The organism is Oscillibacter sp. 1-3 (assembly GCF_000403435.2).
Lineage (GTDB): Bacteria > Bacillota > Clostridia > Oscillospirales > Oscillospiraceae > Oscillibacter.
This window is the reverse complement of the sequence record NZ_KE159709.1, coordinates 621,392-670,186: the sequence shown is the minus strand read 5'-3', so window position 1 is coordinate 670,186 and position 48,795 is coordinate 621,392. Positions and strand designations below refer to the sequence as shown.

The 48,795-nt window shown below is 59.3% G+C and carries 53 protein-coding genes and 1 other annotated feature (1 of these 54 running past the window's edge); of the genes, 23 read left to right on the top strand and 30 right to left on the bottom strand.

Annotation, left to right across the window (positions count from 1 at the left end):
- Window positions 1–625 (bottom strand): hypothetical protein (locus C816_RS15765; RefSeq protein WP_016323399.1); only part of this gene is annotated, 625 nt, incomplete at its 3' end.
- A 73-nt stretch (window positions 626–698) separates the two neighbouring features.
- Entirely contained in the window at window positions 699–872 is a 174-nt protein-coding gene (locus C816_RS23880; protein WP_016323398.1) for a helix-turn-helix domain-containing protein, read from the bottom strand.
- A 228-nt stretch (window positions 873–1,100) separates the two neighbouring features.
- Between C816_RS23880 and C816_RS15760 the strand changes: the two genes are divergently transcribed.
- Window positions 1,101–2,066, top strand: coding sequence for a hypothetical protein (locus tag C816_RS15760; RefSeq protein WP_016323397.1), 966 nt, complete (start codon window positions 1,101–1,103; stop codon window positions 2,064–2,066).
- Window positions 2,067–3,162: 1,096 nt separating this feature from the next.
- Window positions 3,163–3,438 (top strand): hypothetical protein, encoded by a 276-nt coding sequence (locus C816_RS15755; RefSeq protein WP_016323396.1) that lies wholly within the window; start codon window positions 3,163–3,165, stop codon window positions 3,436–3,438.
- Window positions 3,439–3,637: 199 nt separating this feature from the next.
- Here the strand turns inward: C816_RS15755 and C816_RS15750 are convergent, their stop codons facing one another.
- The 11 genes from C816_RS15750 to C816_RS15705 form a co-directional block, all read right to left on the bottom strand.
- Complete coding sequence (locus C816_RS15750) at window positions 3,638–4,315, bottom strand: recombinase family protein (protein WP_016323395.1); 678 nt, start codon at window positions 4,313–4,315, stop codon at window positions 3,638–3,640.
- An 80-nt stretch (window positions 4,316–4,395) separates the two neighbouring features.
- Window positions 4,396–4,947 (bottom strand): hypothetical protein, encoded by a 552-nt coding sequence (locus C816_RS15745; RefSeq protein ID WP_016323394.1) that lies wholly within the window; start codon window positions 4,945–4,947, stop codon window positions 4,396–4,398.
- Between the two features lie 13 nt (window positions 4,948–4,960).
- A complete protein-coding gene (locus tag C816_RS15740) occupies window positions 4,961–5,542 on the bottom strand; it encodes an HD domain-containing protein (RefSeq protein ID WP_016323393.1) in 582 nt (193 codons plus the stop codon).
- A gap of 89 nt (window positions 5,543–5,631) precedes the next feature.
- Window positions 5,632–6,207 carry a hypothetical protein gene (locus C816_RS23875; RefSeq protein WP_016323392.1) on the bottom strand — a complete coding sequence of 192 codons (576 nt, stop codon included), beginning with the start codon at window positions 6,205–6,207 and terminating at the stop codon, window positions 5,632–5,634.
- A 121-nt stretch (window positions 6,208–6,328) separates the two neighbouring features.
- A complete protein-coding gene (locus C816_RS15730; protein ID WP_016323391.1) occupies window positions 6,329–6,637 on the bottom strand; it encodes a hypothetical protein in 309 nt (102 codons plus the stop codon).
- A gap of 65 nt (window positions 6,638–6,702) precedes the next feature.
- Window positions 6,703–7,938, bottom strand: coding sequence for a TniQ family protein (locus tag C816_RS22010; RefSeq protein WP_016323390.1), 1,236 nt, complete (start codon window positions 7,936–7,938; stop codon window positions 6,703–6,705).
- Window positions 7,939–7,940: 2 nt separating this feature from the next.
- Window positions 7,941–8,297, bottom strand: a complete 357-nt coding sequence (locus C816_RS15720) for a hypothetical protein (RefSeq protein WP_016323389.1) — start codon at window positions 8,295–8,297, stop codon at window positions 7,941–7,943.
- Window positions 8,275–9,627 carry an AAA family ATPase gene (locus C816_RS15715; protein WP_016323388.1) on the bottom strand — a complete coding sequence of 451 codons (1,353 nt, stop codon included), beginning with the start codon at window positions 9,625–9,627 and terminating at the stop codon, window positions 8,275–8,277. Before C816_RS15715 ends, C816_RS15720 begins: the two co-directional genes overlap by 23 nt.
- Window positions 9,624–11,384: a Mu transposase C-terminal domain-containing protein gene (locus tag C816_RS15710; protein WP_016323387.1), complete on the bottom strand. Its 1,761-nt coding sequence runs from the start codon at window positions 11,382–11,384 to the stop codon at window positions 9,624–9,626. The genes C816_RS15715 and C816_RS15710 overlap by 4 nt, the downstream gene beginning before the upstream one ends.
- A 4-nt stretch (window positions 11,385–11,388) precedes the next feature.
- Entirely contained in the window at window positions 11,389–11,880 is a 492-nt protein-coding gene (locus tag C816_RS23870; RefSeq protein ID WP_155979040.1) for a hypothetical protein, read from the bottom strand.
- A gap of 162 nt (window positions 11,881–12,042) precedes the next feature.
- A complete protein-coding gene (locus C816_RS15705; protein ID WP_016323386.1) occupies window positions 12,043–12,444 on the bottom strand; it encodes a PDDEXK family nuclease in 402 nt (133 codons plus the stop codon).
- Window positions 12,445–13,034: 590 nt separating this feature from the next.
- On the opposite strand from C816_RS15705, the gene C816_RS23865 reads away from it, so the two are divergent.
- Entirely contained in the window at window positions 13,035–13,226 is a 192-nt protein-coding gene (locus tag C816_RS23865; RefSeq protein WP_242832216.1) for a hypothetical protein, read from the top strand.
- Between the two features lie 87 nt (window positions 13,227–13,313).
- On the opposite strand, the gene rplL is transcribed toward C816_RS23865, so the two are convergent.
- The 7 genes from rplL to rpmG all read right to left on the bottom strand — a co-directional run bounded on the left by rplL (window position 13,314) and on the right by rpmG (window position 16,901).
- A complete protein-coding gene (gene rplL / locus C816_RS15700) occupies window positions 13,314–13,682 on the bottom strand; it encodes a 50S ribosomal protein L7/L12 (RefSeq protein ID WP_016323385.1) in 369 nt (122 codons plus the stop codon).
- 45 nt (window positions 13,683–13,727) lie between these two features.
- Window positions 13,728–14,270 carry a 50S ribosomal protein L10 gene (gene rplJ, locus C816_RS15695; protein ID WP_016323384.1) on the bottom strand — a complete coding sequence of 181 codons (543 nt, stop codon included), beginning with the start codon at window positions 14,268–14,270 and terminating at the stop codon, window positions 13,728–13,730.
- A gap of 31 nt (window positions 14,271–14,301) precedes the next feature.
- Window positions 14,302–14,426, bottom strand: a sequence feature (ribosomal protein L10 leader region).
- Window positions 14,427–14,632: 206 nt separating this feature from the next.
- Window positions 14,633–15,325: a 50S ribosomal protein L1 gene (gene rplA, locus C816_RS15690; RefSeq protein ID WP_016323383.1), complete on the bottom strand. Its 693-nt coding sequence runs from the start codon at window positions 15,323–15,325 to the stop codon at window positions 14,633–14,635.
- 94 nt (window positions 15,326–15,419) lie between these two features.
- Entirely contained in the window at window positions 15,420–15,845 is a 426-nt protein-coding gene (gene rplK / locus C816_RS15685) for a 50S ribosomal protein L11 (RefSeq protein ID WP_016323382.1), read from the bottom strand.
- A 128-nt stretch (window positions 15,846–15,973) separates the two neighbouring features.
- A complete protein-coding gene (gene nusG / locus C816_RS15680; protein WP_016323381.1) occupies window positions 15,974–16,498 on the bottom strand; it encodes a transcription termination/antitermination protein NusG in 525 nt (174 codons plus the stop codon).
- A gap of 10 nt (window positions 16,499–16,508) precedes the next feature.
- Window positions 16,509–16,724, bottom strand: a complete 216-nt coding sequence (gene secE / locus C816_RS15675) for a preprotein translocase subunit SecE (protein ID WP_016323380.1) — start codon at window positions 16,722–16,724, stop codon at window positions 16,509–16,511.
- Between the two features lie 27 nt (window positions 16,725–16,751).
- Window positions 16,752–16,901 carry a 50S ribosomal protein L33 gene (gene rpmG / locus C816_RS15670; RefSeq protein WP_016323379.1) on the bottom strand — a complete coding sequence of 50 codons (150 nt, stop codon included), beginning with the start codon at window positions 16,899–16,901 and terminating at the stop codon, window positions 16,752–16,754.
- A 297-nt stretch (window positions 16,902–17,198) separates the two neighbouring features.
- On the opposite strand from rpmG, the gene C816_RS15665 reads away from it, so the two are divergent.
- The 4 genes from C816_RS15665 to C816_RS15650 all read left to right on the top strand — a co-directional run bounded on the left by C816_RS15665 (window position 17,199) and on the right by C816_RS15650 (window position 20,748).
- Complete coding sequence (locus tag C816_RS15665) at window positions 17,199–17,927, top strand: M15 family metallopeptidase (protein ID WP_016323378.1); 729 nt, start codon at window positions 17,199–17,201, stop codon at window positions 17,925–17,927.
- A 16-nt stretch (window positions 17,928–17,943) separates the two neighbouring features.
- A complete protein-coding gene (gene ruvX, locus C816_RS15660; protein ID WP_371254387.1) occupies window positions 17,944–18,360 on the top strand; it encodes a Holliday junction resolvase RuvX in 417 nt (138 codons plus the stop codon).
- A 16-nt stretch (window positions 18,361–18,376) separates the two neighbouring features.
- Window positions 18,377–18,841 (top strand): hypothetical protein, encoded by a 465-nt coding sequence (locus C816_RS15655; protein ID WP_016323376.1) that lies wholly within the window; start codon window positions 18,377–18,379, stop codon window positions 18,839–18,841.
- Between the two features lie 212 nt (window positions 18,842–19,053).
- The gene (locus C816_RS15650) at window positions 19,054–20,748 is read left to right on the top strand and encodes a methyl-accepting chemotaxis protein (RefSeq protein ID WP_016323375.1); all 1,695 of its coding nucleotides are present in this window, start codon (window positions 19,054–19,056) and stop codon (window positions 20,746–20,748) included.
- Between the two features lie 95 nt (window positions 20,749–20,843).
- On the opposite strand, the gene C816_RS22005 is transcribed toward C816_RS15650, so the two are convergent.
- Entirely contained in the window at window positions 20,844–22,262 is a 1,419-nt protein-coding gene (locus C816_RS22005) for a hypothetical protein (protein WP_016323374.1), read from the bottom strand.
- Window positions 22,263–22,386: 124 nt separating this feature from the next.
- On the bottom strand, window positions 22,387–22,950 hold the full coding sequence (locus tag C816_RS15640) for a type I phosphoribosyltransferase (protein ID WP_040655896.1): 564 nt from the start codon (window positions 22,948–22,950) through the stop codon (window positions 22,387–22,389).
- Between the two features lie 248 nt (window positions 22,951–23,198).
- On the opposite strand from C816_RS15640, the gene gdhA reads away from it, so the two are divergent.
- On the top strand, window positions 23,199–24,548 hold the full coding sequence (gene gdhA, locus C816_RS15635) for an NADP-specific glutamate dehydrogenase (protein WP_016323372.1): 1,350 nt from the start codon (window positions 23,199–23,201) through the stop codon (window positions 24,546–24,548).
- Window positions 24,549–24,798: 250 nt separating this feature from the next.
- On the opposite strand, the gene C816_RS15630 is transcribed toward gdhA, so the two are convergent.
- From C816_RS15630 to C816_RS15615, 4 genes are all read right to left on the bottom strand, one after another.
- The gene (locus C816_RS15630) at window positions 24,799–25,941 is read right to left on the bottom strand and encodes a hypothetical protein (protein WP_016323371.1); all 1,143 of its coding nucleotides are present in this window, start codon (window positions 25,939–25,941) and stop codon (window positions 24,799–24,801) included.
- Entirely contained in the window at window positions 25,938–26,489 is a 552-nt protein-coding gene (locus C816_RS15625; RefSeq protein WP_016323370.1) for an RNA polymerase sigma factor, read from the bottom strand. The genes C816_RS15630 and C816_RS15625 overlap by 4 nt, the downstream gene beginning before the upstream one ends.
- Before the next feature lie 107 nt (window positions 26,490–26,596).
- Window positions 26,597–27,013 (bottom strand): NTF2 fold immunity protein, encoded by a 417-nt coding sequence (locus tag C816_RS15620; RefSeq protein ID WP_016323369.1) that lies wholly within the window; start codon window positions 27,011–27,013, stop codon window positions 26,597–26,599.
- Entirely contained in the window at window positions 27,010–27,621 is a 612-nt protein-coding gene (locus C816_RS15615) for a 4'-phosphopantetheinyl transferase family protein (protein WP_016323368.1), read from the bottom strand. The genes C816_RS15620 and C816_RS15615 overlap by 4 nt, the downstream gene beginning before the upstream one ends.
- 224 nt (window positions 27,622–27,845) lie before the next feature.
- On the opposite strand from C816_RS15615, the gene dnaG reads away from it, so the two are divergent.
- From dnaG to C816_RS25085, 3 genes are all read left to right on the top strand, one after another.
- On the top strand, window positions 27,846–29,621 hold the full coding sequence (gene dnaG / locus C816_RS15610; RefSeq protein WP_016323367.1) for a DNA primase: 1,776 nt from the start codon (window positions 27,846–27,848) through the stop codon (window positions 29,619–29,621).
- Entirely contained in the window at window positions 29,614–31,038 is a 1,425-nt protein-coding gene (rpoD, locus tag C816_RS15605; protein WP_016323366.1) for an RNA polymerase sigma factor RpoD, read from the top strand. The genes dnaG and rpoD overlap by 8 nt, the downstream gene beginning before the upstream one ends.
- 280 nt (window positions 31,039–31,318) lie before the next feature.
- The gene (locus C816_RS25085) at window positions 31,319–31,471 is read left to right on the top strand and encodes a GyrI-like domain-containing protein (protein WP_242832215.1); all 153 of its coding nucleotides are present in this window, start codon (window positions 31,319–31,321) and stop codon (window positions 31,469–31,471) included.
- Between the two features lie 55 nt (window positions 31,472–31,526).
- Here C816_RS25085 and C816_RS15600 read toward each other — a convergent pair whose 3' ends face one another.
- Together C816_RS15600 and C816_RS15595 are read right to left on the bottom strand one after the other, a co-directional pair.
- Window positions 31,527–32,852 carry an MATE family efflux transporter gene (locus C816_RS15600; protein ID WP_016323365.1) on the bottom strand — a complete coding sequence of 442 codons (1,326 nt, stop codon included), beginning with the start codon at window positions 32,850–32,852 and terminating at the stop codon, window positions 31,527–31,529.
- 41 nt (window positions 32,853–32,893) lie between these two features.
- A complete protein-coding gene (locus C816_RS15595; RefSeq protein ID WP_016323364.1) occupies window positions 32,894–33,331 on the bottom strand; it encodes a MarR family winged helix-turn-helix transcriptional regulator in 438 nt (145 codons plus the stop codon).
- Window positions 33,332–33,556: 225 nt separating this feature from the next.
- Here C816_RS15595 and C816_RS15590 point away from each other — a divergent pair, with 225 nt between their 5' ends.
- Both C816_RS15590 and C816_RS15585 read left to right on the top strand, forming a co-directional pair.
- Window positions 33,557–35,539: a bifunctional metallophosphatase/5'-nucleotidase gene (locus C816_RS15590; protein ID WP_016323363.1), complete on the top strand. Its 1,983-nt coding sequence runs from the start codon at window positions 33,557–33,559 to the stop codon at window positions 35,537–35,539.
- A 57-nt stretch (window positions 35,540–35,596) separates the two neighbouring features.
- Window positions 35,597–36,097 (top strand): PaaI family thioesterase, encoded by a 501-nt coding sequence (locus tag C816_RS15585; protein WP_155979038.1) that lies wholly within the window; start codon window positions 35,597–35,599, stop codon window positions 36,095–36,097.
- A 76-nt stretch (window positions 36,098–36,173) separates the two neighbouring features.
- Here C816_RS15585 and brnQ read toward each other — a convergent pair whose 3' ends face one another.
- Window positions 36,174–37,517 (bottom strand): branched-chain amino acid transport system II carrier protein, encoded by a 1,344-nt coding sequence (gene brnQ / locus C816_RS15580; protein WP_016323361.1) that lies wholly within the window; start codon window positions 37,515–37,517, stop codon window positions 36,174–36,176.
- Between the two features lie 265 nt (window positions 37,518–37,782).
- Between brnQ and C816_RS15575 the strand changes: the two genes are divergently transcribed.
- The 4 genes from C816_RS15575 to C816_RS15560 all read left to right on the top strand — a co-directional run bounded on the left by C816_RS15575 (window position 37,783) and on the right by C816_RS15560 (window position 41,675).
- Window positions 37,783–38,439 carry a response regulator transcription factor gene (locus C816_RS15575; RefSeq protein WP_016323360.1) on the top strand — a complete coding sequence of 219 codons (657 nt, stop codon included), beginning with the start codon at window positions 37,783–37,785 and terminating at the stop codon, window positions 38,437–38,439.
- An 18-nt stretch (window positions 38,440–38,457) separates the two neighbouring features.
- A complete protein-coding gene (locus C816_RS15570) occupies window positions 38,458–39,864 on the top strand; it encodes a sensor histidine kinase (RefSeq protein WP_016323359.1) in 1,407 nt (468 codons plus the stop codon).
- Entirely contained in the window at window positions 39,861–40,631 is a 771-nt protein-coding gene (locus tag C816_RS15565; protein ID WP_016323358.1) for a hypothetical protein, read from the top strand. Before C816_RS15570 ends, C816_RS15565 begins: the two co-directional genes overlap by 4 nt.
- 108 nt (window positions 40,632–40,739) lie before the next feature.
- A complete protein-coding gene (locus C816_RS15560) occupies window positions 40,740–41,675 on the top strand; it encodes a M15 family metallopeptidase (RefSeq protein ID WP_016323357.1) in 936 nt (311 codons plus the stop codon).
- 375 nt (window positions 41,676–42,050) lie between these two features.
- On the opposite strand, the gene hydA is transcribed toward C816_RS15560, so the two are convergent.
- On the bottom strand, window positions 42,051–43,427 hold the full coding sequence (hydA, locus tag C816_RS15555; RefSeq protein WP_016323356.1) for a dihydropyrimidinase: 1,377 nt from the start codon (window positions 43,425–43,427) through the stop codon (window positions 42,051–42,053).
- Window positions 43,428–43,664: 237 nt separating this feature from the next.
- Between hydA and C816_RS15550 the strand changes: the two genes are divergently transcribed.
- From C816_RS15550 to C816_RS15525, 6 genes are all read left to right on the top strand, one after another.
- Window positions 43,665–44,084, top strand: a complete 420-nt coding sequence (locus C816_RS15550) for a YjdF family protein (protein WP_016323355.1) — start codon at window positions 43,665–43,667, stop codon at window positions 44,082–44,084.
- Window positions 44,085–44,678: 594 nt separating this feature from the next.
- The gene (locus C816_RS15545; RefSeq protein ID WP_016323354.1) at window positions 44,679–45,590 is read left to right on the top strand and encodes a LysR family transcriptional regulator; all 912 of its coding nucleotides are present in this window, start codon (window positions 44,679–44,681) and stop codon (window positions 45,588–45,590) included.
- A gap of 95 nt (window positions 45,591–45,685) precedes the next feature.
- The gene (locus C816_RS15540; protein WP_016323353.1) at window positions 45,686–46,540 is read left to right on the top strand and encodes an aldo/keto reductase; all 855 of its coding nucleotides are present in this window, start codon (window positions 45,686–45,688) and stop codon (window positions 46,538–46,540) included.
- Window positions 46,537–47,202, top strand: coding sequence for a DUF4405 domain-containing protein (locus tag C816_RS15535; RefSeq protein WP_016323352.1), 666 nt, complete (start codon window positions 46,537–46,539; stop codon window positions 47,200–47,202). The genes C816_RS15540 and C816_RS15535 overlap by 4 nt, the downstream gene beginning before the upstream one ends.
- A 2-nt stretch (window positions 47,203–47,204) precedes the next feature.
- The gene (locus C816_RS15530) at window positions 47,205–48,212 is read left to right on the top strand and encodes an alpha/beta hydrolase (RefSeq protein WP_040655892.1); all 1,008 of its coding nucleotides are present in this window, start codon (window positions 47,205–47,207) and stop codon (window positions 48,210–48,212) included.
- On the top strand, window positions 48,205–48,795 hold the 5' portion of the coding sequence (locus C816_RS15525) for an iron-containing alcohol dehydrogenase (RefSeq protein WP_016323350.1). It continues 567 nt past the right edge of the window; 591 of the gene's 1,158 nt are visible here — the first part of the coding sequence; it begins with the start codon at window positions 48,205–48,207; the stop codon falls past the right edge of the window. The genes C816_RS15530 and C816_RS15525 overlap by 8 nt, the downstream gene beginning before the upstream one ends.

Sequence of the window (48,795 nt, the reverse complement as noted above, 5' to 3'; positions counted from 1 at the left end):
CCAGGTGCCAGTTCAGTGCCGCAGCCTGAGCAAACCCGATGACAGCGGCGCAGCGGTTCAGGGGGCCGTATTCATGCAGCTTTGCAACGGCCTCTTCAATGGTCTCCTCCGTGACATCAGAAACGCCGGTCAGGTCCCGATACGGCGACCTGGGAGCAGCGACCATGCTTTTATTCCATTGTTTGTCATCAGCGGCAACAAATCCATTACGGTCTACGTAGATGAGCCGGCCGTTCTCCTCAAAGATGCCGCTGCGCCATTGTTGGGTACAAGAGGAAAACTTACTGTATTGGATGAGAGCCCGCTTAAGGAGCCCCATTTCCTCCCGTGTCGCGAAGACTACGATATCCAGGTGATTGATGGCGTTCATAAACTTCCTGCTGTCTATCAGTTCACTGATATCCATACGTGCTGTGTGATACTCGCCGTTTTCCCGCTGAAATACCAGCTCAATTTCCCGTTTGGGACAAGCAGAGCCGTCCTTGTTCAACATGACCAGTTCGGTTGCTTTGGCGATTCCAGCTGTAATCATGGTTTTGCTCTGCGTAACCGTTTTTCCGCTTTTGTCCAGCTTTTCGGTTTCGCAAATTACTTTGTCTTTTTCAAATATGATATTTTTTGGCATAAGCATTCATCCTTTCTGCTTTTGTGTCAGTTTATTGTATGCGAACTTCTTATATCCTATTTTGCAAAATGTATTACAGGCCATTGTCTCCCTCCAAACGGGCAACCTCGCTGGATGGAACCAGGATATTCCGGCCCAGCTGGACCACCTTGGCCTCATGGATTTTGAGATAGCGCACAACAGAGGGGCGGCTGCAGCGCCAGCGTTCCGCAAGTTCTTTCACAGTGATGTAGGTTTCATTTTTCATAATCAGACTTCCTTTCACAGTTTATTTTTGTGTTCTGATTTATTATATGCAAACTCTGCTTTTTCTATTTTGCAGAAATCACTTATAAAGTCATTGCCGAAAAGCCTGTTAAATTCAGTGCAAGCTGGTCGATAAAGTTATTGTATGCAGAGTCAGAAAAAACAACACTGTATGACAAATTGAGTATGATAGAATCAGTTTATATGCCATAAAGAGGGGGAAACGGCTATGGGAAACGGGAAAATCGTTGTTTTCCAGCAGGAATATGACAGCTTTCAGGAGCTTGCCAGTGATTACGACATTGACTACCAGAGCCTTCTCCGCGTCATAAGAAAGGGCGTCAGTCCAGAGGAAGCGGTTTCCATGCTCCATGGCAAAAAAGAAGAACCACCCGCGCAGAACTCCTTCTGCGTGGATGGTAAGGAATATCCTTCCCTGGCTACGGCCTGCCGGAGGCTGGGCATCAGCCCCGGCTCCGTCTATGCCCGGAGGAAGGGACTGATGAAGGAGGGGCTGCCGGAACAGGAAGCGACTGCCGAGGCGCTTAAACAGGCAGCGGCGGCAGGGCACCGGAAACGGGAGGTTGCAGTGGCAGGAATGATTTTCCCCAGCCGCAGCGCCGCCATGGCGCATTTTGGGATAAGCGCGGCCACTGTCAATGCCCGGATTGCCAGAGCGAGGGAGTCCGGGCAGGAGCTTTCCTTTGAGGATGCTGTTTTGCTGGGGAAGAACAAGCGGTACGCCGCAGCCGAGTATTCCGCCGCTCCAGCAGGTATCAGCAGCCGGCAGGATGAGGTTTTGGTTTATCTCCGGGGCGCTCTGCAAAGAGAGTGTCATTTTCAATGTGTAAAGACACAAGGCCATTTATCCGCCATCCGGCGCCTGGAGGATGACCCTGGGGAAATCCGCCTGGAAATAACCTGGGCTTCGTCCCATATCCTGAGCATCCGGAGCCGCTGGATGAATGGTACATTGGCCCAGGCAAACGACTTCAACAGTAAATATGTGGGCATCAAGCTATGCCTTCTGGCAGATGGTAGCGTTTCTATGGTCTGTGACACGTTTCTCATGGACGCCAGCCTGTCCGCCAAATATGCTGCCGCTGCCGCCGCCCGGCAATTTGTAGAAACCTATTGCCTGATTTTGGCGCAGCTCTCCGCAAGTGAGACTGGTTTTGGAAGGAACAGCTTGTAACTTTCAAATGATGGTATCGAGCAGTAATATCATCCTTTTCCCAGATGCCCGCATTTCCTTTTGTCCAAACCCCGAGATTTGTCAAAAGGAGAAAGCGGCAGCAGGAATAGAGCTTTTCGAGCCAGCCCGATACTGGCCGGGGCAATCTCAGATATGGCCTTTGTAATGTAACGGGCCCAACTGAAATTGTAATGTTCTTGTAATCTATGAAAGCCTTGCGGCGCAAGGGATTTCTCCTTGAAATTACAAAATTACATTATTACAATTTGATTTATAGGAAAACAAATTCTTATTCCAAAGACCTGTGGTAAAGGAAAGCATGACGCCTGTTGAGAGTCTTTGCGCACCCAACACGGATTTTACAGCAGTCAAAGGCAGCTTGTACCTCCACCTCCGGGCTGTATCGGGCCGTGTAAGAAAACCTTACTCCAGATGTCCGCATTTCCTTTTGTCTAAAACCTGAGATTTGTCAAAAGGAGAAAGCGGCAGCAGGAATTGAGCTTTTCAAGCTGGCCCGATACTGGCCGGGGGCAGCTTTCAGACACAGGCATTACAATGTAACAGGCTTCACTGAACTTGTAATATTTCTGTAATTCCTGAAAGCCTTGCGGCACAAGGGATTTCCCTCTGGTATTACAAAATTACATTATTACAATTTAATATATAGGAAAACAAATTCTTATTCTAAAGACCTGTGGGAAAGGGAGCCTGTCCCCAGATATAAGTTTTTGCACATTTGCTCTGTAATCTTGTAATTTTGTAATATTGAGGCTGTATCTGTTGCGCTGCAACGGATTCAAAGATTACAGATTTCAGCATGAATTTTGTAATGGTCAGGGAAAATCTGTAATCCCCACTCCAGGCGGTATCGGGCCGTAATAAAACCTGTTTCCTGCTGCCCGCATTTCCTTTTTGTCAAAACCCGAGATTTGGCAAAAGGAGAAAGCGGCAGCAGGAATTGGGCATTTCAGGCCAGCCCGACACTGACGAAAATAATGACTTGACATATACACCGCAAACGAGTATACTTACTTATAGTAAATCTCCTTGAAATGGCACAGCAGGATAATTGTGCCTATTTTAAGGAGGTTTTTGTATGCTGATTTCTTGTACGCCCGCAGAGTACCGTATGGCGCTGGAGTCCCTGGCTTCGCTGAGGGCCACGCTGGAACGGGCCGCGTCCGCTCCGGCCGGCAGTAAGCTGCACCGTGGGATTCCCTATTTTCAAAGGGGCATTCAGCGGTGGGAGGAGTTCCTTGCTGTCCACTCCCCGGCGGAGGATTCTGTGCCTGCCAGCCGTCCCTATGTGGAGAGCGGCGGCAGCGGTGAGTATGTTCTGCGTGTTCCGGCTTCCAGTGCTGTAATTTTGTAATCATGTAACACAGAGGCTGTAACCATTGTCCTGCAAGGGATTCACCTGTTACTGCTTCCGGGAGCATTTTTGTAACAGGTTCCGCGAGCCTGTAACTTCCCCTACGATATCGGGCCGGTAGGGAACTGCTCCCCGCACGGCCCCCTCACATTCTTTTTTGCCTAAAAAATAAGGCCCTCTCAGTCGGGAGGGCCTTGCTTCATGTCAGCGCCTTGAGATAGCGGTATGCCGTAGGCCGGGAGACCCGTGCCAGCCGGGCCAGCTCCGAGATGTTGATGCTGCCGCTCTGATAGCGGGGATAGTATCGCAGGAAATGCTCCGGCACCCGTTCCGCACAGACCGGGGGACGGCCCAGCCGCTTGCCCTTGGCCCGGGCATTCTCAACGCCTGAGCGCACCCGGCTTCGTATCATGGACAGTTCCAGCTGCGAGAACACCCCGGCAATCTGCAAAAACGCCTCTGTCATGGGGTCAGGATTTCCATTCCGGCAGTCCAGGGTAATGCTCCCCACAATGACAAGCCGCAGCCGCTTTTCCCGGATGATGTCAATGATTTCGCAGAGCTGCTTGGTGGACCTGGCCAAACGGGAGACTTCCAGCGTCACAATGGTGTCCCCCGGCCTGGCCGTTTCCAGCATCAATGCCTGCTGTTCCTTGGAGGCGGCGTCTCCATGCTCATACTCCAGCCAGACCTTTTCCGCGCCATGCTTTTTCAGCTCCCTAGTCTGCCGGTCGATGTCCTGCCGGTCCTCGTTGGTGGAGCAGCGGGCATAACCATGCGTAATCGCATGACCATGCGTAACTGCATGACTGTGTGTAACAGAAATCCCAGCTTCTTTTTTCGTAACAAAATCCCCCTTTTTAACGGGCTTCTCCACAGCATTTCAGGGTCATTTCCAATGTAACGAATAACAACTGTTTTCCATTACACGGGTGGCTCCTGGCCGCTTATACATCATCAGCAATTGAAAGCTGCCAGAAAGCCGGAATCCGCATCGGCGGCATGCAGGAGCGCGTCATGGTCACTGGCTCCGGCTTCCTTCGCTTTGGAAAATGCCGCAAAGGAAACCTGCTTCCGCCGGTACCGCAAGCTATGGCCTTCGCCCGGCTCCAGGAACAGCGCGTGGTAAATGATTCTGGAGCCGTCCAGCACCACAGGCTGTCCGTCCGGGGTGTTCACAATGGCTGGTTCCAGTCTCCAGTGCTTTGGAGTTTCTGGGCCTTCACAAATCAGGATAACATGAATCTCGTCACGGCTTCCCTCATACTGGCCGCCATAAATTTGCAGTTCCTTCACCAGGGGGCCGCCCCGGCTCCGGCCAATATAAATTTGATAGGCGCTCCCATCCTCTGCCGCGGCCTCGGCATCCGGGCAAACGTAAATGCTCTGGTCCGGCGGCGCCAGCTTTGGAGGGTGGGGAAGGCGTACCGCCCTCCCCAGAAGCCTGCTTAAAAACCGTTCGGCAAACTCCGCTGCGCCCAACCCCCGCTCAATTTCCGCAATAGTCATTTGTTCCTCCCGCTTACTCCCTGCACTCGTCCAGATAGGCGGCCTCCAGGTCCGCGATATGGGTCAGGACCGCCAGGGGAAACTTCTCGAACGCACCCCCAACGGAGTACCCGCCGCCCAGGAAGTCGTTGTCTGAAAAGCCCATGTGCCAGCGAATTGCCATAGCCTCCTCACGGCTCAGGCGCATGAACCCGGAGATGATGTATACGCTCTTTTCCCCGTGGCCGTATGGAAGCTGGTCGTGAATCACATAAAATGGATATTGCTCCCACTGACCCTGCTCGTTCTTCCGGTTCCGCATCTCTACCTGGTAGAAATTGGCCTTGTTGATATCGTGCAGGAGTCCGCAGACAGCAGCCGTCTCCTCCTGTTCCGGCGTCAGCCTCGCTCCGCCGGCAAGCTCAGATTGATACAGCTTCCGGAGACGGTCATAGACGTGAAGGCTGTGTTCCAGCAAGCCACCCTCCCGGGCCAGATGGAAGCGAGTGCTGGCGGGAGCGGTGAAAAAGTCCGTGGACTCCAGCCATTGGAGAAGCTTATCCGCTCCTGGACGAGTGATGTGGGTATGGTAAATATCAAGGAATCGCGCTTTCATATGGTCTCCTTTCTCAGCGGATTCTTTTCATCAGTTCTGTAATCCTTTCCAGCGCCGCCCGGAACTGAGGCATGAAGTCCTTCCCAATATCATAGTCGATATAGAGAACAGGAAAAATCTCTTTCCAAAGCAGCTCCAGCAGGGGAGGCGGCATGAGTCTGTATTTGTTTTCTTCTTCCACCCTGTGGAGTTCCTCCACCTTGCGTCCAATCGTTCTGCGCATACAGCTTTTCCAGCAGCCGCAATGTGCCCTTTGTTCCCCATCGAGTGCTTTCCAAAAGCTGGAGCAGGTCAGATTCAGGATTTTTAAGATTCAGGAAAAGGCCCTGTCTGCCAGAGCATTGTACCTGGGTCATCGCCTCATCCACCCCGATAATTCCTTCCATACAGAGGAAAACCGCCAGCACATCCTGTGGGATTGCCAAAACCATATCCTCCAGGTCCTCTTTGGGAACCGCGTTCTCTACAATGGAGATATCCGCAGTTTTACCCTGCGTTTGAACACGCACGCCTGAGCGAAGGGGCTCTTCCGGCGGCCGGCCAATATACTGAGGCGGACCTGATGGCGCTTCGCCACCTTTGGTGAGCATCCGCAGCAGCTCCGCGCAAAACCGGGAATCCCGCAGACTGACATCCAGCAGGGCCGCCGTCAGCTTTTGTTTCATTTTCATAGACCCCCTTTTTTCTGCTCATGAAAATGCCCCGTGCTGTATCGGGCCAGGGCACATTTTTTATTCATTGCCCCCTTTTCTCTTTTGTCTAAAATTCTCCCGGAAACAGGCCGTGTCAGGCTTTCACCAAAGCTGTGTAAAGGTCCAGGCCGTCATCCTCCATCCGCTGAACGGTCTTCTCCCCAAAGTCCTCCGGAGGCAGCGGCGCGTCTTTATCCAGCTCATAGCCAAGCCAGCAGCCCCGGTTGATTTCCCATGCCATCTCATCAATGGGCATGAACTCGCGGCATTGTGCAAAGTTCATCAGCTCCTCCATGCGCTCCGGGCCGATGCACGCCGCCACCTCGCGCACCGGGAGCCATGCCTGCCATGCAAGATGCGCAACGCATCGCGCAACGATTTCTGCTTTCTCATACTGATTCATGTTCGACAACTCCTTTCGTTTACCAACTCTTCTTTCCATTCCGCTGTTTTTAACTAAGCCTGTTTTTAGTTATCACCGCTCCCTTCTTTTTGGTTTGCATCAATATACGCCATAACACATTGACGAATGAAATGACTGTCATAGCGATATCCGCTTTTTCGGAGGGCCTGTTTGAACCGTGCAAATTCCTCGTCATTCAGTGCAAAGGAAAACCGATGCCTCCCTAATTCTGCACACTCACCTCCCATCTGCCGCCAGAATGGCTCTAAATGATACTTCTTCAAAAGAATGTTCAACTGTGACGGCGTTACAGAGAGTTGTTCCAATACCTGCTTTTTAGTCAGGTGCGTACCGCTGCATTGAAGGACTTTTAATTCATCTGCATAGTGGTCTGAAACCGGCCTGTCGCTGAAAACTGTTTCCGAAGAAACGCCTGCGAAAGACTGCAATAAGGCATACCGCTCTGGAGATGCTGTCCCCCATTTGCAGGCCCGATTGATAATACAGACATCCCCAAAGATATCCTCCATCACCTCCGGGCTGTAATAGTCAGCCATATCCTGATAAAGCCGTTTTGCATCCAGGATGACATTGGGGCTGTGATTTTGAATGACGCCGTAGCCCATGTTGGACAGACAAGCGGCAATGTGGTTATGATTTTCCGCAATAGCTGGTTTTAGAGGCAAAGTCTCATATTCCCATAGAATGGAGGCGACTGTCCTCTGCCAGAGAGGAATATCTTTGCATTTATCCAAACAGAGAACCTGGGCTTCTAATGGATAAAATGTGTAACCTAAGTGGGAAGGCTGTATTTCTTCCAAAACATAGAGACTGCATTTGTGATTTGGGCAGATTTTCAAAAAAGGAATTTGATGTTCGATGTGCCAATAGGCCTCTCCATAAATGGCACGGTCCTCTTCCGCACATTGAGGGCAATACCGTGGCCGCCACTTCGAGAGATTAGCTGAGCGCCTCAGGCTGGTGATTGTCGGAGTTTCCCCCAGGCAGGCTTTTTCGAGTAAGGCAGTCTTTTTTTCTGCCAGGAAAAATCTTGTGTAGTACGGGAACAGTGTGTTTTGAGTAATGACAGCTTCAGGAAGAAGCCAATCGGATGGCAGCTGTTCAATTACCTGTCGGATGGTACTGTTAGGAAATATAGAACTGATAGCAGCAGTAATCCGGCCTGGGAACAGTTCTCGAATTGTAGTCTGCTGTTTGATGTTCCCGGAGCGGACATGATACCGGCACAGGACGCTGTACCACCACTCTCCTGGGTAGGGCATCGGGAAATAAGTCAGCATCGTTACATATCATCCGCCAAATAAGACATGGCATAGCCGTAAACCATCTGGAATTGCAGTACGGCCCGAGCCTTTGCCTCATCCAAGGTTCGGAAGGCTCTCACAAAGGAATCAGAGCCGGAGTGAGTACGTTCAAAGAGTACATACAACTCCACTTCCTCCAACATGCAGCCCCGTTCATCCTCTTTGTACTGAAGGCGAATGGTATAATACCGGCTCCCGCTGCCATCGGGAAGTTCCAGGCGGGCCGCATAGCCCATCAGACCATTCCCCGGCATATTGTTGGGGTACAGCGGCTTCCACTCCATGTCCTCTGGTTTGAGGGCCTTTGCGTACTCAATTATCTTCTGAATCTCCATTTTCATCCTCTCTTTCTTTTTCCAAAAGATTGAACCTTGCCAAATGCTCCAGCATATCCGTTCCGGCCTTGAATGCGGCCAGAAGGTCCTGTTCCTCCCGGACGGCAGCCTTTCGGCCCCGTTTTTTAGCGTAAAGCCGCTTCCTCTCGACGGGCTTGCAGCCCGCCTTCTTGCAGCCCGCCATGAGGTCGGCCGGGGACTTGCAGCTCTCCTCAGCAGGCTGGATAGGCTGAAAGCCTATCGGGGGAAAGTCCGAGAGATAGGTGCCGCCCGCATAGGTTTTCGGAACCTTTATCGCCAGAATATTGATTGCCTGCTGCATTATCTTCGCGTCAATACATGGCCGGCCCATCAGAAAAGCCTGGGCCTGACTCTCCTGGAATATCTTCACGATATATGCCGGGATGCCGCCGGACCAGTCATAGAGCTTGTTGGCCAGGGCCTCCGTCAGCTCCGCCCGCTCCGGTGTCAGCTGGTACTGCCATAGCAGCTTCAGGAAATTCCGGTAAACCCCATCCGGCTTCAAGGGCAGGAGGCGGATGCCCCGGGTCCGGCGCTTCAGGTGCTCCTGGCTGGTGAACAGCTCCTCTGCCTGCGGCGTCCCTACAAAGAAAACCCCTGTGCAGGTGTCGTTGGTTAGCTCCACCAGGAACTTTATCAGCGGCTTTACCTGCTTGTTCTTTTGGGCTGTCACAACGGCGTTCTGTATTTCATCCACCAGAATCAGTCCCACATGGTGGGTCATGCAGAGGATTTTTACCTGCGCCGCAATCGCCGAAGCCGCCGCAGAACGGAGGGCGGTCAGCTGATGCAGATAGTTTGAGCCAATGGCCCGGTCCAGCGCCGCCACCAGATTCAGAGCCAGCGTCTTCACGGAGCAATCCGAAGGGCACTCCACTCTCAGATATAATACCTGCTTGCAGAAGAACGGCTGGCCCTCAAAGTCCGTATGCTCAATCACCTGGGGCATGGTGTCCAGGCAGCGGCGGATAGTAGAGGTCTTTCCAATGCCGGGGACGCCTAAAACAGAGCCGGCCGCCGCTTGTGTCGCGCAGCAGGTCCCGGCATCTCCCCGGAAAAGAGCGTTTGTCTGCCGGATGCCTTCCAATACGGTTCGTGTCGTGTAGGTCGTCCGAATTGCCCGGTAAAGCTGGTCGTACAGGGTGTACATATAATCCATGGGGATAAAGATGCTGGAGAGCAATGCCAGCCCCTCCAAAGAGGGCGCGGCTGGCAGCGGCGGCAGGCTCTGGACTGCCTGCGTCAGTTCTTGCGGCGCCAGCATTTTCGGCATGGCAGCCAGAAGGGGATTGCCAAAATCCTTGTTCACTCCTGCCGCCTCCTCTCAGCCTCTTTCACAATCTTTTGAATCCCCTGAATCGTCTGGATACTGGCCTGGGTCTCCGCTGCCTTTGCCTGTTTCCGAGCCTGCCGCTCCTGCTCCCGGCAAATCTCCGCTTCCGCCTGGGTGAGGCCCTGGTACTGCTGCTGGTCCGGTGCCAGGGGAATCCGGGAATCACGGTCTTTACCAATGAGGAAAACCGCGCTGAGGTCCAGGGTGTCATAGGCCAGAGTGTAGGTATCTCCAACATACAGGCCGTCCATGTTCTGCGGAACATAGGATAAAGCATGAAGCCGGAACCCCTTGCGAGTCAGTTTGACTTCCTCCCGGGGGAGAGACAGGACATGGAGTTCTTTGGAAGGGACATCCTGTACCTTCCAAACGGTGGCAGAGGTGGTGACTGAACCGGTGGCGGAACCGGTGGCGGAACCGGTGGCTGAAAGCCACCTCATGGCTTTCAGCCATACTTGGGCGGGCGTCTTTCCGCTTTGGAGGACCCGCCCGCTGTTCAGGTAAATGACACATTGGATGACAATCTGGGTAAATTCCTCCAATGTCAGGACCGCCTGGCTCCGATAATCCACAGCCCACCGCTCCTGGGCATCCGACTCAATTACCCCCTTTCCACGGAGGAGCGGCTTGTATCGCTGCTGGAGCAAATCAAAGGCCTTTTCTACTAGGCCCTTTCCATCCGGGCGGAACGGCGGCTGAATCAGCAGCTCCACGCCGTACCGCCGGCAGAGCTCCTCCATCCGGGAGCCGGTAAATTCCCGGCCCTTATCCGTGATGATTTCGCCGGGAAGCCCCCGGGAGGGCCACTGCTCCGGCTGGATTTCGATACCGTATTTCCTGCAGAAGTCCACCTTGTCGCTGGCTGCGTTCTCCAGACAGGCCATAACTGCCCGTTCCCCGGCCTCATAACCAACATAGATTCCGGCAATCAGCTGGGTAGCGGAATCGACTGCCATGTAAATTTGCGGCCGGCCTACTACGCTGCTCCGGTCCAGGCTGGACACCAGGTAAAGGTCTCCCTGGGTGGCGTCCATCTGGTAGCTCCCCGGACTTTCCCGCCAGCGGGATGCCGAACCAAACGCCGGGCGGCAATTCCGCTGATAGTGGGAGAGACCGTCACGGGCAATGATTTTCTGCGGCCGCTTGTGGTAATTATGGGCGTAGAAGTAGTGCTGGAAACTGGACCAGGTAGGCGCATCCGGCAGCAAGATGCCCTTGGCATCCGTGTATTTTTGAACCAGCATCATTTCATAAGCCGCACGGAGGGAGAGCTTTTTTGCGGAAAAGTAGAAGGTACGAATCGCCCAATCGTAAACCTTGTTTTCAGACTGCTCTCGCTGTCTCTCCTGCATGAGTTTCCCAGTGGCGAGATAGCGGTAATAGAGCCGGAGGATTCTCCGGGAGGTGGTGCCGTTCCGCTCAGCGGTCTCCTTGGCGAGGGCTGAGCGGTATGCCTTGTCCGTGATGCAGCGTGAATCGCCTAAAAGAAGCTGAATCAGGCGCAGACGTTTGACCTGCCCTGGACTCATGAGACTTTCAGCCTCGTGGGGGCTAAGAGCCTCATGGGGGCAAAGGGCCTCAGTGAGGCTGGAAGCCTCAAGGGGGTTAAAAGCCTCAATTTGAGCCACAAAGAAGGGCTCGGCCGGAGCTTGGCAGGATATCAGCCAGGCCCCCGCATCCTCCTGGAGCAGAACATGGAAAACCTCCCCGTTCCGCTCCACATACCGGTTCATGCTTTCACCTCGCTTTTGTTGGATTGAACCCCGGCAATGGGGAAATTTCATAGTCGCTGCGGTAGTAGAAATAGTAGGGCTTCAGGCCGTCATCAATGCAAATGACTTCCCCTGGCCGCACATCCAGTCCGGGTATGATTTGCGATAGGCATTCCTCCTTAACGCTTGTGTAAAATTGCTTTGCGGTCAGCCCGGTGGGAACCTCCATGCGTGGGCTATAGTGACTGCTCAACGGGCAAGGGCGTCTTCTGTTATCTTGACGCAAAAGAAATTCCAGCCACTCGCTTTCTTCATCCTTGAAGCCAAAGACGCGGCAAACAGCAGGGGAGAGCCGCCTGGGACACCACTTGGGAGGCTTGAACTTGGGAGCAGAGCGAGGGAATCTTTTCGGCTTTCGTCCGGGGAATCCGGAACAGTATCGCGTGGTGCCCAGGGTATAACTTCCGGCTGTCTGGTGAAAAGGACATTCCTGGCAAGTAGTGTCGTAGAATTTCATGGCATTGTCTCCCTTGGCCCCAGATACTGGCAGATAATTGGCGGCTCCGACTCCCCGTTCGGCTGGATAGCCGCATGAGGCTGTATAGCCGTAGTCATGCGCGGCTGTGCTGCTGCCATTACAAAAAGGGCAAGGGCAACCAGAGCAAGAATCCCGATTATGTTAAAGGCTTTTCTTATAATCCACCACCTCGACTTTCCATTCCACTGGATGACTTTTAGCCATCCACATCCAGTACCGCCGGGAGAGTTCCAACCGTTCTATTACCGCCTGCTTTTCCAGGTCTTCCAGCCGTACCAACTCCCGGACAGCCTGTTTTCCGTCTGCGTAGACCAGGCGAAAATCTGAAACCCAGGCCGTTTTGAAGTAGAGCGACCGGATGCCCCAGGGGTCTATCTGGTCTGTCAGCTCCAAGGGTACACAGGCGTCATAAGCGGCTACCCAAAGACGGTCCTCCAGATACCGAGCATAGGCAAGCGCCTGTTCGCTGTGAAGGCAGACCATCTTCTGGTTTTTCTGACTGAAAAAGCGATACTCGCGGGCTTTGGGATTTGCTTTCTCCATGAATCCTCCTCTGACGGTATCGGACTGCGGGACGCCGCATTGCCCACTTTTGGGGATTTCTCTTTTGCACAAAAGGAAAAGTCCCCGCTCTGTGCCGGTTATGCCCACTGCCCGATACTGCCCGGAATTAGAATTAGCTTGAGCTTTTTTGATTTACCTCGCGTTTTTTGAGTTTCATTTCCGCAGCTTTTAGAATTAGCTTGAGCTTTTTGCAGTTGGCTCGTCTAATTGCCACGGTCACATTTAGACTGCACATCCCCCCTATATACGGATTTTTGCTGGTTTTCAGTACAAATTTGCTGTTTTCCCCCCATAGAAGTGGAAGCTCGAATTAAATTGAGCTATTCCAAAAAGCTCATGTTAATTCCAATTAGTTTGAGCTACTCTGTTCTTCTCCCTTTTATTTCGCTCTCTTTCTCCCTCTTATCTTGGCCCAGCACGCGGCTTTCAGCACGCGGCTTTCAGCCGCGAGGGGCCTTCGGCGCACGACTTTCAGCCGTATAGATAAGAGAAAAATCAGAAATCACGGTTTTCAGCCATGTAAACCGGAGTGTTTTCTCCCGGCAAGTACAGCAAACAGGCCTTTGGGCGTGGCTAAAAGTCATGCGGTGAAAAAGAAGAAAAAAGACGGAAATCAGGCCGTTTCAGCGGTTACTGCGGCTTTCCCGGCCAAAAACATAAAAAGAAAAGGCCCGAAGCAACAAGTCGTTGCCTCGGACCTTTGTGGCTGGAAGCCATATGTGGCTGCACACAGCTTTCAGCTGCAAGCCATGTACGGCTGAAAGCCGTATGATGAAAGCCGCATCTGGTCATTTTATTTGGAATACATTGTCCGTTTTGCGAGGGAGGGGGACAAAAATCGCCTAAACTTACTTCAGCTCGACCTTGCCGCCGGCCTCTTCAATCTGCTTCTTCAGAGCCTCGGCGTCATCCTTGGAAACGCCCTCCTTCAGAGTGGTGGGAGCGCCCTCGACAGTAGCCTTGGCCTCAGCCAGGCCCTGGCCAGTAATCTCACGGACAACCTTGATGACCTTGATCTTGGCGGCAGCATCGAAGCCGGCCAGGACCACGTCGAACTCAGTCTTCTCCTCGGCGGCAGGAGCAGCGGCGGCGGCAGGAGCGGCCATGGCGGCGGCAGAGACGCCGAACTCCTCCTCCAGGGCGTGAACGAGCTCGCTGAGCTCCAGAACGGTCAGACCCTTGATCTCTTCGATCATGGCGGTAACTTTCTCAGACATTGTATGAACCTCCTGATAGTAAATTTTTAAGTGTGTGGGTGCCGCTTACTCGGCGGCGGGAGCCTCTTCGGCAGGAGCGGCCTCCTCAGAGGGAGCGCCCTGCTTCTCGGCAATCTGCTTCAGCACGACAGCCAGACCGGTGATGGGAGCCAGCATGGTACCCAGGACCTGGGCCTGCAGCACGGGCAGTGCGGGGATGGAAGCCAGGGAGTTGATGGTGGCCAGATCCACGGGCTTGCCGTCCATGAAACCGCCCTTGATCTCAAACTTGTCGTTGAGCTTCTTGGCGTAATTGGCCATGACACGGGCAGGGACCACGGGGTCGTCGCACAGGGCCAGAGACGTGGTGCCATTGAGGAGATCGTCCAGATCGCCCAGGCCGGTGTTGTTGAAAGCGAAGCGGAGCAGGGTGTTCTTCACCACCGCGTAATCCACGCCGTTCTCCCGGCACTCCCGGCGCAGCGCGGTGTCTTCCTCAACGGTGATACCCTTGTAGTCGACAATCACACCGGCGGTGGCCTTCTGGATCTTCTCAGTCAGCTGGGCCACGATGGCCTGCTTCTCGGATAAGACCTTTGCATTAGGCATTCTTGTGTTCACCTCCATAGGAATCATAGGTGCGTTCAAAAAAGAACCGTCCGCGCAAAGACGCACGGACGGAGCAGCAATCTCACGATCTGCCATCCTCGGCAGGACTTACGGGCAGAGCCCACCTGCTGTCTTTGGAACGCAAGAAGTATTATATACAGGGTTTGGCAAAAAGTCAAGCCCTAATTTCCCATTATGAAGCGTTTTTATTAGTTTTTCTGTACAAAAACTCATGGATACGCCCCTCTCTGAACGCCCGCTTGGTCTCCGGGACGAGATCAACGGGCGGCGGCGCCGGTCCGCGGCCGGCAAGCGGAATACAAAAAAGGGGGGGACAACAGTCCCCCCCTTTCAGCAAACTATCAAACAAGCTTTGCCGTAGACATCTTCACGCCGGGGCCCATAGTGGAGGCGGCGACGCAGCTGCGGATATACTGACCCTTGGCGGCGGCGGGCTTGGCCTTCACGATGGCGCCCATCAGAGCGTTGTAGTTCTCCACCAGCTTCTCGGGGCCAAAGGACACCTTGCCGATGGGGCAGTGGATGATGTTGGTCTTGTCCAGACGGTACTCGATCTTACCGGCCTTGACCTCCTGCACGGCCTTGGCCACATCGGGGGTCACGGTGCCGGCCTTGGGGGAGGGCATCAGGCCCTTGGGGCCCAGGACCTTACCGAGACGGCCCACCACGCCCATCATGTCGGGGCTGGCGACCACTACGTCAAAGTCAAACCAGTTCTCCTTCTGGATCTTCTCCACCAGGTCCATCTCGCCGACGTAGTCGGCGCCGGCCTCGCGGGCGGCGTCGGCCTTGTCGCCCTTGGCGAACACCAGCACACGGACCGTCTTGCCGGTGCCGTGGGGCAGGACGATGGCGCCGCGGACCTGCTGGTCGGCGTGGCGGGAGTCGACACCCAGCTTCACGTGCAGCTCGACGGTCTCGTCGAACTTGGCGCTGGCGGTCTTGCAAACGAGAGCCAAGCCCTCCGCAGCCTCATACTGCGTATTTTTCTCAATCTGCTTGGCGCTTTCCTTATATTTCTTGCCTCTAAACAATGTTACTTCCTCCTCATAGTGGTTCTTCGGAAACAGTTCCTCCCACTGTATGGAACGGCCTCTTTGGCCGTTCGGCAGGTTTTAGGTATTCGGCTCAGTCGCCGACGACAACGCCCATGGAGCGGCAGGTGCCCGCGATCATGCTCATGGCGGACTCCAGGCTGGCGGCGTTCAGGTCCTTCATCTTGATCTCGGCGATCTTCTGAATGGAGGCCTTGGAGATGGTGGCCACCTTGGTCTTGTTGGGCACGCCGGAGCCGGACTCAATGTTGCACTCCTTCTTAATCAGAACGGCCGCGGGGGGCGTCTTGGTGATGAAGGAGAAGGAGCGGTCGGCGTACACGGTAATGACCACGGGAATAATCATGCCCGCGTCGTTCTTGGTGCGCTCGTTGAATTCCTTGGTGAAGGCGGCGATATTGACGCCGTGCTGGCCCAGAGCGGGACCAACGGGGGGCGCGGGAGTCGCCTTGCCTGCGGGGATCTGGAGCTTAATATAACCTGTTACTTTCTGTGCCACGGAGTAGCACCTCCTAAATTATGAATGTGGTGGCGGGCAGAGCGCCCGTCTTTGGCGGGGCGGTGAAAAGCCCCTCCCACTTGCGCCGGAACGTCTCCGGCAGAACAGCGCCCAAAAGCGCCGGATGGTCAAGCCTGAACCTCTACCTGGTCCAGCTCCAGTTCCACGGGGGTCTCTCTGCCGAACATGGAGACCACCACGCTGACCCGATTCTTCTCCGGCTCGATCTCCTCGACCACGCCGGTGAAGCTGGCCAGCGGACCGTCCATGATCCGCACATGGTCGCCCACGCTGTACCTGACCACGATCTCGTGCTTTTCCATGCCCATGGCCAGCACCTCCTCCTCGCTGAGGGGGATGGCCTTGTTGGCGGAGCCCACAAAGCCGGTGACGCCGCGGACATTCCGCACCAGATGCCATGTCTCGTCCGTCATAATCATCTTGATCAGCACGTAGCCGGGGAAGACCTTCCGCTCCACCTCCTTGGTGGCGCCGGAGTCGGTGACCTCGGTGACCGTCTCCAGGGGGATCTCCATCCGGAGAATCTGGTCCTCCAGCCCGCGGCCGGTGACAAACTTCTCAATGCTGGTTTTGACGGCGTTTTCGTAGCCGGAATAGGTATGGATCACATACCACTTCGCGCTGTCTGACATACCGCTCTCCTTACGCGCCGAACACGCTGAGGATCATATCCACGGCGGAGACCGCCACGAAGTCAAAGATCCAGATGCAGGCGCCGATCACCAGGGAGCACAGCAGCACGGTGCCGGTGTTTTTCATCACCGTCTGCTTATTCGGCCAGACGACCTTTTTCAGTTCGCTTTTCATCTCGCGGAACCAGAGCCCGCGGTCCTTTTTCTTCTTCGCTTCTTCAGCCATACGTTACACGCCCTTTCTTCATTCTTATTACTTGGTCTCGCTGTGGAGCGTGTGCTTTCTGCAGAAGCGGCAATACTTGTTCAGCTCAAGCTTGTCCGGGGTGTTCTTCTTGTTCTTCATCGTATTGTAGTTTCTCTGCTTGCACTCATTGCATCTCAAAGTGACTTTTACGCGCATTAACGGCACCTCCTTATTATTGGCATCTCTCCGGCTTCGCCGGGGATGCCGACTGCCTCCCTGCTGATTGGAAGTCCGGCCCCTGCCGCACGCCGAAAAGCGAAATGCGCGCACGACAAAAAAGCCCCTTCTCGCAGGTAAATGTGATTCTACCACAAGTCAAGTCCAAGGTCAACTGTTTTCCGCAAAAAAATTCCAGGATTCCTGTGGTTTCCCTCCGGCAGCTTGTTTTGTCCCAGAAAGTGTGCTATACTCCACCTGCATAACAGTATAACCAAGATGATCGAGGTGCTAACCATGCGATTTTTTCTGCCGCTAGCACTGGGGCTCTCCCTCCTGCTGGCAGGCTGCGGACAGCGGATGTCCCCGCCGCCGGAGGAAGCCCCCGCCGCGGAGGAGCCGGCGCCCGTCCCCGAACCCAAGCCGCTCCCGGCGCCCGAGCCGGTTCCGGAGCCCGCCCCCCAGCTGGAGCCTCCTCCCGCCCCTGCTGACTTTGTCCTGGTGTCAGACTGCGTCCCGGGTATCCGGGCAGACCTGAAATACGCCGGCGAGGATAATTTCACCGGCCAGGTCATCTATGATTTCACGGAGGCGTATCTCCGGTACGGCACCGCCCGGAAGCTGGCCGCCGCCCAGGAGATCCTGACCGCTCAGGGGTACTCCCTGCTGATCTGGGACGCCTTCCGCCCCACGGAGGCCCAGTTCCGTTTGTGGGAGGTCTGTCCGGACCCGGTGTACGTGGCAAATCCGGAGAGGGGGTTCTCCTCCCACAGCCGGGGAAACACCGTGGACGTGACGCTGGTGCTGGAGGACGGCTCCCCGGTGGAGATGCCCACCGGGTTTGACGACTTCTCCCCCCTGGCGGACCGGGATTACAGCGACGTACCGGAGACCGCCGCCGCCAATGCCCGGCTATTGGAGGACGTGATGACGGACTGCGGCTTCAAGCCCTACGCCGGAGAGTGGTGGCACTTCTCCGACACCGACAGCTATCCTGTGGAAGAGGACTTTGTCCCCGGAAAGTGAGAAATCTATGCGTATTATGGCCATTGATTACGGCGACGCCCACACCGGCATCGCCGTCTCAGACCCCACCGGCCTGCTGGCCGGGTTCACTGTCACCGTCGACGCCTACCGCCCGGAGGACGCGGTGGAGCGGATCGCCGCCCTGGCGAAAGAGCACGGGGCGGAGGAGCTGGTGCTGGGCCACCCGATCAACATGGACGGCACCCTGGGCCCCCGGTCGGAGAAGGCCCGGGCCATGAAGGTTTTGCTGGAGGAGCGGACCGGCCTGCCGGTGGTCCTCTGGGACGAACGCCGCACCACCATCGACGCCCATTGGATTCTGATGAACAGCGGCAAAGACGCCAGGAAACGGAAAAAGACTGTGGACGCCGTGGCGGCGTCGCTGATCCTGGAGGGGTATCTCACCTATAAAAAGAGCCATCCGCGGGGCTGACGGGGGGACACAAAGTATGTACCGGCACTGTGACGGCGGCTCCTCCCTGTTCAGCCTGCATGACTGCCGCGCGGAGAGAATGACATATGAAAACGGGGTGCTGTCCTTCTGCTTTCCGGACGGCTTCTGGGTGATCCCGGACCACCCGCTGAACACCACAGGCAAAATTGTTAAAACCGGTCCGTCCGAGGTGAAATACCGGATTCTTGACGAGGACATCGACGGCGTGGATATATACGTGTTTACGGAGAAAAAGCGGCGGAACGCCCTCCGGGTCGGCTGGGAGCCGGGAAACTTCCTCGCCGCCGTCAACGGCGGGGCGCTCCAGGTGGAGTTCATCACACAATATCAGAGCTGGCAGTCCGTTCTGCACAAGTGCTGGGTCTGGTTTGACCGCCGCCATAAGGAATGTGAGATCATTCTCCACACGGACCAGACCCTCTGGTGCTGGGACGACCTTTGTCCGGACCGGGTGTGGTAGACGACGGCGGGCCGCCCGCCCGGCAAGAAAATTGAATGAAGCGCGGTGGAAAGTATCCGCCTCGATCCGGCATTGCATCGGTTTGAAAACAGACTTCAAAAAAGCGGAACAAAAAATAGGGTTGCAAAAAGCTCCAACCCTTATTATAATTGATAGGCTGGGCGGCGCATTCCGCCCACAGAGAAACACTATAACAAATGGAGTGAGCAAGCATGAAACAAAACCAGTTCTCCAAAGGCGGCGCTGGCAAAAAGGATAAGCGCATCGGCCAGAAGGTCGGCAAAGTGGTCATTATCATGCAGGTGGTCTCAGTTTTCTTTGCGGTGGTCATGTGTGTGACCATGTTCCGCAGCCTGACCACCAAAATGCTGAAAGACCGCTGCACCAACGGCACCAACATGCTGGCCTATCTACTCAGCCAGAACGGCGGCGGCGAGGACCCCAATCAGCTGCTGGACGAGCTGAAAAGCCGTATGGGCTGTGAGTTCACCATTTTTGAGGGCGATACCCGGGCCTACACCACCGTGATCCAGAACGGGGAGCGGGCCGTAGGCACCAAGCTCTCCTCCAGCCTGTCCAGCACCGTGCTCCAGCAGGGACAGTCCTATGTGGGCAAGGCGGTCATCCTGGACGAGGAGTACCTCTGCTCCTATGTTCCCACCAGAGACGCCGGAGGAAATGTCAACGGGCTGATCTTCGCCGGCATCTCCAATGCCGAGGCCAGCCGGCAGATCCTTATTACCGTGATTTTGTCCTCCGTGGTAAGCCTTATTGTCATCGTCGTATGTGTTATGGTAATGGCCGCGTATCTCAAAAAGACGGTATCCGCCCCTCTGGCTGAGATCACACAGGTGGCCGGATACCTGGTGCAGGGCCGCCTGGGCCTGAGCAGCGGCGAGGAGATCAGCGTCAATGTACACTCCAACGACGAAATCGGAGAACTGGGCCGGATCTTTGAAGAGACCATCCGCCGCCTGCGCTCCTACATTGGCGAGATTGCCGACGTGCTGGATTCCATTGCCAACGGCGATCTGACCAACGGCGCCCAGCAGGACTACGTGGGGGACTTCATGTCCATCAAAAAGTCTCTGGACAGCATTGTAACCAGGCTGAACGACACCATGTACCAGATCCGGAACAGCGCCGAGCAGGTGGCCTCCGGCTCCGAGCAGGTGTCTACCAGCGCCCAGGCCCTGGCCCAGGGCGCCACCGAGCAGGCCAGCTCCGTGGAGGAGCTCTCCGCCACCATCAGCGACATCTCCGAAAACGCCCAGAAAACCGCGCAGGCCACCAGGGAGGCCGGTCAGTTCGTGGAACAGGCGGGCGCCCAGCTGGGCATCAGCGTGGAGTATGTCAAAAACCTGAACCTGGCCATGGAGCGCATCTCCGGCTCCTCCCAGGAGATCAGCAAGATCATCGCCGCCATCGAAAACATCGCCTTCCAGACCAATATTCTGGCCCTGAACGCCGCCGTGGAGGCCGCCCGGGCGGGCAGCGCCGGCAAGGGCTTCGCCGTGGTTGCCGACGAGGTGCGCAATCTGGCCAACAGGTCGGACGAGGCCGCCAAGGCCACTAAGGACCTGATCGAGAGCTCCATCGCCGCCGTCTCTGAGGGCAGCGACGTGGTGCATAAGGTCACCGAGGCTCTGGAGCGCACCAGCGAGAGCGCCGGCGGCGTCACCGCCAAGATGGCCATCGTGGTGGAGGAGGTGGAGAGCCAGACTGTCTCCATCAGCCAGATCACCGAGGGCATCGACCAGATCTCCGGCGTAGTCCAGAACAACTCCGCCACCAGCGAGCAGTCCGCCGCCGCCAGTGAGGAGCTGTCCTCTCAGGCCAGCCTCCTCAAGGGGCTTGTGGCCTCCTTCCGTCTGAAACAGGGCACGAATGCGGAGAGCGCTTTCTGAGCAAGACCCGCAGAGCATACATAAAAGGGCCAGGGGTGTGAACCCCTGGCCCTTGAGATTTTTCCGGTATATGGGCCTGTTTCGCCCAGCTTCCGCTACGCCTGATCCGGAACGACCTTCTCCGGCGGCGTGTCCAGCTGCCAGGGGTCGTCCAGAAGCCCGTGGAGATAGCGCAGAGCGGAGGCGAAATAGAACCCGTCCACAATCCGCTCATCCGTCACGTAGTTACAGTCGATGTACTTCCGCCGCACCACTGTGCCGTCCCGCGCCGTCTCATAGACCCTGCGTTTTTTCCCGAAGGAGCAGAACACCGGCACATTGCCGAAGTCGTACAGGTGGTGGTAGATGGGCGGAATGCCCAGGGAGGCCATGGAGGTGATGTACAGCGACCCGTGGAAGGGAGAGAGCTTTGTCAGCGCCCTGGGCAACAGGCCGAAGTAATCCATGGTCTGGAGCAGAAAGACGAAGAATTTCAGCAGCAGCCCCGGGATCAGGTTGAAGGCCCCCGCCAGCTTGTCAAAGCCGGTGTCCAGCGGCGCGTCTTTCACGGCCTGGACCTTCTCGTTAAACCGCCCGTACACCATGTCCGCCGTGTCGGCGGGGTCAAAGGCGACCTTGATGACCGTGTCCGGAGAGTCCACGGACATGGTCTTTTTGATGGTCATGTTGATCTCGATCTCCCGGCCCCGGGAGAAGATCTTCTGCCCGGCGATAAACCGGTTCAGCCCCGGATACCGGGCGCAGGCGCGGACATAGGCCGCCAGCAGCACGTGGAGGATGCCGAAATTCTTGAGCCCCGCCCGCCGCTTGGAGACAATGTATTTCTCCATCTCTGTGATCTCCACGTGGTCCTCCAGAAAGTTCTGGGAGGTGTTGCGGGTCTTCATCAGATAGGGCGACACCGCGAAGATGGGAGAAAGAGACCGCAGCCGCCGCCCGTCGTTCCGGTCGCCGAAGCCGGGGACATACTCCCCCTCCCCTGCCGGACGCCTCCGCATGGCCAGGGACACACAGAGCAGGGCCGCCATACAAAAAAGCACCGACACCTCCGGCAGCCAGTCATGGACCGGCCAGCCCAGCTTCCGGGTGTCCTCCACAAAGATGTGGTACAGCATGGGCAGGCCGAAGAGGAGCCAGAGGAGCTTTTGTGTGGGTACGCGGCCCGTCACCGTGGCGGTGTAGAGCGCCGCCACCAGGGCGTACAGCAGCAGGCACAGCGCCGTGTGCAGCCGGGACGGAAATCCCAGGGCCTTGACGGCAAAGAACACGCACCCCAGCCACACCGGGATGGCGGAGCGGAACAGACGGTCTCTTCCGTCCCGCAGGAGAATCAGCACAAAGGACACGTTCGCCGCCAGAGGCAGGAGAATTTGGAGGCACAGAAAGGGTCTGGAGAGCGCCGGCTCCCCGCAGGCCCACACGATGCGCACCACCGCCGAGCAAACCATGAACAGCGCTGACAGGATCGCGGGGACCGTCATCCCCGGCAGATAGTAGATGGTCTTTCTCTTCATAGTCCGTTGATTATATCACATTTTCGGCCCGCTGGAAAGTTTTTTGTCGGAACTTTTCCATAAAAAGCGAAAAAGCAGGGCACGCCATCGCTCCCGGCGCGCCCCGTTTTTTCGCTGTGCCGCCTCAGCCCTTGACCGTCCCGTCGGCGCTGAACACCGGCAGGGGCGCCAGAAAGCTGATGTCGGGCCGGTTTTGGGCGTCGCCCTCCGCCAGCACCGCCACTCTGCCGGTCACGGTGCCCCCGGCCATGGCCACCAGGGCCTCCATGGCGTGAAGGGAGCCGCCGGTGGAGATGACATCGTCCATCAGCAGAATCCGCCTGCCCCGAATCAGGTCCGCGTCATCCCGGCCCAGGAACAGCTTCTGCTCCCCGGCGGTGGTGATGGACTTGTCCGTCACGTGGATGGGGTCCGGCATATAGGCCTTGGGGCCCTTCCGGGCGATGAAGTACTTCTCCGCCCCGGACTGCCGCGCCATCTCATGGATCAGGGGAATGCTCTTGGCCTCGGCAGTGAGCATATAGTCATAGCTGTCCGCGGGAACCAGCTTCAAAAGCTCCCGGGCGCAGGCCACTGTCAGCTCCGCGTCGCCAAAGACGATGAAAGCGGCGATATACAGATCGTCTGTGACTTTGCAGATGGGAAGCTCACGCCTCAGGCCCGCAACCTCAATGGGATATGTACTCATATCTCTTCTCCCCTTATCAAAAAATCTCCAAATGGTTTTTTCCAGAATCATTATACCCCGCCTCCGTAAAAAGTCAATAAGGCAAAGGCGGAGACAAGCTCCAAAGTTTCCGAAATATCCCATCTTTTTCCCGGGAAACGCCGCTGCCCTCTTGCTTCTTTTCTCCAAAGGTGGTAAAATAGCAGTGAAATACGGGGGATCACGCTGCCCCCGATGGGATCGCCATGATTTGAAGGAGGTCATTTCAGATGAACGCATATCTCGCCAGAGTCATCGAAAACGTCAAGGCCAAGCACGCCGGCGAGCCGGAGTTTATCCAGACGGTGGAGGAGGTCCTCACCTCCCTGGAGCCGGTGGTGGAGAAGCACCCGGAGTACGAGAAGGCCTGTCTGCTGGAGCGGATGGTGGAGCCGGAGCGGACCATCAGTTTCCGTGTGGCCTGGATGTCCGACGACGGCGCCTGGCACACCAATACCGGCTGGCGCTGCCAGTTTAACGGCGCCATCGGTCCCTATAAGGGCGGCCTTCGCTTCCAGAAGGACGTCAATCTCAGCATCATCAAGTTCCTGGCCTTTGAGCAGACCTTCAAGAACGCCCTGACGGGCCTGCCCATCGGCAGCGGCAAGGGCGGCAGCGACTTCGATCCCACCGGCAAGTCCGACGCGGAGATTATGCGCTTCTGCCAGTCCTTCATGACGGCCCTGCACCGCTTCATCGGACCGGACGTGGACGTGCCCGCCGGCGACATGGGCGTGGGCACCCGGGAGATCAGCTATCTCTTCGGCCAGTACCGCCGCCTGCGGGGCGCCTGGGAAAACGGCGTCCTCACCGGCAAGGACTTCGCCTCCGGCGGCTCCCTGGTGCGGCCCGAGGCCACGGGCTTCGGCTCTGTCTACTATCTGGAGAACGTCCTCAAGCACGAGGGCGAGGACATCCGGGGCAAAACCATCGCCTGCGCAGGCTTCGGCAACGTGACCTGGGGCATCTGCAAAAAGGCCACGGAGCTGGGGGCCAAGGTGGTCACCCTCTCCGGCCCCGACGGCTACGTCTACGACCCTGACGGCGTCACCACGCCGGAGAAGATCGCGTATCTGGTGGAGATGCGCAATTCCGGCCGCAACCGGGTCCAGGACTACGCGGAGAAATTCGGCGTGGAGTTCTTCCCCGGCCAAAAGCCCTGGGGCGTGAAGGTGGATGTGTGCATGCCCTCCGCCATGCAGAACGACGTGCATCTGGAGCATGCCAAGCAGATCGCCGAGAGCGGCGTGAAGTACTATATTGAGGTGGCCAACATGCCCACCACCAACGACGCCCTGAAATTCCTGATGGAGCAGCCCGGCGTCATCGTGGCCCCCTCCAAGGCCGTCAACGCCGGCGGCGTGGCCACCTCCGCCCTGGAGATGGCCCAGAACAGCGAGCGCCTGATCTGGACTGAGGAGGAGGTCGACAAGCAGCTCCACCGGATCATGGACAACATCTATAATATGAGCGTGGAGGCCGCCGAGAAGTACGGCCTGGGCTACAACCTGGTGGCGGGCGCCAACATCGCCGGCTTCCAGAGAGTGGCTGACGCCATGATGGCGCAGGGCGTCTTTTAATTCACTGAAAACGGCCTCTGGCCATTTTCGGTAAGGGAATCACAGTTCTTCCGCGCACTCAGCCCCCATCTGCCGCAGGCAGATGGGGGCTTCGCACACTCCAGAACTGAGCGGTGTTTTTCCCGAGGTATATGCCCTCAGGAAAAACAGTTTTCAATTGATTTCCGCCGCGCCCTCGGCCCGTTCCCTCCGGGCCGAGGGCGACTTGACGACGGATGTAAGCCACCCGTGAAGCTCCTGCGGAGAGCCTTCAGCCGCCGGTTAAAAGATCCTCTGGCCCCAACACCGTGCTGTCCGGGAGTTCCCGCCCGCCGTTGGGACCCTCCACTCCATAGCTGGGCTGGGCGCGGCCGCTCTCCGCCGGGTCCGCCTGGGGCGCCACGGGGACCGCAGCGGGCTGGCTTTGCTCCGGCTGGACAGGCTGAATCCGTACCGCACCGGTCATCCGCCGGATATAGGCTGCCACCTCGTCCAGGGTCTTCGCCTCCGCGATCTCCTCATAGAGGCCGCGCTCAAAAGACAGACCCTCCCCTGTATCCAGGAACACATACCGCATCCCCTCGGAGAGGTAGAATTCCCCCAGGTCGGCGTAGCAGAACCAGCTGTCCCCGTCCCGGCGGCCAGTCTCCGGTGAGGCGGCGATGGGCATGAAGATGGCGTCGCTCCCCGCCTCCAGGGCGGTTAGAGGGCCGGAGAGGCTGGTGGACATGTCCGGCCCCCCTATATAGAGGACGGTCCGAATCTCCCCCGCCGTCAGGTCCCCCCGGATGGGATCGGTGATCTCCACGGCCGCCACAGTGTACTGCGTCTCAAAGCCGCCGGCCTCCACCACGTAGTACCGCAGATCCCGGACGATCCCCCGGAAGACAGCCGTGTCCTGTGCGAAGATCTCCTCCGGAGACAGCCACGCAAGACAGGAGGCGGAGTCGGTCTCCGTCCGGTGCTTTTCTCCGTCTATGATAATATCATCCTCCGTCCGCGCTCCGCCGTCCAGCTCTCCGATCTCCACATTGACAGAATAATTGGAGGCCGGACGGGTATCGCGGCCGCTCCAGTAGTCCGCGCCATCCAGACCAGCGTTGTCTTCCGGCACCTCCGCTGGATGAAACTCCACAATCTTTTCGTGCCAGCCAACCTCATCCTCCGCACCGCCGCCGGAATCCAAGGCGCTCTCAGGGCGAGCCAGGGTATCGAAACCCTCCTCCAGCTCCGCCCACTTTCGCGAACCCTCCACCCGCTCCAGGGCAAAGGCTCCCGCCAGCACCACCGCCAGGCACGCCGCCAGGGTTCCGTACCGCCGCCAGGGGCGGCTCTGTTTTTTCACGGTCTCTGCCTCCGTGATCTGGTCCTCCTGGACCTCCCCCACAGCCCGGAACAGCTCCTCTTTCGTCATAGGTCGTACCCCTCCTCGATCAAATAGGCCCGCAGCCCCTTTCGGGCGCGGTGGAGCAGGGACTTCACCTTCCCTTGGGTGAACCCGTACCCGGCGGCGATCTCCTGAACGGTGTCGCAGTACCAGTACCGCCGGAGAAAAACCCGCCGGCACTCCGGCGAGACGGTGTCCAGATACGCCGAGATGGCCTCCCCCAGGCGGCGCAAATCAAAGTCCTCCCCCGCAGGGTCGCCGCCCACGCACTCCGCCAGCTCCTCCAGCACCGCCGTGCAGCCGCTCCGGCTCTGGGCGGCGTTGTAATCAAACCGGTCCAGGGCCGTGTTCCGGGCAATGCGGCCCAGAAAGGGCGGCAGACGCCGGGGCCGCTGGGGCGGCATGGCGTTCCAGGCCCCCAGCCAGGTGTCGTTCAGACACTCCTCGCTGTCCCGGCCGTCTCCCAGTACCCGGCGGATGATGGCCGCGCAGTAGCCGCCGTATTTCTCCGCCGTGGCCCGGATGGCCTCCTCAGACCGCTCCCAGTACAATGTGATGATGTCCTGATCCTCCATATGTTCACTTCCTTTTGAAAGCCGCTTTCATCCTTTTAGTCGGAAAAGAGGGAGCGTTGGTTCCACGGAGTGCAAAAAATCGGGCAGGGAAATGTTCCCCGCCCGATTCAAAAGTCGCCGTAGACCCAACGGCGGATGTAAAACTCTGTGTGGAGCCTCTGCTGATAACTGTTGATCCGCCACGCTCCGCCCTCGCACACCAGCTTGAACCGATAGTCCAGCCGGCCCTCGCTGGTCAGGATCTCCACCACGGCCCGGTTTTTCACCCGCTCCACCGTGCTGAGGGTCATCTCATCCATGGCAGCGTAGGTGGGTGGATCGGAAATGGGCGCGTAATAGGTCCGCTCCCGTTTGGTGAGATAGCGGGCATAGATCAGCCCCGCCTCCGCGCGGTACGCCTCCAGAAAGGCGGCCGACCGGCCCCGCACCCGCTCCGACGCCAGCAGCGGGGCATACCTGCGCTGGAGGGCGTTGACCTCCTCTGCAAAAGCCAGAACAAACTCCACTAATTCCCCGTCTTTCACGTCGCTCCCTCCGATACACCGCCCAGAACCAGCCGCCGTACGGTGCCCGACTTCTCCGAACTGCCGGAGGCCACCCCCGCCGCATAGCCGGGGAAGGTCTCGATTTCATAATAGACCTCCCCGTACCGCAGGGGCGTCTCCTCCCGGATCATCGTGCCGACACCGTCGCCGCTGCGCTTGGCCCGAGCCTCCCGCCGCACCCAGCTGCGAAAAAAATCCTCCCGCGTATCCACGTCCGCCAGCCGCCGCATGGCCCGCTGGCTCACCGGGCGGATGTGCTCAATATCCACCCCCAGAGGCTCGTCCGAAAGGCCCACAAGCACCGCGCCGGCGGTGTGGCTCAGATTGAACTGCACCTCCGGGTGCTCCGGAAAGCAGGGCTTTCCCCGGTTCGTCAGGGCGATTTTTGGCAGTTCCCGCCATCCGTACTGTTCCTCCAGGGCCTGGCGTAAAATAAAGTAGGCGCACAACGGCTCCTGACGCCGCTCCACCTGCCGGACCCGCAAAAGCCGCTCCCGACGCTCCGGAGGAAGCAGGGCCATCATGGTCTCCGCCTCCTCCGCCGTCAGCGGCCGCCCCAGCCGGACGGCCCAAAGTTCGATGGACATATCTTCCCGTCCCCTCCCTGTCATACACGATTCTATTGTAGCCACTCCTCCCATTGGTGTAAATTCTCCTTTCCCACAAAAATTTTCTAAAAATTTGTGAAAAAAAAGAGGAAATTCGATAGCTGCGGGGTATATCTAAAATACCGAAGTCTGTTTTGGCGCCGGTTTTCTGTATGACCGGCGGGAATTTTGGAAAAACTGACCGAATGGAGGGAGGCACTCCTATGGCGTTTCCCCAGAGCTTTCTGGACGAGCTGGTGTCCAGATGCGACATTGTGGACGTGGTGGGCAGCTATGTCCAGCTGACGCGCAAGGGCGCCAGTCTCTTTGGCCTTTGCCCCTTCCACAGTGAGAAGACAGGCTCCTTTTCCGTGGCCCCGGATAAGCAGATCTACTACTGCTTCGGCTGCAAAAAGGGCGGCGGCGTTGTGAACTTCATCATGGAGGAGGAAAACCTGACCTTTCCTGAAGCGGTGCGCTTTCTCGCCAAGCGGGCAGGAATGGAGGTGCCGGAGGAGGAGGGCGACCGGGAGGCCGGACGCCGCCGGCAGCGGCTCCTGGAGCTGAACCGGGACGCCGCCCGTTTTTACCACCGGCTGCTCCAGCAGCCGGCGGGACAGTCTGTGCGGGACTATCTGGACCGCCGCCAAATTCGGTGGAACACTGCGGTGAAATTCGGCATGGGAGCCTCTCCGGACGCCTGGGACGTACTGCTGGGCGAGATGACCTCCAGGGGCTACACCAAGTCCGAGCTCCTGACGGCGGGTCTCATCGTGGACAACAAAAAGGGCGGCTTCTACGACAAGTTCCGAAACCGCCTGATGCTCCCGGTGATCGACACCCGAGGGGATGTGGTGGCCTTCGGCAGCCGGGTGCTGGACAAGTCCGAGCCCAAGTATATGAACTCCTCGGAGACGCCGGTGTACAGCAAAAGGCGTGTTCTGTACGGGCTGAACCTGGCAAAAAAAACCAAGCGGCCCAACATCATCCTCTGCGAGGGAAATCTGGACATCGTCACCCTCCATCAGGCGGGGTTTGACAACGCCGTGGCCTCCATGGGCACGGCGCTGACGGCGGAGCAGACCCGGCTCCTCTCCCGGTTCACCAAGGAGCTGGTGCTGTGCTACGACAACGACAACGCCGGAAAGATCGCCACGGAGCGGGCGCTCCGGATTCTGAACAACTCGGAGTTCTCCGTCAAGGTCCTCCAGCTGCCCCGGCGGCGGACGGAGGACGGGGAGCTGGTGAAGCAGGACGCGGACGACTTCATCAAAAATCACGGCCCAGACGCCTTTGAGCGGCTCTTGAGCGGCAGCGAAAACGGCGTGGAGTTCCGCATGGCCCAGATCGCCGGGAAGTATGACCTGACCGACGACCAGTCCCGGGTGGCTTACAGCGAGGAGATCAGCGTTCTGCTGGCCGCTCTGCCCAACGCCGTGGAGCGGGAGATCTACACCGCACGGGCCGCGGAGACAGCGAAGATCACCCCGGACGCCATGAAGCTGGAGGTCCAGCGGGCCTTCAAGCGTCAGGCCTCCCGGGAACGGCGGGCGGAGCTGCGAAAGGATCTGAACCCCGCCGCGGCGCTCCAGCCCAAGGAGCGGACGCTGCGCTATGAGAATATGCGCTCCGCCCGGGCGGAGGAGGGCGTCCTGCGGCTCCTTTTGCTGGACGAGAGCCTGTTCCCTGCCGCGCCCCCCCTGAGGGAGGCGGAGTTCTCCTCCCCCCTGCTGGGCCGGGTGTTCGGCCTTCTCTGGCAGGCCAGGGAGGCGGGCCGCCCCGTGACGCTGGCGGCCCTGGCCGGGGCGCTGTCCCCGGAGGAGATAAGCCACATTACCGCGGTGTGCCAGCAGCCGGAGTCCACGCAGAACGGCGGGCGGGCCCTGGCGGACTACATACGCGTGATCCGGGAGGAAGGGACCCCGGAAGACGGCAGGGACCCCCTGCTGGCGGCAACAGAAAAATACAAGAAGGGTACTGGAGGAAAGCTTCATGGCTAACGAAAAGAAATTGACCCCCAAGGAATTGGAGCAGCAGGCGGACGCGCTTCTGGCCGCCGCGGCGGCAGAGGAGCGCAAGCCGGCCGCCAAGCCGGGAAAGAAGGGCGAGGAGGAGCCGCCCCGCCTCCTCACCGACGAGGAGGCCAAGAAAGCCGGCATCCTCCGCCTGGACGACAAGCAGGTGGCCGCTCTGCCCGCCGCCAGCTGGCTCAGCGGCAACGAGAAGCTGCGGGAGCTGCTGGCCCGGGGCAAGAAAAAGGGCAAGCTGGAGTCCGCCGAGCTGATGGACGCCGTGGACGACCTCAATCTGGAAAGCGACCAGATGGACCAGCTGTACGACTCTCTGGAGGCCCTGAACATCGACATCAGCTCCGACGATCTGCTGCTGCGGGACCTGCCCGACGACGAACCCGCCGCCGAGGAGATCGCCGACGTGGAGGAGGAGGAGCTGGTAGACCCCAATACCCTGGTCAACAACTTCTCCTTGGACGACCCCGTCCGGATGTACCTCAAAGAAATCGGCAAGGTGCCCCTGCTCACCCCCGACGAGGAGGTGGATCTGGCCCAGGCCATGTCCGCCGGTAACGAGGCCGCCGAAAAGCTGGCAGAGCTGAAACGGCAGCGGGAAAACGGCGAGGCCGTCACCGCCACCGCCGCGGAGGAGGCCGCCTGGAGAAAGGACTATAAAAAGGGCGAGATCGCCAAGCAGAAGCTGGCAGAGGCCAACCTCCGCCTGGTGGTGTCCATCGCCAAGCGGTATGTGGGCCGGGGAATGCTGTTCCTGGATCTGATCCAGGAGGGCAATCTGGGCTTAATCAAGGCCGTGGAGAAGTTCGACTATACGAAGGGCTACAAGTTCTCCACCTACGCCACGTGGTGGATTCGGCAGGCCATCACCCGTGCCATCGCCGACCAGGCCCGCACAATCCGCATCCCCGTCCACATGGTGGAGACCATCAACAAGGTTATTCGGGTCAGCCGGCAGCTGCTCCAGGAGCTGGGCCACGACCCCTCCCCCAACGAGATTGCCGCGGAGATGAGCATGCCTGTGGACAAGGTCCGGGAGATTTTGAAGATCGCCCAGGAGCCGGTGTCTTTGGAGACCCCCATCGGCGAGGAGGAGGACTCCCATCTGGGGGACTTCATCCCCGACGAGGGCGCCAGTGAGCCCAGCGAGGCCGCCTCCTTCACGCTGCTGAAAGAGCAATTGATGGACGTGCTGTCCACCCTGACTCCCCGGGAGGAGAAGGTCCTGAAGCTCCGCTTCGGCATTGAGGACGGCCGGACCCGGACGCTGGAGGAAGTGGGCAAGGAGTTCAACGTCACCCGGGAGCGCATCCGGCAGATCGAGGCCAAGGCCCTGAGGAAGCTGCGGCATCCCTCCAGAAGCAAGAAATTGAAGGACTTCCTGAATTGACGTGAAACCGCGCCCATCCTGCGATGGGCGCGGTTTTATAGCCGGCAGGCACGCGCTCCGCGCAGCGGCGGACCTTTGGCTTGCCGGCCTCTCTTTTTCCGCGGGGAAACCGCGAGGACAGATGGCTCGGGTCCCATGGGAATCCTGGGCGTCTCCGCCTGCGGCGGCGGGAGATTCTCCGGGTACTACATCGCCGCCACCCGTGCCCCTGCACCGGAGGACATGGAGGAGTACACGGTCCCGGCGGGGACCTGGGCGGTGTTCCCCCTGCCGCGGCCCCATGCCCCAGGCCATGCAGGATCTCCAGCGGCGGATCATCAGCGAGTGGCTGCCCAGCTCCGGCTATGAGTACGCCGAGGCCCCGGACATTGAGGTCTACTCCGCGGACAACCTTCACAACGAGGTCTGGCTGCCCATTGTGCCCAAAAAATGACAGACGCAGAGGAGGCGGAGCGTTAAAACGCTCCGCCTCCTCTGTATATTCGGCCTCAATAGTGGTACTTTTTCCGCTTTCCTGCCAAAAAGGCCAGCGTGACCGCCACCGCCAGAGCGTCTGCCGCCGCTGTAGAGAGCCAGACGCCGTCCAGGTCCCAGATCAGGGGCAGGATCAGCACCGCCAAACATTCAAATACCAGCGTCCGCAGGAAGGAGATTAGGGCGGAGGTCAAGCCGTCGTTCAGGGCGGTAAAGAAGGAGGAGCCGAAGATTGCCAGCCCTGAAAACAGGAAGGAAAAGGAGAAGATGGCAAAGGCCCGGACGGTAATCTGCAAAAGCTCCGGGTCATAGCCCACAAACAGCAGAGAGAGCGGGTGCGCCAGTGTCTGGCCGGCGGCAAACATCAGCAGGGAAAACACTCCGATCAGCGCCAGACTTCTACACAGCAGTCCCCTGCCCTCCTCGTAGTTTTCGGCGCCGTGGTGGTAGCTGATTACCGGCCCCGCGCCTACGGAGTAGCCCAGAAACACCGCCTGAAAGATCAGGCTCACATACATCAAAACACCGTAGGCGGCGATGCCGTTTTCTCCGGCGTACGTCATCAGCCGCACGTTGAACAGCATACTCACCAGGGACATGGAGATATTGCTCATCAGCTCGGAGGCACCGTTGGCGCAGGCCCTCCGCAAGGTTTTGCCGTCAAAGCCGCAGCGCACCAGCCGCAGGCGGCTGGTATTCTCCCGCCCGAAGTAGACCAGGGGCACCGCGCCGCCCACCAGCTGGCTCAGGGCCGTGGCCGCCGCCGCGCCCTCCAGCCCGAAGCGGAGGATACCTACAAACACGGCGTCCAGCACCATATTCGTGAGCCCCGCCGCCACCGTCACATAGAGACCCAGCTTCGGCTTCTCAGCGGCGGCAAAGAGGCACTGGAACTCAAACTGCAAAATGTAGAAGGGCAGGGCCAGCAGATTGATGGCGCCGTAGACCACGCAGTTCCGCAGCAGCTGCCCCTCCGCTCCCATCAGCGCCGCCGCCCGGGGCAGAAACAAGATGCCCAAAACAGTTAGCGCCGCGCCGCAGGCCGCCGAGGTGTAGATCAGCAGGGAAAAGATCTCGTTGGCCTTTTCCGCCTTCCCCTCCCCCATGGTCTTGGCGATCAGGGCGCTGCCGCCGGTGCCGAACATAAAGCCGATACAGCCCAGCATCATCAGATAGGGCATAATGAGATTGACAGCGGCGAAGGGGGTCTTGCCCACAAAGTTGGACACAAAGAAGCCGTCTACCACGCCGTAAATGGAGGTGAAGATCAGCATGATGATGGACGGGAATGTAAAGCGCAGCAATCGCCGGCAGGTAAAATGGTCGGATAACTGGATCATATTCGTTCTATCATAAGGGCCGTCCGGCCCAAGGCTCCTTTCTAAAGTTGTTCCGCCTTCTCCCGGAGGGCCAGCAGAAACCGCTCCGTCAGTTCCAGGTATTGTTCCACATCTGCCTGGGGCCAAGAGTCAAAGATGTCGTTCTCGATCCGGATGATCCTTCCGGCGGTCTTCGCCGCCAGGGCTTGGCCCGCCTCTGTCAGACAGACACTCTTGCTCCTGGCGGATACCGGCTCCAGGTAGACCACGCCCTCCGCCTCCAGCTTGCGCAGAGCGGAGTTCACCGTCTGCTTGCTGAGACCGGAGCGGAGGCAGATGTCCCGCAGAGGGCAGGAACTGCCGCTGTCGCAGATGGTGTAGAGAACAATCATGGCACTGTCGGACAGCCCCAGCTTCAACGACATCTCATGATACACCCCGTCGATCTCCCCCACCAGGTGATTGAATCGCCGCATCACTTTTGATGGACCGTATCCCATAGCGCACCTCCTTGTTAATGGTATGAAATCGTACCCATTGCAGTATAGTACGATTTCATACCAATGTCAAGAAAGAGTTTGTAAAGGAGCTGTTAAGAAAAGCAGCGGCGCGGGCAGATGGGCTCGACAGTTGGGGGTATTGTAAAACCCTGCCAAATGTACTATAATAAGGGTGAAATCATAGACAGCCCCGAACAATGGAGCATATATAAGGAGGCCCCGCCCATGAAAAAGCTCTGTTCCCTCCTCCTGGCCCTGCTGCTGACCGTTCTCGCCCTCCCGCAGTCGGAGGCGCTGACCTCCGATCACAGCTTTGAGACCACCATCCTCTTCACCCACGATCTTCACTCCCATTTCCTGCCCCAGCCGGAGCCGGACGGCGGGGAGTCCGGCGGCTATGCCCGGCTGAAAACCGTCATTGACCGGGAGAAGGCCCGATACCCCGATGCGCTGCTGGTGGACGGCGGCGACTTCTCCATCGGCTCTCTGATCCAGACCCTCTACACCACTCAGGCCGCGGAACTGCGGACCATGGGGGCCCTGGGCTACGACGCCGCCACCCTGGGCAACCACGAGTTTGACCACACCGGGGCGGGTCTTGCCCAAATGCTGAACGCCGCCGCAAACAGCGGGGAGCGGCTCCCCACCCTTGTGGAGGCCATCTACGCCCCCTCCCCGGAAAATCCGGATCGGAGCGCCATCCTGGCGGCCATGGACAATTACGGCGTGCAGGAGACCACGCTCCTGGAGCGGGGCGGCGTCACCTACGGTATCTTCGGCCTTATGGGCGTGGACTCCCACGACTGCGCCCCTACCTCCGGCTTTACACTGGAGGACATGGCCCAGGCGGCCCGGCGGTGCGTGGAATCCCTGGAGGCCCAGGGGGCGGACTTCATCCTCTGTCTGTCCCACTCCGGCACCGAGGGCGGCAAGGGGGAGGACTACGAGCTGGCAAAGGCTGTGGACGGCATCGACGTCATTGTCTCCGGCCACACCCACACCACGCTGGCAGAGCCCATTGTGGTGAACGGTACCTATATTGTCTCCGCCGGACCCTACTGCCGGAATCTGGGCTCCATCACCCTGGAAAAGGATGGGGACACCCTCCGCCTGACAGACTACCGCCTGATCCCCATTGACGAGACCCTCCCTAGTGACCCGGGCGCCGCCGCACTGGTTGAAAGCTGGAAGGCGCAGGTGGGCGAGACCTATTTGAAACGGTACGGCCTCATCTACGACCAGGTATTAGTCCGTTCCAGCTTTGACCTTGACACCCCCCGCTCCGGTGTACAGGAGGGAAACGCCCTGGGGGAGCTGGTCTCCGACGCCTTTTTGTACGCCGCCAACGCCGCTGACCGGGCCGCAGGCCGGGAATACCAGACCACCGCAGCGGTGACGGCGGACGGCGTTCTCCGGGCTCCCCTGTCCGCCGGAGACATCACCGTCTCCCAGGCCTTTGACGTGCTGTCCATGGGCGTGGGCAGCGACGGGACCTCCGGCTTTCCCCTTGTGGCGGTGTACCTCACCGGGGCGGAGCTGCGGGACGCACTGGAGGTGGACGCCTCCGTCACCCCCATCATGCCGGCGGCCCAGCTGTATTGCGCCGGGGTTCAGTACAGCTTCAACACGCATCGGATGTTCTTCAACCGGATAACAGACGCCCTGCTCTGTGAGACCACCACCTGGACAGAGGAGGCGCCGGTCTACGGGGCCCCCTCCGAAGATACGCAGCACGCCGGCAGCAAAGACGGCTATCGCTATACAGTTACCCATTCGGACACGGTCCTCCGTGAGATCCAGGACGACCAGCTCTACCGGGTGGTCACCGGCATGTACTCCGCGCAGATGCTGGGGACGGTAAAGGGCAAGTTCATGGGCCTGCTCTCCCTGGAGCCCAAGATGGCCGACGGCACACCGGTGACAGACTTCAACGACTGTATTCTCCGAGACGGAGACGGAAACGAGATCAAGGAATGGTACGCGCTGGCCATGTATCTCCAATCCTTCGGCCCGGATGGGATTTCCGCCCGGTACTCCGCCCCGGACGGCCGAAAGACGGTGAGCCGCAGCTGGAACCCTGTGGAGCTGGTGAAATCCCCCAGCTGGATCACCCTGTTGGCGCTGGCGGTTTTTTTGACATTTACTATTGCAATAGTTTTTGTTATCCGTTTCATAATCCGCCGCAAACGGCGCAGAAAGAGCGCATAATTTGCCCTTTTGCTTCATTGCGGCATCTGCGGTTTTTTTGTGTACGACTCCAATAGTATGAAACTAACCGTGCAGAATCAGAGCTTTATCAATTTGACATACAGAGAGGAGATCGATTCCATGGACAAAAAAGAGGCCTGGATCAACCTGGTGGAGGAGAAGTCTGCCCACTACCTGAACCTGGGGGACGGCGGCTTTGACGAGAAGATGCGCGTCCGCCTAGTACGGTGCGACTACGAAGAACAGAGCGTTACCTACGCCTTCGAAACCCAAAAGTGGCAGATCAACGAGAAGGGCGGCATTCACGGCGGCGCTATCCTGGGGATGTTTGACAGCGCCTTCGGTGTGGTGGCCAACTTCACCGCCGGCCCCAACGAAGCCACTACCACGGATATGACTGTCTCCTTCATCCGGGGCGTGGAGTACGGCATGAACGTGGAGCTGAAGGTCTACATCGTCAAGGCCGGCCGCAGCCTGATCCGCCAGCGGGGCGAGCTGACCGACGCGGACACGGGGAAGCTGCTGGCCATTGCCAGCGGCAGCTGGATGCCGCTGTGAGGAAGGAAAACCAAAAGCGCCTGACGGCGGTCATTGAGACCGCCGTCAGGCGCTTTTTCCAGCAGGGCCGCGCATTTTATGCGCGTTTCCTCCCTCTCATGTTCAGCAGTAATCCCACGCCGAAGCCCAGGGCCGCCGGGACCACCCAGCCCAGGCCGTAGCTGTACAGTGGCAGCCAGCCCGCCGCCCAGTCCGCCAGGGGCTGAACGGGGCCGCCCACCACCCGGGCCAGCTCCAGCACTGCCGCCGCCAGCGCGGCGCCCATAGTGCACTCGTACACCACCCGGGCGTGGCCGAACCGGCATCCGGCAATGCCCAGCAAAATCAGCACGATGGCCAGGGGGCACAGGAAGTACAGCACCGGCGCGGACAGGGCAATGATCTGGGACAGTCCGATATTGGAAATCAACAGCGACACCCCGGTAAACACCACCGCCCACTTGGGGTAATCCATCTTCCCGGGGAACAGCTCCAGGAAGGTCTCGCTGCACGCCGTCACAAGGCCGATGGCGGTTTTCATACAGCACAGCGTCACCGTGGCCGCCAGGATCAGGCTGCCGCCCCGGCCGAAGTAGTAGTGGGAGATGACGGCGAAGGCGTCGCCGCCGGTGAAGCTGGGATCTGCCAGCTGCTCCGCGTACAGCGTATAGCTCTGGGCCCCCACCAGGGCGGTAATGGCGTAGATCAGCCCCATCAGCGCCATACTGACCAGACCGGCCTTGACGGTGCTGCCCGCCACGGCCCCCGGCTCTGTCACTCCCAGCTGGCGGATGGCGCGGATCACGATGATGCCAAAGGCCAGCGTGGCCAGAGCATCCAGGGTGTCGTAGCCCTGGAGAAAGCCGGCGAAAAACGCGCCGCTCTCATAGCTCCCGCTGGCCGGCACCGCCGCGAGGGAATTCACCGGCTTGATGAGGGCGGTAATCAGCATCACGCCCAAAAAGGCCAAAAAGGCGGGGTTCAGGAACTTCCCCACAGAATCCAGAATCTTGGAGGGCCGCAGAGCGAAGAACAGCACCGCCGCGAAAAACAGCACGGTGAAGATCACCTGCGGCAGGACGGGATTCTCCCCCACCAGAGGCCGGACGCCGATGGTGAAGCTGGTGGCGGCACACCGGGGGATGGCAAACAGGGGGCCGATGGTCAGATAGAGGGCGCAGGTAAAAAGATAGCAGAACCGTCTGGAGACCCGCCCAGAGAGGTGGATCAGCCCCTCGCTGCGGGAGATGCCCATGGAGACGATGCCCAGCAGGGGGATGCCCACGGCGGTGACCAGCAGACCGATCAGGGCCGCCGGAAGAGAGGTCCCGGCCTTCGCGCCGAGGATCATGGGGAAGATGAGATTGCCCGCTCCGAAGAACAGTCCGAAGAGCATGGAGCCGATCAGCGCCAGCTGGCGGGTGGTCAGTTTCTGGTTCACACGCGGTCCTCCTGTATGATGTATTTTTTACTCTGTATGACATTCTACCACACCTTTTGCAATTTGTCACACAGAAAATATACAAAAAATTCCGCCTCATCGGAAGGCGGCAGACAAAATCCCCTCCGGCGCACCGGACGATTATAACTCGCATTTGAAACAGCTCAGAGCATGGTTGCGCCGCCCGGGCAAATGGAGTATGATACAAAAATGATGGAACAAAGCGGCAAACTGGAAAAAACACAGAGCAGACGAGGTGGATGCTGTGAACAAGATCCTGATCGCGGAGGACGAGACCCCCATCGCCAATCTCATCAAGACCGCCCTGGAGGGCGCGGGATACCGCTGCATCTGGGCGGCAGACGGCACCGCCGCAGCGGACGAGCTGGAAGCCCGGCCTTTTGACCTGGCCCTGCTGGACATCATGCTGCCCCGGGCAGACGGCTACGAGCTTTTGGAGTACTGCAAGCAGCTGGAGGTGCCGGTGATCTTCCTCACCGCCAAGGGCCAGCTGGAGGACCGGGTGAAGGGACTGCGGCTGGGAGCGGAGGACTACATCGTCAAGCCCTTTGAGCTGATGGAGCTGCTGGCCCGGGTGGAGACGGTTTTGCGCCGGTGCGGCAAGACAGGGCGGGTCCTCTCCCTGCCGCCGGACATCGAGATCGACACTGCCAGCCGGGTGGTGCGGCGGAACGGGCAGCCCGTTTCCCTCACCGCCAAGGAGTACGACCTGCTGCTCCTCTTCATGCAGAACAAGAACATCGCCCTGTACCGCGACCGGATCTACGAGCGGGTTTGGGGCGAGGAGTTTTTGGGGGACAGCCGCACAGTGGATCTCCACATCCAGCGGATGCGGAAGAAGCTGGGCCTGGAGAACCGGCTGGTGGCGGTCTACAAAGTGGGCTACCGGCTGGAGGCCTGAGGGAGAGGCGGCGAGAGAATGAAACTCTTCTGGAAGCTCTTTTGCAGCATGGTCCTCATCACCGCCCTGGCCTGCGACGTGGGCGGGTACGTGCTGATCGACACCCAGTTCCGCGCCTCGCTGGAGCGGGAGGTCTCGGCGCTGTACGAGGAAAACGACCTGCTGCGCTACGCCCTGGCCCAGGAGCTGGCCTTCCACCCCCTTTACAGCCGCCGGGAGCTGGCCGCCGCGGCCAAGGGCATCAGCATCTCCACCAGCCGGGGGACCGTGGCTTTCCGCCTCAGCGGCGAGGACGGCGAGACCCTGGGCGGCAGCGGGCAGCTGGCGGTGGAGGCCGCTCCCCTCACTGCCGCCCTGCCCCAGGGCCAACGGGGCTGGGTGATGAACGCCCTGGGGGACGGACGCATCTACCTCCACGCCGCCAGTCCTCTGGCCCTGGAGGACGGCGTTTTGTACCTGGAGAACTGCCGGGAGATCAGCAGCCTCTTTCAGGACCGGTCGCAGCAGTACCAGAGCTTTTTCACACTGGTGCTGATCCTCACTGGGGCAGTGGGGGCGCTGTCTTTAGCGGCGGCCGCCATGCTGCTGCGGCCCCTGGGCCGCCTCTCCGCCGCCACGCGGCAGATGGCCGCCGGAGAACTGGACCAGCGGGTGGCGGTGCGGGGAGACGACGAGATCGCCCAGCTGTCGGCGGACTTCAACGTCATGTCCCACCGCATCCAGCGGCAGGTCCAGGAACTGCGGGACGCCGCGCGGCGGCAGGAGGACTTCATCGGCAGCTTCGCCCATGAGATTAAGACGCCCCTGACCTCCATCATCGGCTACGCCGACCTGCTCCGCTCCCGGCCCGCCACGGAGGAGCAGGTGCGCCAGAGCGCCGGGTACATTTTCAGCGAGGGCCGGCGGCTGGAGGCCCTGAGCCGCAAGCTCCTGGACCTGATCGTGCTGGACCGGCAGGACTTCCCTCTGCGGCCCGTCCCCCTGGACGCCTTCTTAAACCGGGTAGGCGGAACCATGGCCCCGGCGCTGGAGCAGGCGGGCATCCGCCTCACCGTCAGCGCCCAGCCGGCGGAGGCGCTGATGGAGCCGGACCTGATGGAGACCGTGTGTCTCAACCTGCTGGACAACGCCCGCAAGGCCATGGAGGACGGCGGAGACATCCTGCTGGAGGGTCTCTGTGAAGAGAACTGTCCCGTCATCCGGGTGACGGACAGCGGCAAGGGCATCCCGGAGGAGGAACTGGACCGGGTGACGGAGGCGTTCTACATGGTGGACAAGTCCCGGGCCAGGCGCCAGGGAGGCGCGGGGCTGGGGCTGGCCCTGTGCCGCCGGATCGTGGATCTCCACGGCGGCGCACTGGAGCTGGAGAGCCGCCCCGGCCAGGGCACCCGGGTCACTGTTCGTTTGAAAGGAGCGGACCTATGAGAAACTGGAAAAACTGGCTGGCCCCCATCCTCACCGGTCTGACCGTGGTGGCCCTGGCGCTATTGCCTCTGCGGCTGTCCACGCTTCAGGACGAACGGCTCACCGGGACCGTCCACACCGAACCGTTAGCGGAGGACAGCAACTTCCCGGCAAAGCCCCCAGAGCTTCCCAGGCGGCTCCTGCTGCTGGCCCAGCAGAGGGAGCTGGCGGATACCCTCACCATCATCGGCCAGGAGCTGGAGGGCGCCGCGCTGACGGAGAGCACAGAGCTGGGCCGGGGGGAATTGGCAGACCTGGTGGTATCCGGGGTTCTACCCAAATATCTGGACCCGGACAACGCAGAACTCTTCGCCGGTAAGGTCTACCTGCGGGACCAGACAGACCTGTCCAGCGCCGGCTTCATCAGACTTGACGGCTACGACCGGGACTCCGGGGAGTACCGGTCTTTGGTGATCGACGCGGAGACGGGACTCCTGGTGGAGGTGGAGCTGGACTCGATCTGGATTCTGAAAGACACGCCGGACCCGGCGGCATTGGGAGCGGCCTTTTTGGACCGGCTGGGACTGGAATACCAGACCTTCAGCCATGACCCTCTCCTGGCCTGCTTCCGCCTCCAGGATGGCCCGGTGCTGTACTACGCCACCATCAGCCGCACCACTCTGCACATCGGTCCCTGGCTGGACTGGGAGGCGCTGGAGCTCTCCGGAAGCCGGAACGAGACCCTTGGCGGCATTATGGACAGCAGCATAAGAGGGAATCGAACATGATGCCGTTTTGATGGGAAAAGCTGTCCTCTTTGATGGAAAAACGCCGGAGTTTTGACGGGGACAACCATTACCATGGGAGCAGAATCCAAAAGAAAAGGAGCTGTTCTCATGTCTTCCAATCGTTCCTGCGTTGTAAAAGAATTTCCCCTCCCGGACCGGGAGTACCACGTGGCCCCGGCCCGCTGCTGGGATGCGGACCTCGTCAGCCCTGCGCCGCCCCATCGGATCAAAAGGCGCCGCCGCTCCCTTCTGCCCCTGCTGCTGTTGGGGCTTGTCCTCTTTGGCGGCGGCTTCCTGCTGGGCCGCGCCGCCCTTGCCAAGGAGCTCCCGGCCCAGGCGTGCGGCACCCCCGTCTCCATCCTCGCCCCGGAGGGCGGCGGCCGGACGGACGGCCAGATGCCGGAGCTTCCCGCCGGACAGGAGAATCCGGACTGGACTGCCCTGGGCCAGGAGCCTGTTCTCTCCGTCTCCCCGGAGGATTGGAGCCTGATCCTGGTGAACTGGGAGAACCCTCTGCCGGAGGACTTCTCCATCCCCCGGCTGACCCAGCTGGCGAACGGCCACGCCATTGACAGCCGGGCCTATCCCGCCCTGCAAAGCATGATGGACGCCGCCCGGGCGGAGGGACTCCAGCCCACCATCTGCTCCTCGTACCGCACCCGGGAGAAGCAGGAGGAGCTGTTCCAAAACAAGGTCCAACGGCTTCTTGCGGAGGGATACGGCCGGACGGAGGCGGAGGAGCAGGCCGCCATGTGGGTGGCCCGTCCCGGTACCAGCGAGCACCAGGCGGGCCTGGCGGTGGACATTGTGGACAAGTCCTACCAGCTGCTGGACCGGGGACAGGAGAACACGGCAGTGCAGCAGTGGCTCATGGCCCACTGCGCCGAGTACGGCTACATCCTCCGCTACCCCACGGACAAGGCCGCCCTCACCGGCGTGAATTACGAGCCCTGGCACTACCGCTACGTGGGCGCGGAGGCCGCGGCGGAGATCATGGAGCGGGGCATCTGCCTGGAGGAGTATCTGGCGGAGATCTCCGGATGACAAAGACGGCGGGAGCATACGCTCCCGCCGTCTCAGCTTGTCGAAAATACTTTCTCGACAAGCTGAGAGAGATTTTCACAGCGCAGGAAACCCCTCTTGGGTTTCCCGCACACACCCTTCCTTTCCGTTGACGAAATCTCCAGCGTTTTTTGTCAGTCTGAGACGGCGGGAGCATACGCTCCCGCCGTCTCAGCTTGTCGAAAATACTTTCTCGACAAGCTGAGAGAGATTTTCACAGCGCAGGAAACCCCTCTTGGGTTTCCCGCACACACCCTTCCTTTCCGTTGACGAAATCTCCAGCGTTTTTTGTCAGTCTGAGACGGCGGGAGCATACGCTCCCGCCGTCTCTTTATCAATATCAATGCCTGATCCGCTTTACAGGGAACACTTCCCCCGGGCCATGTACCGCCCCCGGGGCGACTCATCCAGCACCCTGCCCTTTTCCACGGCAAGTGTCCCCCGCAGCCACACCTGCCGGATTCCGCCGGAGGTGACAAAGCCCTCGTAGGGATTGTAGTCCACGTTGGCCACACAGTCCTCCGCCCGGATGACGTGGCTGTCGCCGGGGTCGTAGACCACAATGTCCGCGTCGCTGCCCGCCTGGAGCACGCCCTTCCGCGGAAACAGGCCGTAGAGCCGGGCGGGATTTTCGCACAGGGCCTTGTACATCTGGGCCTCCGTGATGCGCTTGGTGGCCACGCCGTAGGAGTAGATCAGCTCGCCCCGGGTCTCCACGCCGGGAAGGCCCCCGGGGATTTTCGTAAAGTCCTCCCGCCCGGCGTCCTTCTGCGCCAACGTGAAGGAGCAGTGGTCCGTGGAGACGGTCTGGATCTCCCCGTGGCGCAGCGCCCGCCACAGGTCGTGCTGCTCCCACTTCTCCCGCAGGGGCGGGGCGCAGACGTACCGGGCGGCGGTGGCGTAGTCGCCGTTGCAGTACAGGCTGTTGTCCAGCAGCAGGTACTGGGGACAGGTCTCCACATAGACCCTCTGCCCCCGCCGCCGGGCCCGCTCCACCTCCTCCAGGGCCTCCTGGCAGGTGAGGTGGACAATGATGACCGGGCAGTCCGCCGCCTGGGCGATGCGCAGCAGACGGCTCACCGCCTCCGCCTCCGCCAGGGGCGGGCGGGTCAAAGGGTGGCTGGCGGGAGACAGATCACCGGCGTTTTTCCGCTCGGCGATCATGCCGTCGATGATCCCGGCGTTCTCACAGTGGACGCCGCAGATGCCCCCCAGGTGCTTCAGCTCCTTCAGCGCCCAGTAGAGGTCCCGGTCCTCCACCATCATGGCGGGATAGGTCATATACATCTTAAAGGACGAGATGCCCTTGGCGAACATATCCGGAATCTCCGCTCGGATGGACTCGTTCCAGTCGTCGATGGTCATGTGAAAGCCGTAGTCGCAGAAGGTGCGGCCGTCGGCCTTTTTGTGCCACAGGTCCAGCCCGTAGTGGAGGCTCTCCCCCTTGTTGGGACAGGCGAAGTCGATAACCGTAGTGGTGCCGCCCCGGAGGGCCGCACGGCTGCCGGTGTAAAAATCGTCCGCCGTGGTGGTGCCGCACACGTCCAGGTCAAAGTGGGTGTGGGCGTCGATAAAGCCGGGGAACAGCAGGCAGTGCTCCACATCCACCACCGTGTCCGCGTCCCCCCGGACGCTCCGCCCCACCTTTACGATCTTCTCGCCGTCAATCAGGACGTCGGCCCGTTTCACGCCGGCGGCGGAGACCACGCTGCCGCCCTTCAAGAAAGTGCGCATCGCCTTTCCTCCATTTCATAGATTGATTTTGCCTATCATACCATGTTTTCCATGGAATTTCCAGTACAACTTGACCGCAAAGAAAAAATCTTTTATGATAAGAGACGCGGAGATAAAAACACGGCCCGGTCGGTAGTCCGGGCGGCCCCGGACGGGGCTCAGTAACCTGCCTCCTTGGTTGTCCGTTCTCCGGATATTTCGGGGACCATGCGTCCCCGCTTTAAGGAGGAAACTGCCATGGAAACCGGATATGCGAGGCTGACGGTCTATTTTGAAGACCCCTTTTGGGTGGGGCTCTTTGAGCGGGGCGGCGGCGGGACTTGGGAGGCCTGCAAGGTCATCTTCGGTCCCGAGCCAAAGGACTATGAAGTACACGCCTTCCTGCTGGAGAACCATTGCCGCCTGCAGTTTAGTCCGGCCATAGAGGGCCGGGCCCCGGCGGCGGAGGCCGCCAACCCCAAACGCCGGCAGCGCCAAATCAAACGGCAGCTGGTGCTGCCGGCGTGCGGCACAAAGGCCCAGCAGGCCCTGGCAGCCCAGCGGGAGCAGGGCAAAGAGGCGAAAAAGCGCCGCGCCCGGGAGGAACGGGAGACGGAGCAGGCCCGCCAATTCGCCCTGCGCCGCGAGAAGCGGCGGGAGAAGCGCAGGGGACACTGAATCCGCCGCCCAGAAAAGACCGCCGTCCGAACGCTGTCCGGGCGGCGGTACATTTTCGTCCGCCGGGCGAATCAGGCGTTCATCCGTACCCCAGGAGGCAGTCCACATCGGTGCCGGACCCGTCCGCCAAGCTCCGGCCAACTCCCGCAGAACATTTGAACACTTTAAGGCGGCACTGATTAGGCCCTGTTTGATAAATGGCAAAATGCCCAATGGCAAGAGATTTTTGCCAGTCAAGGCGATTTGACGCCGCCATACTTTGTGTATGGCAGGGAAACTCAACGCGGAGCGGCGGAAAAAGATCCATGGTTTGGTCGCTTTGACATTTTTCAAACAGGGCCTGAGCCGTACCGACAGGGAAAAGCGCGGAATTTTTACAGAATAAGCGCCCCCTGTATTTGCAGCGCCAAAGTCATTGCGGCGCAATGGCTCTATTGCTCTTCCCCTTTTTAGAAACAGCAGACGCACTTCCCAACCGCCTCTTTGGCCGCACGGCCTGGAAACCCCATCCTTCTATATAAAATATAGTTGATTCCATGTCTCTGCTATGATATATTGATCCAAATGCAGCTGCTTTTTACGCTGGAGGGCCTTATGTACAACCACCAACTAGACACCTTCATCCGGGCCGCCGACGCCGGAAGCTTCTCCAAGGCGGCGGAGGATCTGTTCATCTCCTCCACGGCGGTGATGAAGCAGATCAATCTGCTGGAAAACGCCTTGGAGGTCCAGCTGTTCCACCGCACGCCCCGGGGCCTGACCCTGACCGACGCGGGGAAGTCCTACTACCAGGACGCCAGATTCATGATTCAGTACGCCAAGGACGCCCAGGTCCGGGCCAAAAACGCCATGCAGGGCAACGAGAGCATCATCCGGATCGGCACGTCCCTCATGACCCCCAGCCAGTTCCTGCTGGAGCTGTGGCCCCAGATTCACCAGGTCCGCCCGGAGCTGAAATTTGAGATGGTGAATTTCGACAACACCCCGGAAAACGCCCGGGAAATTCTGGGCAACCTGGGCCGGAACATCGACCTGGTGGCGGGCATTTTCGACGAGACGATGCTCAGGCTCCGCTCCTGCACCGCGCTGGAGCTGATGCGGGTGCCCATCTGCTGCGCTGTCTCCATCTATCACCCGCTGGCGCAGAAGAGAATCCTGTCCTTCGAGGATCTGCGGGGCCAGAGGCTGATGCTGATGAAGCGCAACTGGAGCAAATACGTGGACGCCCTGCGGGATGATTTGGAGGCAAATCACCCCGCGGTTGAAATCATGGATTTTGCCTTTTATAACCTGGAGGTCTTCAACCAGTGTGAACACGAAAACGCCCTGCTGATGGCGGTGCCCCAGTGGGAGGGCGTCCATCCGCTGCTGAAAATTCTTCCGGTGGAGTGGGAGCACACCATTCCCTTTGGTCTGTTTCATTCCCCCAAGCCTTCGCCCACGGTGAAAAAACTGATCCGCACAGTCGTGCAGGTGATGAAGCCAGAGCATCAACCTAAAGCTTAATACTTATCAACCAATTGATTCTTCTGTTTTCTGTGCGCAAGGGGTATTCTTTATCTAAAGAATACCTCATTTTTCGTTTTCAGGAGGAATGTACTATGAGTGAGCATCTGACCATTAAACTGAATAACGGCGTGGAAATGCCTATGGCCGGCATCGGAACCTTCCTGCTGGCCCCCGACGAGGCGGAGGCATCCTGTCTCAGCGCCCTGGCGTGCGGTTACCGGCTGATTGACACCGCCAACGCCTATGTCAACGAGCGGGCCGTGGGCCGGGCCATGAGGAAGTCCGGTCTGAACCGGGGGGAAATCTTCCTGGAGACCAAGCTGTGGCCCAGCTTCTACGAGCAGCCAGACGCCGTGGAAAAGACCCTGGCCCGGCTGGACACCGACTATATTGACCTGCTGCTGATCCACCAGCCTGCCGGGAACTACATCGCCGGATACCGCCAGATGGAAGCAGCGTACAAGGAGGGCAAAGTCCGCTCGATTGGCCTTTCCAACTTCAGCAAGGATCAGGTCCGGGAGATCCTCTCCATCTGCCAGGTGAAGCCGGCCGTTCTCCAAACGGAGGTTCACCCCTATTATCAGGAAAAAGCGCTGAAAGAGCTTCTGTCGTCCAAGGGCATGGTCATTCAGGCCTGGTACCCCCTGGGCCACGGGGACACGGCGCTGATAAATGAGCCGCTGTTTGGACGGCTGGCGGAGAAATACGGCAGGACCAACGCGCAGATCATTCTGCGCTGGCACGTTCAGGCTGGGAATATCGTCATTCCCGGCTCCAAAAACCCGGCCCATATCAGGGACAATTTCGCCCTGTTTGATTTTGAGCTGACGCCGGAGGAAATGGCCGAAATCGCCGCCATGGACAAGGGCGTCCGCTATTATACCAGTACGCCGGAGATGCTGAAACGATATGCGGAGCTGGTCCCGCCGGTGGAGGAGCAGAAGTGAACAAGCCGGCATTCAAGCGGGCCGTTGATCTGCTGATGACCGCCGCCCTGATGGCGCTGATGGGCTACTCCCTGGTGGGCGAGGCGGCCCATGAGTGGATTGGCGCGGGAATGCTCCTGCTGTCCATCCTGCACCACGGCCTGAATTGGAGCTGGATACGCGGCTTAAAACGGGGACGCTATACGGCTTTCCGGGTCCTCCAGACACTTTTGGCGGCGCTGGTCCTGCTGACGATGCTGGGGGCCATGGCCAGCGGCGCGGTCCTCTCCCGGCACGTGTTCGGCTGGCTCTCCATCTCCGGCGCACGGGGCTGGGCCAGGGTAGTCCATATGCTGTGCGCCTATTGGGGCTTTGTATTTTTGAGTCTCCACTTTGGTATTCACTGGGGACAGGTCGTGGCCGCCGTCCGGCGGAAGGCGCCGCTCCGTTTGCCTGTGACAGTTTCCAGATCCGCGGCGATTTTCATTGCGGCCTATGGCGCCGCCGCCCTCTGGCGGAACCGGATTGCAGACTATCTGTTTCTCCGGAGCCACTTTGTGTTCTTTGATTTTGAGCGGCCGCTGGCCCTGTTTTTCCTGGACTATCTGGCCATAATGGGCCTGTTTGTATGCTGCGGCTATTATGGCGGCAGAATTTTGACCCGCAGGAGGGCGTGCGATTGAAAATGACAGTTTTGACCGGACTTCTAAGCCTCTCTTTGGCCTTGTCGGCCTGCGGCGGCGTTCCGGCAAGGACGGAAAGCGCCACGGAGGAGGCGGTGGTCACAAAGTCCCCGTTCACTGCGGATACCCCCATTGCGGACGTGATGGCCGACCCGGTCTTTGCGGATTACGGGCGGCTACTGTTCCCGGTACAGGCCGCCTATTACAGCGGAGAAACCCTGGGGGAACTGCGCCTGACCTATTACCGGAATATCGACCCGGACATGACGGTGGAGACCGTAAACTCCCTGCATGACCGTGCCGCCGCCGGGGAGACGGTGTTCTATGATATTTATACCGACGCGGAAAAGACGGCGGACCCGGCAAAAGAGAATACCGGCCTGTTCTTCTTCAAGGGGGAGGAGGGCGCGCCCTTCGCCGTCTGCAATGCCGGAGGGGCCTTTGCCTATGTGGGAGCCATGCACGACAGCTTCCCCCATGCCCTGACCCTGTCCCGGCAGGGCTATCACGCCTTTGCCCTCATCTACCGCCCAGGGGCGCAGACCGCCTGCGAGGACCTGGCCCGGGCCGTCTCCTTCATCTTTGAAAATGCGGAGGAGTTGGGGATTTCCACGGACTGCTATTCCGTTTGGGGAGGCTCCGCCGGGGCGCGGATGGCGGCGTATCTCGGCTCTCTGGGGCCGGCGGCCTTCGGCGGGGACGACCTGCCCCGGCCCGGAACCGTTGTGATGCAGTACACCGGGCACAGCGAGTACAATCCTGGCGGCGAGCCGCCCACCTATGTCTGCGTGGGCGACAGTGACAACATCGCCAGCTGGCGGACCATGGAGCGGCGGGTGCAGGCAATTGCCGCCATGGGCGCAGATACGGAGTTCCGCTGTTATCCCGGCCTGGGCCATGGCTTCGGCCTGGGGACCGGCACCGCCGCCCAGGGCTGGATTGACAGCGCCATCGCCTTTTGGCAAAGGCAAATTGAACAATCTAAAATGAGGAGTGCGAACTATGAATAACTTCACCTTTTCCTATCCCACCAAGGTCTATTTCGGCAAGGGGGCCATGGAGCATATCAAACCGGAGCTCGCCAAATACGGCAGGACCGTCCTGCTGGCTTACGGCGGCGGCTCTCTCCGGAAAACCGGCGTCTATGACCAGATTCTCGGTATACTCACCGCCGCCGGAAAGACGGTGGTGGACTTCCCCGGCATCATGCCAAATCCCACCTACGCCAAGGTCCAGGAGGGCGCGGCGCTGGTCCGGGAGAAGGGGGTGGACTTCATTCTGGCGGTGGGCGGCGGCAGCGTCATCGACTGCTGCAAGATCGTCTCCGCCCAGGCAAAGCTGGAAGAGGACATCTGGGAGATGGAGACGGCAAAAAAACAGTTTCCCGCCGAGTTTGTCCCCATGGGCGCGGTGGTGACGGCCTCCGGAACCGGAAGTGAAATGAACAACGGGGCAGTCATCACCCACGAGGAAAGAAAGATCAAGGGCGGTATGATGGGCGCCTATAACAGCTTCGCCGTGCTGGACCCGGAGCTGACCATGACCGTCCCCTTCCGGCAGGTGATTTCCGGGGCCTTCGACACCCTGAGCCAC

Coding starts and splice junctions, on each gene's coding strand:
- C816_RS15600 (WP_016323365.1), bottom strand. CDS start 32,852: ATGATCCAGTTATCCGACCATTTTACCTGCCGGCGATTGCTGCGCTTT.
- C816_RS15590 (WP_016323363.1), top strand. CDS start 33,557: ATGAAAAAGCTCTGTTCCCTCCTCCTGGCCCTGCTGCTGACCGTTCTC.
- C816_RS15550 (WP_016323355.1), top strand. CDS start 43,665: ATGGAAACCGGATATGCGAGGCTGACGGTCTATTTTGAAGACCCCTTT.
- C816_RS15665 (WP_016323378.1), top strand. CDS start 17,199: ATGCGATTTTTTCTGCCGCTAGCACTGGGGCTCTCCCTCCTGCTGGCA.
- C816_RS15625 (WP_016323370.1), bottom strand. CDS start 26,489: ATGGAGGATCAGGACATCATCACATTGTACTGGGAGCGGTCTGAGGAG.
- C816_RS15595 (WP_016323364.1), bottom strand. CDS start 33,331: ATGGGATACGGTCCATCAAAAGTGATGCGGCGATTCAATCACCTGGTG.
- C816_RS15745 (WP_016323394.1), bottom strand. CDS start 4,947: ATGACTATTGCGGAAATTGAGCGGGGGTTGGGCGCAGCGGAGTTTGCC.
- C816_RS15570 (WP_016323359.1), top strand. CDS start 38,458: ATGAAACTCTTCTGGAAGCTCTTTTGCAGCATGGTCCTCATCACCGCC.
- rpmG (WP_016323379.1), bottom strand. CDS start 16,901: ATGCGCGTAAAAGTCACTTTGAGATGCAATGAGTGCAAGCAGAGAAAC.
- C816_RS15560 (WP_016323357.1), top strand. CDS start 40,740: ATGTCTTCCAATCGTTCCTGCGTTGTAAAAGAATTTCCCCTCCCGGAC.
- C816_RS15760 (WP_016323397.1), top strand. CDS start 1,101: ATGGGAAACGGGAAAATCGTTGTTTTCCAGCAGGAATATGACAGCTTT.
- C816_RS15565 (WP_016323358.1), top strand. CDS start 39,861: ATGAGAAACTGGAAAAACTGGCTGGCCCCCATCCTCACCGGTCTGACC.
- rplJ (WP_016323384.1), bottom strand. CDS start 14,270: ATGCCTAATGCAAAGGTCTTATCCGAGAAGCAGGCCATCGTGGCCCAG.
- C816_RS15740 (WP_016323393.1), bottom strand. CDS start 5,542: ATGAAAGCGCGATTCCTTGATATTTACCATACCCACATCACTCGTCCA.
- ruvX (WP_371254387.1), top strand. CDS start 17,944: ATGGCCATTGATTACGGCGACGCCCACACCGGCATCGCCGTCTCAGAC.
- C816_RS22005 (WP_016323374.1), bottom strand. CDS start 22,262: ATGAAGAGAAAGACCATCTACTATCTGCCGGGGATGACGGTCCCCGCG.
- C816_RS15720 (WP_016323389.1), bottom strand. CDS start 8,297: ATGGAGATTCAGAAGATAATTGAGTACGCAAAGGCCCTCAAACCAGAG.
- C816_RS15585 (WP_155979038.1), top strand. CDS start 35,597: ATGAAACTAACCGTGCAGAATCAGAGCTTTATCAATTTGACATACAGA.
- C816_RS15640 (WP_040655896.1), bottom strand. CDS start 22,950: ATGAGTACATATCCCATTGAGGTTGCGGGCCTGAGGCGTGAGCTTCCC.
- C816_RS15540 (WP_016323353.1), top strand. CDS start 45,686: ATGAGTGAGCATCTGACCATTAAACTGAATAACGGCGTGGAAATGCCT.
- C816_RS25085 (WP_242832215.1), top strand. CDS start 31,319: ATGCCCCAGGCCATGCAGGATCTCCAGCGGCGGATCATCAGCGAGTGG.
- gdhA (WP_016323372.1), top strand. CDS start 23,199: ATGAACGCATATCTCGCCAGAGTCATCGAAAACGTCAAGGCCAAGCAC.
- dnaG (WP_016323367.1), top strand. CDS start 27,846: ATGGCGTTTCCCCAGAGCTTTCTGGACGAGCTGGTGTCCAGATGCGAC.
- C816_RS15615 (WP_016323368.1), bottom strand. CDS start 27,621: ATGTCCATCGAACTTTGGGCCGTCCGGCTGGGGCGGCCGCTGACGGCG.
- nusG (WP_016323381.1), bottom strand. CDS start 16,498: ATGTCAGACAGCGCGAAGTGGTATGTGATCCATACCTATTCCGGCTAC.
- C816_RS23880 (WP_016323398.1), bottom strand. CDS start 872: ATGAAAAATGAAACCTACATCACTGTGAAAGAACTTGCGGAACGCTGG.
- C816_RS15530 (WP_040655892.1), top strand. CDS start 47,205: ATGACAGTTTTGACCGGACTTCTAAGCCTCTCTTTGGCCTTGTCGGCC.
- C816_RS15650 (WP_016323375.1), top strand. CDS start 19,054: ATGAAACAAAACCAGTTCTCCAAAGGCGGCGCTGGCAAAAAGGATAAG.
- C816_RS15630 (WP_016323371.1), bottom strand. CDS start 25,941: ATGACGAAAGAGGAGCTGTTCCGGGCTGTGGGGGAGGTCCAGGAGGAC.
- rpoD (WP_016323366.1), top strand. CDS start 29,614: ATGGCTAACGAAAAGAAATTGACCCCCAAGGAATTGGAGCAGCAGGCG.
- C816_RS15545 (WP_016323354.1), top strand. CDS start 44,679: ATGTACAACCACCAACTAGACACCTTCATCCGGGCCGCCGACGCCGGA.
- C816_RS15705 (WP_016323386.1), bottom strand. CDS start 12,444: ATGGAGAAAGCAAATCCCAAAGCCCGCGAGTATCGCTTTTTCAGTCAG.
- C816_RS15710 (WP_016323387.1), bottom strand. CDS start 11,384: ATGAACCGGTATGTGGAGCGGAACGGGGAGGTTTTCCATGTTCTGCTC.
- rplL (WP_016323385.1), bottom strand. CDS start 13,682: ATGTCTGAGAAAGTTACCGCCATGATCGAAGAGATCAAGGGTCTGACC.
- C816_RS23875 (WP_016323392.1), bottom strand. CDS start 6,207: ATGAAACAAAAGCTGACGGCGGCCCTGCTGGATGTCAGTCTGCGGGAT.
- C816_RS15655 (WP_016323376.1), top strand. CDS start 18,377: ATGTACCGGCACTGTGACGGCGGCTCCTCCCTGTTCAGCCTGCATGAC.
- C816_RS15755 (WP_016323396.1), top strand. CDS start 3,163: ATGCTGATTTCTTGTACGCCCGCAGAGTACCGTATGGCGCTGGAGTCC.
- C816_RS15730 (WP_016323391.1), bottom strand. CDS start 6,637: ATGAATCAGTATGAGAAAGCAGAAATCGTTGCGCGATGCGTTGCGCAT.
- secE (WP_016323380.1), bottom strand. CDS start 16,724: ATGGCTGAAGAAGCGAAGAAGAAAAAGGACCGCGGGCTCTGGTTCCGC.
- hydA (WP_016323356.1), bottom strand. CDS start 43,427: ATGCGCACTTTCTTGAAGGGCGGCAGCGTGGTCTCCGCCGCCGGCGTG.
- C816_RS22010 (WP_016323390.1), bottom strand. CDS start 7,938: ATGCTGACTTATTTCCCGATGCCCTACCCAGGAGAGTGGTGGTACAGC.
- C816_RS23870 (WP_155979040.1), bottom strand. CDS start 11,880: ATGAAATTCTACGACACTACTTGCCAGGAATGTCCTTTTCACCAGACA.